The 57113-nt window shown below is 62.4% G+C and carries 55 protein-coding genes (1 of these 55 running past the window's edge); 39 read left to right on the forward strand and 16 right to left on the reverse strand.

Going from position 1 to position 57113, the window contains the following annotated elements; all coding sequences use genetic code 11:
- Window positions 1-187: 187 nt before the first annotated feature.
- Window positions 188-967: a DUF5818 domain-containing protein gene (locus QQL76_RS00005; RefSeq protein ID WP_499205820.1), complete on the forward strand. Its 780-nt coding sequence runs from the start codon at window positions 188-190 to the stop codon at window positions 965-967.
- 66 nt (window positions 968-1033) lie between these two features.
- Here the strand turns inward: QQL76_RS00005 and pqqE are convergent, their stop codons facing one another.
- From pqqE to pqqB, 4 genes are read right to left on the reverse strand one after another with little or no spacing between them, the layout of a single operon-like run.
- Entirely contained in the window at window positions 1034-2173 is a 1140-nt protein-coding gene (gene pqqE / locus QQL76_RS00010) for a pyrroloquinoline quinone biosynthesis protein PqqE (RefSeq protein ID WP_499205821.1), read from the reverse strand.
- Entirely contained in the window at window positions 2170-2472 is a 303-nt protein-coding gene (pqqD, locus tag QQL76_RS00015; RefSeq protein WP_499205822.1) for a pyrroloquinoline quinone biosynthesis peptide chaperone PqqD, read from the reverse strand. Before pqqD ends, pqqE begins: the two co-directional genes overlap by 4 nt.
- Window positions 2469-3236 carry a heme oxygenase-like domain-containing protein gene (gene pqqC / locus QQL76_RS00020; RefSeq protein WP_499205823.1) on the reverse strand — a complete coding sequence of 256 codons (768 nt, stop codon included), beginning with the start codon at window positions 3234-3236 and terminating at the stop codon, window positions 2469-2471. Before pqqC ends, pqqD begins: the two co-directional genes overlap by 4 nt.
- Complete coding sequence (gene pqqB, locus QQL76_RS00025) at window positions 3233-4147, reverse strand: pyrroloquinoline quinone biosynthesis protein PqqB (RefSeq protein WP_499207071.1); 915 nt, start codon at window positions 4145-4147, stop codon at window positions 3233-3235. The genes pqqC and pqqB overlap by 4 nt, the downstream gene beginning before the upstream one ends.
- A gap of 257 nt (window positions 4148-4404) precedes the next feature.
- On the opposite strand from pqqB, the gene pqqA reads away from it, so the two are divergent.
- Window positions 4405-4500 carry a pyrroloquinoline quinone precursor peptide PqqA gene (gene pqqA / locus QQL76_RS00030; protein ID WP_126007877.1) on the forward strand — a complete coding sequence of 32 codons (96 nt, stop codon included), beginning with the start codon at window positions 4405-4407 and terminating at the stop codon, window positions 4498-4500.
- Between the two features lie 296 nt (window positions 4501-4796).
- On the opposite strand, the gene QQL76_RS00035 is transcribed toward pqqA, so the two are convergent.
- Window positions 4797-5243 (reverse strand): GFA family protein, encoded by a 447-nt coding sequence (locus QQL76_RS00035; protein WP_499205824.1) that lies wholly within the window; start codon window positions 5241-5243, stop codon window positions 4797-4799.
- Window positions 5244-5742: 499 nt separating this feature from the next.
- Between QQL76_RS00035 and QQL76_RS00040 the strand changes: the two genes are divergently transcribed.
- The 8 genes from QQL76_RS00040 (at window position 5743) to QQL76_RS00075 (ending at window position 13646) form a co-directional block, all read left to right on the forward strand.
- Complete coding sequence (locus QQL76_RS00040; RefSeq protein ID WP_499207072.1) at window positions 5743-7539, forward strand: methanol/ethanol family PQQ-dependent dehydrogenase; 1797 nt, start codon at window positions 5743-5745, stop codon at window positions 7537-7539.
- Between the two features lie 140 nt (window positions 7540-7679).
- Window positions 7680-8165: a cytochrome c family protein gene (locus QQL76_RS00045; RefSeq protein WP_499205825.1), complete on the forward strand. Its 486-nt coding sequence runs from the start codon at window positions 7680-7682 to the stop codon at window positions 8163-8165.
- Window positions 8162-9703 (forward strand): quinoprotein dehydrogenase-associated putative ABC transporter substrate-binding protein, encoded by a 1542-nt coding sequence (locus tag QQL76_RS00050; RefSeq protein WP_499205826.1) that lies wholly within the window; start codon window positions 8162-8164, stop codon window positions 9701-9703. Before QQL76_RS00045 ends, QQL76_RS00050 begins: the two co-directional genes overlap by 4 nt.
- On the forward strand, window positions 9703-10719 hold the full coding sequence (locus QQL76_RS00055) for a quinoprotein relay system zinc metallohydrolase 2 (RefSeq protein WP_499205827.1): 1017 nt from the start codon (window positions 9703-9705) through the stop codon (window positions 10717-10719). Before QQL76_RS00050 ends, QQL76_RS00055 begins: the two co-directional genes overlap by 1 nt.
- Complete coding sequence (locus tag QQL76_RS00060; protein WP_499205828.1) at window positions 10716-11552, forward strand: quinoprotein dehydrogenase-associated SoxYZ-like carrier; 837 nt, start codon at window positions 10716-10718, stop codon at window positions 11550-11552. Before QQL76_RS00055 ends, QQL76_RS00060 begins: the two co-directional genes overlap by 4 nt.
- The gene (locus QQL76_RS00065; protein WP_499205829.1) at window positions 11549-12064 is read left to right on the forward strand and encodes a DUF3280 domain-containing protein; all 516 of its coding nucleotides are present in this window, start codon (window positions 11549-11551) and stop codon (window positions 12062-12064) included. Before QQL76_RS00060 ends, QQL76_RS00065 begins: the two co-directional genes overlap by 4 nt.
- Window positions 12065-12084: 20 nt before the next feature.
- Complete coding sequence (locus QQL76_RS00070; protein ID WP_499205830.1) at window positions 12085-12846, forward strand: ATP-binding cassette domain-containing protein; 762 nt, start codon at window positions 12085-12087, stop codon at window positions 12844-12846.
- Complete coding sequence (locus QQL76_RS00075; protein ID WP_499205831.1) at window positions 12843-13646, forward strand: ABC-2 transporter permease; 804 nt, start codon at window positions 12843-12845, stop codon at window positions 13644-13646. The genes QQL76_RS00070 and QQL76_RS00075 overlap by 4 nt, the downstream gene beginning before the upstream one ends.
- Window positions 13647-13657: 11 nt before the next feature.
- Here the strand turns inward: QQL76_RS00075 and fghA are convergent, their stop codons facing one another.
- Together fghA and QQL76_RS00085 are read right to left on the reverse strand one after the other, a co-directional pair.
- Window positions 13658-14566 (reverse strand): alpha/beta hydrolase family protein, encoded by a 909-nt coding sequence (gene fghA / locus QQL76_RS00080; RefSeq protein ID WP_499205832.1) that lies wholly within the window; start codon window positions 14564-14566, stop codon window positions 13658-13660.
- 37 nt (window positions 14567-14603) lie between these two features.
- Window positions 14604-15716, reverse strand: a complete 1113-nt coding sequence (locus tag QQL76_RS00085; RefSeq protein ID WP_499205833.1) for an S-(hydroxymethyl)glutathione dehydrogenase/class III alcohol dehydrogenase — start codon at window positions 15714-15716, stop codon at window positions 14604-14606.
- 302 nt (window positions 15717-16018) lie between these two features.
- Between QQL76_RS00085 and QQL76_RS00090 the strand changes: the two genes are divergently transcribed.
- The 7 genes from QQL76_RS00090 (at window position 16019) to QQL76_RS00120 (ending at window position 23503) form a co-directional block, all read left to right on the forward strand.
- Window positions 16019-17176, forward strand: coding sequence for an ABC transporter substrate-binding protein (locus QQL76_RS00090; RefSeq protein WP_499205834.1), 1158 nt, complete (start codon window positions 16019-16021; stop codon window positions 17174-17176).
- Between the two features lie 41 nt (window positions 17177-17217).
- Entirely contained in the window at window positions 17218-18195 is a 978-nt protein-coding gene (locus QQL76_RS00095; protein WP_499205835.1) for a beta-propeller fold lactonase family protein, read from the forward strand.
- Between the two features lie 40 nt (window positions 18196-18235).
- Window positions 18236-18892 carry a hypothetical protein gene (locus tag QQL76_RS00100; RefSeq protein WP_499205836.1) on the forward strand — a complete coding sequence of 219 codons (657 nt, stop codon included), beginning with the start codon at window positions 18236-18238 and terminating at the stop codon, window positions 18890-18892.
- A complete protein-coding gene (locus QQL76_RS00105) occupies window positions 18889-19632 on the forward strand; it encodes a hypothetical protein (protein WP_499205837.1) in 744 nt (247 codons plus the stop codon). Before QQL76_RS00100 ends, QQL76_RS00105 begins: the two co-directional genes overlap by 4 nt.
- Complete coding sequence (locus QQL76_RS00110) at window positions 19629-19988, forward strand: hypothetical protein (RefSeq protein WP_499205838.1); 360 nt, start codon at window positions 19629-19631, stop codon at window positions 19986-19988. The genes QQL76_RS00105 and QQL76_RS00110 overlap by 4 nt, the downstream gene beginning before the upstream one ends.
- 123 nt (window positions 19989-20111) lie before the next feature.
- Window positions 20112-21206, forward strand: coding sequence for an FIST signal transduction protein (locus QQL76_RS00115; RefSeq protein ID WP_499205839.1), 1095 nt, complete (start codon window positions 20112-20114; stop codon window positions 21204-21206).
- Window positions 21203-23503: a PAS-domain containing protein gene (locus tag QQL76_RS00120; RefSeq protein ID WP_499205840.1), complete on the forward strand. Its 2301-nt coding sequence runs from the start codon at window positions 21203-21205 to the stop codon at window positions 23501-23503. The genes QQL76_RS00115 and QQL76_RS00120 overlap by 4 nt, the downstream gene beginning before the upstream one ends.
- Here the strand turns inward: QQL76_RS00120 and QQL76_RS00125 are convergent.
- Window positions 23485-24141, reverse strand: a complete 657-nt coding sequence (locus QQL76_RS00125; protein WP_499205841.1) for a response regulator transcription factor — start codon at window positions 24139-24141, stop codon at window positions 23485-23487. The genes QQL76_RS00120 and QQL76_RS00125 overlap by 19 nt on opposite strands.
- 338 nt (window positions 24142-24479) lie before the next feature.
- Here QQL76_RS00125 and QQL76_RS00130 point away from each other — a divergent pair, with 338 nt between their 5' ends.
- Complete coding sequence (locus tag QQL76_RS00130) at window positions 24480-26087, forward strand: BCCT family transporter (RefSeq protein WP_499205842.1); 1608 nt, start codon at window positions 24480-24482, stop codon at window positions 26085-26087.
- 7 nt (window positions 26088-26094) lie between these two features.
- Here QQL76_RS00130 and QQL76_RS00135 read toward each other — a convergent pair whose 3' ends face one another.
- Complete coding sequence (locus tag QQL76_RS00135; protein WP_499205843.1) at window positions 26095-27051, reverse strand: LysR substrate-binding domain-containing protein; 957 nt, start codon at window positions 27049-27051, stop codon at window positions 26095-26097.
- 100 nt (window positions 27052-27151) lie between these two features.
- Between QQL76_RS00135 and QQL76_RS00140 the strand changes: the two genes are divergently transcribed.
- The 7 genes from QQL76_RS00140 (at window position 27152) to map (ending at window position 32893) form a co-directional block, all read left to right on the forward strand.
- Window positions 27152-27370, forward strand: a complete 219-nt coding sequence (locus QQL76_RS00140) for a hypothetical protein (RefSeq protein ID WP_499205844.1) — start codon at window positions 27152-27154, stop codon at window positions 27368-27370.
- A 105-nt stretch (window positions 27371-27475) separates the two neighbouring features.
- The gene (locus tag QQL76_RS00145; RefSeq protein ID WP_499205845.1) at window positions 27476-28435 is read left to right on the forward strand and encodes a sodium-dependent bicarbonate transport family permease; all 960 of its coding nucleotides are present in this window, start codon (window positions 27476-27478) and stop codon (window positions 28433-28435) included.
- A 110-nt stretch (window positions 28436-28545) separates the two neighbouring features.
- The gene (locus QQL76_RS00150; RefSeq protein WP_499205846.1) at window positions 28546-28893 is read left to right on the forward strand and encodes a hypothetical protein; all 348 of its coding nucleotides are present in this window, start codon (window positions 28546-28548) and stop codon (window positions 28891-28893) included.
- The gene (locus QQL76_RS00155) at window positions 28890-30788 is read left to right on the forward strand and encodes a pyrroloquinoline quinone-dependent dehydrogenase (RefSeq protein WP_499205847.1); all 1899 of its coding nucleotides are present in this window, start codon (window positions 28890-28892) and stop codon (window positions 30786-30788) included. The genes QQL76_RS00150 and QQL76_RS00155 overlap by 4 nt, the downstream gene beginning before the upstream one ends.
- 139 nt (window positions 30789-30927) lie before the next feature.
- On the forward strand, window positions 30928-31776 hold the full coding sequence (locus tag QQL76_RS00160; protein WP_499205848.1) for a fumarylacetoacetate hydrolase family protein: 849 nt from the start codon (window positions 30928-30930) through the stop codon (window positions 31774-31776).
- A 133-nt stretch (window positions 31777-31909) separates the two neighbouring features.
- Window positions 31910-32113, forward strand: a complete 204-nt coding sequence (locus QQL76_RS00165; protein WP_499205849.1) for a ParD-like family protein — start codon at window positions 31910-31912, stop codon at window positions 32111-32113.
- Between the two features lie 3 nt (window positions 32114-32116).
- Entirely contained in the window at window positions 32117-32893 is a 777-nt protein-coding gene (gene map, locus QQL76_RS00170) for a type I methionyl aminopeptidase (protein ID WP_499205850.1), read from the forward strand.
- A gap of 64 nt (window positions 32894-32957) precedes the next feature.
- Here map and QQL76_RS00175 read toward each other — a convergent pair whose 3' ends face one another.
- The gene (locus QQL76_RS00175; protein ID WP_499205851.1) at window positions 32958-33869 is read right to left on the reverse strand and encodes a LysR family transcriptional regulator; all 912 of its coding nucleotides are present in this window, start codon (window positions 33867-33869) and stop codon (window positions 32958-32960) included.
- 279 nt (window positions 33870-34148) lie between these two features.
- Here QQL76_RS00175 and QQL76_RS00180 point away from each other — a divergent pair, with 279 nt between their 5' ends.
- From QQL76_RS00180 to QQL76_RS00215, 8 genes are all read left to right on the forward strand, one after another.
- On the forward strand, window positions 34149-35249 hold the full coding sequence (locus tag QQL76_RS00180; RefSeq protein ID WP_404863591.1) for a Bug family tripartite tricarboxylate transporter substrate binding protein: 1101 nt from the start codon (window positions 34149-34151) through the stop codon (window positions 35247-35249).
- A gap of 166 nt (window positions 35250-35415) precedes the next feature.
- Window positions 35416-37434, forward strand: a complete 2019-nt coding sequence (locus QQL76_RS00185) for a tripartite tricarboxylate transporter permease (RefSeq protein ID WP_126007944.1) — start codon at window positions 35416-35418, stop codon at window positions 37432-37434.
- A gap of 108 nt (window positions 37435-37542) precedes the next feature.
- On the forward strand, window positions 37543-38670 hold the full coding sequence (locus tag QQL76_RS00190) for a 2-methylaconitate cis-trans isomerase PrpF family protein (RefSeq protein WP_499205852.1): 1128 nt from the start codon (window positions 37543-37545) through the stop codon (window positions 38668-38670).
- A gap of 117 nt (window positions 38671-38787) precedes the next feature.
- Entirely contained in the window at window positions 38788-39843 is a 1056-nt protein-coding gene (locus tag QQL76_RS00195; RefSeq protein ID WP_499205853.1) for an isocitrate/isopropylmalate dehydrogenase family protein, read from the forward strand.
- Window positions 39844-39961: 118 nt separating this feature from the next.
- Window positions 39962-41479 carry an FAD-binding dehydrogenase gene (gene tcuA, locus QQL76_RS00200; RefSeq protein ID WP_499205854.1) on the forward strand — a complete coding sequence of 506 codons (1518 nt, stop codon included), beginning with the start codon at window positions 39962-39964 and terminating at the stop codon, window positions 41477-41479.
- Window positions 41480-41494: 15 nt separating this feature from the next.
- On the forward strand, window positions 41495-42235 hold the full coding sequence (locus tag QQL76_RS00205; protein ID WP_499205855.1) for a TSUP family transporter: 741 nt from the start codon (window positions 41495-41497) through the stop codon (window positions 42233-42235).
- Window positions 42236-42259: 24 nt separating this feature from the next.
- Entirely contained in the window at window positions 42260-43405 is a 1146-nt protein-coding gene (locus QQL76_RS00210) for a 2-methylaconitate cis-trans isomerase PrpF family protein (protein WP_499205856.1), read from the forward strand.
- On the forward strand, window positions 43402-44814 hold the full coding sequence (locus tag QQL76_RS00215) for a CoA-transferase family III protein (protein WP_499205857.1): 1413 nt from the start codon (window positions 43402-43404) through the stop codon (window positions 44812-44814). Before QQL76_RS00210 ends, QQL76_RS00215 begins: the two co-directional genes overlap by 4 nt.
- Here the strand turns inward: QQL76_RS00215 and QQL76_RS00220 are convergent.
- Window positions 44798-45487: a GntR family transcriptional regulator gene (locus QQL76_RS00220; protein ID WP_499205858.1), complete on the reverse strand. Its 690-nt coding sequence runs from the start codon at window positions 45485-45487 to the stop codon at window positions 44798-44800. The two genes, QQL76_RS00215 and QQL76_RS00220, sit on opposite strands and share 17 nt — an antisense overlap.
- Before the next feature lie 251 nt (window positions 45488-45738).
- Between QQL76_RS00220 and QQL76_RS00225 the strand changes: the two genes are divergently transcribed.
- From QQL76_RS00225 to rraA, 6 genes are all read left to right on the forward strand, one after another.
- Window positions 45739-46809: an AbrB family transcriptional regulator gene (locus QQL76_RS00225; protein ID WP_499205859.1), complete on the forward strand. Its 1071-nt coding sequence runs from the start codon at window positions 45739-45741 to the stop codon at window positions 46807-46809.
- Between the two features lie 117 nt (window positions 46810-46926).
- Window positions 46927-47079: a hypothetical protein gene (locus QQL76_RS00230; protein WP_499205860.1), complete on the forward strand. Its 153-nt coding sequence runs from the start codon at window positions 46927-46929 to the stop codon at window positions 47077-47079.
- 120 nt (window positions 47080-47199) lie between these two features.
- Window positions 47200-48117 carry a LysR family transcriptional regulator gene (locus QQL76_RS00235; RefSeq protein ID WP_499205861.1) on the forward strand — a complete coding sequence of 306 codons (918 nt, stop codon included), beginning with the start codon at window positions 47200-47202 and terminating at the stop codon, window positions 48115-48117.
- An 86-nt stretch (window positions 48118-48203) separates the two neighbouring features.
- A complete protein-coding gene (locus QQL76_RS00240) occupies window positions 48204-49295 on the forward strand; it encodes an Ldh family oxidoreductase (RefSeq protein ID WP_499205862.1) in 1092 nt (363 codons plus the stop codon).
- Entirely contained in the window at window positions 49292-50251 is a 960-nt protein-coding gene (locus tag QQL76_RS00245; RefSeq protein ID WP_499205863.1) for a D-2-hydroxyacid dehydrogenase family protein, read from the forward strand. Before QQL76_RS00240 ends, QQL76_RS00245 begins: the two co-directional genes overlap by 4 nt.
- A gap of 12 nt (window positions 50252-50263) precedes the next feature.
- A complete protein-coding gene (gene rraA / locus QQL76_RS00250) occupies window positions 50264-50746 on the forward strand; it encodes an RraA family protein (protein WP_499205864.1) in 483 nt (160 codons plus the stop codon).
- Between the two features lie 19 nt (window positions 50747-50765).
- Here the strand turns inward: rraA and QQL76_RS00255 are convergent, their stop codons facing one another.
- The 5 genes from QQL76_RS00255 to QQL76_RS00275 form a co-directional block, all read right to left on the reverse strand.
- Window positions 50766-51491: a permease gene (locus QQL76_RS00255; RefSeq protein WP_499205865.1), complete on the reverse strand. Its 726-nt coding sequence runs from the start codon at window positions 51489-51491 to the stop codon at window positions 50766-50768.
- A gap of 17 nt (window positions 51492-51508) precedes the next feature.
- Window positions 51509-52216, reverse strand: coding sequence for a siderophore ferric iron reductase (locus QQL76_RS00260; RefSeq protein WP_499205866.1), 708 nt, complete (start codon window positions 52214-52216; stop codon window positions 51509-51511).
- Between the two features lie 85 nt (window positions 52217-52301).
- On the reverse strand, window positions 52302-54392 hold the full coding sequence (locus tag QQL76_RS00265; protein ID WP_499205867.1) for a TonB-dependent siderophore receptor: 2091 nt from the start codon (window positions 54390-54392) through the stop codon (window positions 52302-52304).
- A 103-nt stretch (window positions 54393-54495) separates the two neighbouring features.
- The gene (locus QQL76_RS00270; protein WP_499205868.1) at window positions 54496-55698 is read right to left on the reverse strand and encodes a BaiN/RdsA family NAD(P)/FAD-dependent oxidoreductase; all 1203 of its coding nucleotides are present in this window, start codon (window positions 55696-55698) and stop codon (window positions 54496-54498) included.
- A gap of 136 nt (window positions 55699-55834) precedes the next feature.
- Window positions 55835-57113: the 3' portion of an FGGY-family carbohydrate kinase gene (locus QQL76_RS00275; protein ID WP_499207073.1), read on the reverse strand. It continues 311 nt past the right edge of the window; 1279 of the gene's 1590 nt are visible here — the last part of the coding sequence; its start codon lies beyond the right edge, outside the window; its stop codon occupies window positions 55835-55837.

Consider the following 57113-nt stretch of genomic DNA (forward strand, 5'->3'; position numbering starts at 1 on the left):
CCCTCCGCTGCGACAACGGTGCCCGACGTGCACCTGAGCCAGCATCGCGGCGAAGGCGGGCCAGGGACTCCCCAGTCATGGCCGAAGCTGACGCCGCAGGGTCATGAAGCGCTACTTTGCAAAAAATTCACTTCGCGTTCAGGCTGACCTGTGTACGCGTTGTGACGGTCAATTCATGGGTGTCACGATGCGTCGTCTTTCAATTCTGATCGCAGCTTCCCTCTTCTGCTTTTCTCCCGTCAGCCAAGCGGTTCTGGCTCCGCCTGCTCTTGCGCAGGGTCGCTTCGTGGAGCGGGAGGTCGTTCGTTACATTGTACGACCGGGCGACACGATGTCCTCGATCGCTCGCAGCGCCGGCATTCCTCTCTCGGAGCTCCAGTTCCTGAACCGGGGCGTGGATCCGCGCTTCCTTCGGGTCGGGCAGACAATCTATTTGCCGGCGGATGCGCCGGTGGCGCAGCTTTCGCTGACGTTGGATCAGTCCAGAGGGCGGATTGATGATGATGTCGCGTTGCGTGGGGCGGGCTTCGAGCCCGGGAGCCGGGTCCAGATCATGGCCGGCGATAGCCCCTATCGCCTTCAAGTGATCGGAAATGCCCGTGCCGATCGACGCGGCGGCGTCAACATTGCCGTCGGCTTGCCGAATTGGGCCCGCCCCGGACAACAGGTTTTTTTCGGGCTGCAGAGCCGAGACGGCCGAGCGCGCGCAGTGGCTGACGCCTATCAGGTGATCGGCCGCCCGAGCAGACCCGAGCGGCCGCTCTTTTCCGTTTCCGGCACGCTCACGCGGCAGGGTGTGGAATGCCCCACGATGCGCGGGGACGATGGTCGAACCTATTCGCTTGCCGGAGACATTCGCGGCTTCTATCCGGGCGACCGTGTCACGGTCGATGGTGTCATCGTGGAGATGTCGATCTGCCAGCAGGGCACGACCATCGACGTTCGGCGCGTGACGCCGTCACAGTGATCTGAGGCTGAGACCATCGATGAACGAGGTGGTGTTTCGGGCGACTGTCGCAGGCGTCGTTCCCGATCACTGCGGTTTCATCGTGCGGTAGACGAATGCACCCGGCGTGGCGGCGCCGTCGCTGGCGGCGGCCGTTTCCAGCATCGGGCGCAGGGGCGAGCGGATGCAGACCGGATCCGTTGCCGCCGCATCGCCGGCGAGCGCCATCGCCTGGCAGCGGCAACCCCCGAAATCGATGTGTTTTCGTTCGCAGGACCGGCATGGCTCCTGCATCCAAGCGTCGCCGCGAAATGCGTTGAAGGCGTCTCCGCGATACCAGATGTCGGCCAAGGGTCGCTCGCGGACATTGTCGAAGCGCAGCGACGGGATCGTCGAGGCGGCATGGCAGGGGAGCACCTCGCCGGATGGTTCGACATTGAGGCCGATGCGGCCCCAGCCACCCATACAGGCCTTCGGGTATGTCGAGTGGTGGTCGGCCGGGACGTAGTCGATGACGAGAACGCCCTTCAACCGCTCGCGCGCGGCCGCAACGGTCGCATTGGTGCGTTCCACCTGCTCCTGGGTCGGCATCAAGGCTTCCCGGTTGCGTTCGGCCCAGCCGTGAAACTGCACCGTTGCAATTTCGATGCGTCGTGCGCCCAGACGAACGGCGAGATCGAGCATCTCGTCGAGCTGGTCCATGTTCTGCTTGTGGCAGACTGCGTTGACAGTGAGCGGAATGCCAGCCTGCCTGACCCAGTCGGCGACGGCCATCTTGCGCTCATACCCTCCCCTGTAGCCGCCAACATGATCGGCCATCGTCGCGTTGGCCCCCTGCAGCGAGAGCTGCACGTGGTCGAGCCCCGCATCCGACAATTGCTGCACCCGCCCTTCCGTGAGGCCGACGCCGGAGGTGATGAGATTGGTATAGAGGCCCAGATTGGCCGCGGCTTTGGTCAGGTCCACGAGATCGCGCCGCGAAGCGGGTTCGCCGCCTGAGAGATGCAGGTGCAGGATGCCGAGTGCGGCCGCTTCCGCAAACACCCGGATCCATTCCTCGGTCGTCAGTTCCTCGCGCAGACCCGTCAATTCGAGCGGGTTGGAACAATAGGGGCAGGCCAGCGGACAGCGATGCGTCAATTCGGCCAGAAGCGCCATGGGCGGCAGAATGCGGGGTGTTTCTAACGGCGCCGCGGTTGTCCGTTCTAGGGACTGGATGGCTGTCATGAGAGAATCTCCAGCATGCGTCGATCGGAGAGCTCCTGCACGAAGGCAATCACGTCTCCAGCGATCTGGTCGCGCGGTGCGCCGAACTCTGCCGCGAATGCATCGGTGATCGCGTCGATCGATCGAGCGCCATCGAGGGCGTGGACGATCTTCACTGCGATCTCGTCCAGAGCCATGGCGCGTTCTGGCGCGAGCAGCACCTGCTGGCCGCGCACCGCATCGTCGCGCAGCCGCACGCCGCGCGCAAGCTTTGCGATCGTCGCCCCGTCGATCCGCGCGGCAGATGTTTCGCCATTCATTGGGCGGCTCCTTGGTACTGAGCGCTTTCCCGCACGCCCGTTTCTCCATCCCATCCACCGGGTGGAATGCGTGCCGGCGTGACATAGGCGGAATGCAAGGCGTCGAGCTGCGACCAGAGCACGTCGGTCTTGAAGGTCAGGGCCGCAGCAGCGGCATCCTGGTTTTCCAGCGTGTCCGCATGGTCGAGAACGTAGGCGAGGCCGAAGGCAACATCCTTGGGTGCTTCGTTCAAGCGCGTTCGGAAGTAGGAAAGTGCCGCATCGTCGGCGAAGGCATAGTGTTCGAGCAGACCGGCGATCCGCTGGCTGTGGATCTTCGGTGCAAACAGTTCTGTCAGCGATGCGGCGACGGCCTCCAGCATCGGCTTATCCCGGACGAACGCCACATACGCGTCCACGGCAAAACGCGTGGCGGGCAAAACGCCTTCGGTTGAAGCCACATAGGCCGGATCGAGACCGACGGCTTCTGCAAGTCTCAGCCAGCGTCGAATGCCGCCGCCTTCGGCGACGCCGCCATCGTGATCTTCGATGCGGGAGCGCCAAGCGCGGCGCAGGTCGGGATCCGTGCAGCGCGAGAGAAAGGCGGCGTCCTTCATGGGGATGCGGCTTTGGTAATAATAGCGGTTGATCACCCAGGCGCGCACCTGGGTCATCGTGCACTGGCCGCCGTGGAGGATGCCATGGAATGGATGTTTGTCGTGGTATCGAGTCTCGCCAATTGCCCGGAGGCGCGCTTCGAAAGTTTCTCGCGGCTGCGCCGTCATGTCAGATGAACCTCCATCCCGTCATATCCGATTTCGTAGCCCGCCTGTTCGGCTGCGCGTCGCTCGGGTCCCTGCTGCCACACCGGATTGGTGTTGTTGATATGCACATAGATGGTGCGCCCGATGGCCAGACCCTTCAAGGCATCGATGCTGCCTCCTTCGCCAGACATCGGCATATGCCCCATGCGGCGGCCCGTTTTGAGACCGGTGCCGGCACGCGCCATCTCGTCGTCGTGAAAGACCGTGCCGTCGAAGAAGAGGAGATCGGCGCCTCGGATGCGATCGGTTAGCCGGTCGGTCAGGCGGCCGCAGCCGGGAATGTAGTAGATCCGCTTGCCCGAGCCCTTCAGCTCGACCCCGACCGTCTGCTCACCTTCCAGAGCCGTTTCCGGGTTCTCGCCCTCCATGAAAAGCGGCAGCTTGCCCGGAACGGCGAAGAGCGTGGCTTCGATGCCGTTGACCAAGGGAAAAGGCTGATCCAAGGCGACCGTGATGCGCTCGACGCAGTTCGGGTCGAGCACCTCGAACACGGGGTTCGCCGCCAGGATGTCTCCGATGGCCGTTGTCGTGAACAAGCGGAAGGGCTGTTTTTCCCGCAGGATCAACAGACCGGCGATGTGATCGATATCGCCATTCGTCACGAGCACGCTGGCGATCGGCGTGTCCCTCAAGGCGCGGGGATGCAAGACCGGATTGGCTTCGATCTGCGACCTGATATCCGGAGAGGCGTTGAGAAGCGCCCAGTCATGCCCGTTGGCAGTGACGGCAAGCGAGGACTGCGTCTGCGGGCGGAGCCCGCTATTCGGGTCGCGTGCCAGCCGGCAGTTCGGGCAGCCACAGTTCCACTGCGGCAGTCCGCCGCCAGCTGCCGCTCCCAGGACGAGTGCACGAATGTCGTTGTTGTTTTCCAAATCCTCCTCCGCGATGCTACGCAAGCCAACACCATGCCTTGCGTAGCAACAAGCAGGGAAGAGGCAAACAGGTTCTTTAGTATCCAGCCTCGCAAGCTGAGCTCTTATTGCATTGCAGCATTTGCGTTGCTGCAATGATCCGATCAGGTACGAAGGTACTATGGCCGGCGGGGCCGGCACCATTGCAATGTACTTGCCGTAGTGTTGGAATAGCTTCTGCCAACGTGGCAGTCCACGTTCACTGAATTGGAGGAAACATGACCTGGCGTGCACCGAAATTCATCGAAGTCAGCTGCGGAATGGAAATCAACCGCTACGCACCGGCGGACGGTGACGAACCCGTCCTGTTCTAGGAAACCGATCCGGCCCGAGGCGCTTTCAGAAGCAAGTTCTCCGGCCAAATGATAGAGCGCAGGCTGCATGGCCTGCGCTCTTTTTCGTTGAAGAAGCGCCTACACGCGACAATCCTCTGCAACTGGACGCGGAGGAATCGTGCGCTGGCGTAGACCATGTCGCAAGCTGCCCAGAGAGCGCCGAGCAACAATCTTCCCTTGAGAGGGCTGGGTTATAGTCTCGCTCTTGGGCCAGAAACAGGAGCTAGTCGAGAACCCAGAACGCGCCATTCAGTCGCTTCGATGCGCCTTCCGCCTCATGCCGCTTGAACGGGGTCACCGCTCGCGGCCCAGCCGGGATGACGCGGAAGGCCGTCGTCGGGGATCGTCACCATGGGATGCTTGGAGTTGACGAAGACCCAGCGGTCAGGCTTGCCACCGACATCCGTGTCCCGATCTATCGTCGGTACATGGATCAACAGATGGTCCGGGAAAGCGTCGACATAGAGAAACATGTGGCAGCCGCAATCGGCACAGTAGCGGCGGTGGCACGTGGGTTTCGTGTCGATATTGCGGATTTTTTCCTCGCCGGCTGTGATCGTGAAGGCGTTGCGCTCGACCACGGCGATCAGGGCGAGGGCACCGCCGCACGTATCGGTGCAATCGGTACAGAGGCAGAAATGCACCTCTGCCGGCTCCTTGTTGTATTCGAACCGCACCGGGTTGCTGTCGCAACGGCACCCGCCTCGCGCAAGTATGGCCATCTGTCTGTCTCCTCCAAATCTAAGGTGAATCCGGCCGCACGGCCCCGATGAAGCGAAGCCGCAGGCGGTATCTCGATGCTGGGTACTGTCAAAAATTCAGCAAAATCATTGCTGCGGTCGCGCCAAGGCGCGGCAGCAAGAAACGAACCGTGAATGCGATTAGATTGGGCCGAATTTTTCCATCCCGCCTCAGGCGCAACAATAGTACTTACGGCCTGCCAAGCAACGCTCCTTCGGACGAGCTCGTCTGCTACCAAATGCTTCCTGGTTGCAGTGCGAACTCCTAATAATGCATTGCACAAAGACGTTCGGTCTGATGCTCCAGTACTTCGCAGTACTAACGTTCTATCGACACAGCCTGGGGCGCCATCCAAAATTTCCAGACTGCGCCGAGCCTAGCCTGGGCGTCAGTGCCCGTGTCGGCAGCAACAAGGCCGGTCGCGAGGCGTGACGGGAGGACGATCAGATGGGGATGGAGGATATGAAAAAATTCGGATTGATGGCGGCTTGTTCGGTGCTGGCTCTGGCCGCTACGACATCGCTTGCCACTGCGAACGACGAACTTGTCGAGATGCAGCAGAATGCCAAAAACTGGGTGATGCAGCTCGGCAATTACTCCGCCACGCGCTACAGCGAATTGGAGGAGATCAACAAGGATAACGTCGGCGATCTTCAAGTCGCGTGGTCTTTCTCCACCGGCGTCCTGCGGGGCCATGAAGGTGGCCCGCTCGTCATCGACGGCGTGATGTATGTTCACACGCCATTCCCCAACAAGGTCTTTGCGCTCGATCTCAACGACAATGGCCGGATCATCTGGCGCTACGAGCCCGAGCAGGACCCGAACGTCATCCCCGTCATGTGCTGCGATACGGTCAACCGTGGCGTGGCCTATGGCGACGGCAAGATCATTCTTCACCAGGCCGACACGAACGTGGTCGCGCTCGATGCCAAGACGGGCGAAGAGCTTTGGAAGACGCAGAATGGCGATCCTTCCAAGGGCGAAACCGGCACGATGTCGCCGCTGATTGCGGGCGACAAGGTGCTTGTCGGCAATTCCGGCGGCGAGTTCGGTGTCCAGGGCCACATGACGGCCTACAATCTGGAGACGGGTGAACAGGAATGGCGTGCCTATTCCGTCGGGCCGGACGACCAGATCCTTCTCGATCCGGAGAACACCACCCATCTCGGCGAACCGGTCGGCGAAAACTCGAGCGTCGACACCTGGGAGGGCGACCAGTGGCAGCTCGGCGGCGGCACCGTGTGGGGCTGGGTATCCTACGACCCGGAACTGAACCTTGTCTATTACGGCTCCGGCAACCCCGGCACCTGGAACCCGGCGCAACGGCCCGGCGACAACCGCTGGTCGATGACGATCTTCGCACGTGATCTGGATACCGGCGTTGCCAAGTGGGTCTACCAGATGACGCCCCACGACGAGTGGGACTATGACGGCGTCAACGAAAATATCCTCGTCGACATGGAAATCGACGGTGAGCAACGGAAGGTCCTGTTCCACCCCGACCGCAACGGTTTTGCCTACACGCTCGATCGCGAGACGGGCGAGCTGCTTGTGGCGGCGAAATACGATCCCGCGGTCAACTGGGCGACGGAAGTCGTCATGAACGAGGACGACGAGCAGTACGGTCGGCCGCAGGTCGTTGCCGAATACTCCACTGCCCAGAACGGTGTCGACGTGAATTCGGAAGGCATCTGCCCAGCCGCACTCGGCACGAAGGACCAGCAGCCTTCGGCCTACTCGCCGGAAACCGGTCTCTTCTACATTCCGACGAACCACGTCTGCATGGATTACGAGCCTTTCCAGGTTTCCTACACAGCGGGCCAGCCTTACGTGGGCGCAACCCTGTCGATGTATCCAGCCCCTGACAGCCACGGTGGCATGGGCAACTTCATCGCCTGGGACGCGGCCGCCGGCGAAATCGTCTGGTCGGTGGAAGAACCGTTCTCGGTCTGGTCGGGCGCCTTGGCGACGGCTGGCGACATCGTGTTCTACGGCACGCTCGAAGGGTACCTGAAAGCTGTCGACATGGAGACGGGTGAGGAGCTCTACCGCTTCAAGACGCCGTCCGGGATCATCGGCAACGTCAACACCTATGAGCATGACGGCAAGCAGTATGTGGCCGTGCTCTCGGGCATTGGCGGCTGGGCGGGCATTGGCCTTGCCGCAGGTCTGACGGAAGGTACCGACGGTCTGGGTGCTGTGGGCGCGTATCAGTCGCTGTCCGATTACACCCAGCTTGGCGGCCAGCTGACGGTGTTCAGCCTCCCGAGCGAATGATGGCAGCAAGCGTCCTGCATCGTTCCTGAACATCGCGCGGCCCGGTCGTTTTTACCGGGCCGCGAATCCAGTTGGAAGACTTCCTCATGATCGCCTGCTCGATCCGAAGGAAGCTCAAAGACCATCCCGAGGAGATCCTGATGAACTATCTGATGTCGGCCGCCACCGGCTTTTGCGGCGCGATGCTGCTCTTTACAGCCGCATCCCTTGCCCCCGCCCAAGCCCAGGATGAGGCAGTCGATTGGGAAGACAAGCCTTACATCGTCGAGGACGGGAAGGTGGATTACGGCACCTACAATGGCTTTCGCCGGTATCACAACACCTGCCACACCTGTCACGGTCCGGACGGCATGGGCAGCACATTCGCGCCCGCCTTGGTGAATTCGCTGAAGGACATGTCCTATGCGGACTTTGCCGCGACCGTCGCCAATGGCCGCAGTTCGAGTGGCGCCAGCGGCAACTCGGTCATGCCTGCCTTCGGGGACAATGTCGACGTCATGCTCTACATCGACCACATCTACGCCTACCTGAAGGCACGTGCCGACGACGCCGTGGGGCGTGGTCGTCCCGATCGTATCGATCCCGAGAACGATCCGGTCTTCCAGGAATGGCAGGCGAACCAATGACCGGCCGGCTCCATCCAACCGGGTCCATTCTTGCGCTTTCTTTCATGATCGCAGCGATGGGTCTCGGACAAATTGGAGCCAAGGCGCAAACCCCGCCGGACACGACGCCGGGCGGGATGGGGTCGATCGGCGCCCAGCAGGGGAGCTTCGGCCGCTCGCTGCTGGGTGAGATCGTCGACCGGACCCGGCTGAGAGTGTGCGCCGACCCAGGCAATCTCCCTTATTCGAACGACAAGGGTGAGGGGTTCGAGAACAAGATCGCCGAGTTGATCGCAGATGAACTTGGCGTACCGATCGAATATACCTGGTTTCCGCAAACGGTTGGTTTCGTGCGCATGACGCTCGGAGCATCGCGCTGCGATGTCGTCATCGGCGTGGCGACCACCAATGAACTCATGCAGAACACCAATCCCTATTACCGCGCCGCCTACATGATCGTGCACAGGGCGGATCTTGTGCTGCCTTCGGGCGATCTGGATGATCCGGCCTTCGACAATCTTAGAATCGGCATTCAGCCGGGAACGCCGGGTGCGACCACAGCGGCGCGTTACGGCCATCTCGATCAGTCCAAGCACTACCCGCTCATCGTCGATACGCGGATCGACAAGCCAGCCCGAGACATGGTGCAGGATGTGGCGGATGGCGATACCGATGCGGCGCTCGTGTGGGGGCCGCTTGCCGGATATTGGATCCAGCAGATCGATCCGAACCTCGTGATGGAGCCACTTCAGGCAGCACGCGGCACGGAGCGCGTCGACTACCGGATCTCGATGGGAATCCGGCATGGTGAGAACAACTGGAAGGATCAGCTCAACGCGATCCTGATGGAGCACAAGGCCGACATCGACGCGATCCTGCAGTCCTATGGCGTGCCTCTCCTCGACAATGCCGGCAAGCTGATCCTGCCTATGACGCTGCCCGCCACTGCAGACCCGGCACAAGAGCCCGATGATGCAGGGGGCAGCGAGCCGCAGGCTGGCGCTCAGCAACGCTCCGAGATCGGAAGCGAGGGCGACCAAGACGCCAATGGCCAGACGGCTGCCGAGGCCGAACCGTACCGTATGGACAATTATCGTGCCCCGGTTCCCGATGGCGTCGCAGGCGCTCGGACCATCGACGTCGCCGCCATGCATGCGCTGGTTGGGTCGGACGATGTCGTGCTGATCGACGTGATGCCGGCACCACCTTTGCCTAACGATCGGCCGGATGACAGCGTGTGGCGCGAGCCCGAACGGGAAACCATTCCGGGTGCCCATTGGCTTGCCAATATGGGCTACGGGAAGCTGCAACCCGGCGAGGACGCGGCGTTTCACGCGAAGCTCGACGAACTGGCGGGACCGGACGCTGAGAAGGGCCTCGTGTTCTTTTGCGAGCGCGATTGCTGGATGTCGTGGAATGCCGCCAAGCGCGCGGTGGAATACGGGTTCACCGACGTAGCCTGGTTTCCCGATGGGGTGACGGGGTGGGTTGAGGACGACGGTGCGCTGGAGAGCGTGCGTCCATGGCGACCGGACCTGTCAGCTGCAACGATCCACTGATGGCAGCGCATCTACATCGCTGGCCGCCGATCAGCAGTTTCGACGGCATGATCGGGCAGGCGGTGCGCGGCGGTGAGTCCACGCGCCGGCAGTTCGTCTGCCGCTCGGCGATGCTTGCGCTTCTTTCGTCATGCTGTCCGTCGAGCAGCGCTGCGCTTGCCCGCCAATCCGATCTGCCGTTTCAGGAAATCGAGGACGGGATCCATGTGCGCTACGGCCTCCAGGAAGCGATGACTGCGGACAATCATGGGGCGATCGCGAATATCGGCTTCATCATCGGAGATGAGAGCGTTGCGGTCGTCGACACGGGCACGACATACGCGCAAGGCGAGTCGCTGATGGCAGCGGTTCGCCACGTGACGGACAAGCCCGTGAGCCACGTGATCGCGACGCATGTTCATCTCGATCATTGTTTTGGACACGGCGCCTTTGAAGACGCGGCACCCGTCTTCATCGGTCATCATCGGCTGCCTGGAGCGCTCTCCGAGCGCGGCGATTTTTATCTGGAGCAGATCAAGACACTGTCGCTGGATGGTGCCGAGACGCGGGTCGTTCAGCCCGGCTTTCTTGTCGACGATGCTGCGGAAATCGATGTCGGAGGGCGCAAGCTCCTGCTCAAGGCGTGGCCGGCCGCGCATACGGACAACGATCTGACCGTCTTCGACACCCGGACCGGACTGCTATGGGCAGGCGACCTGCTTTTTGTGGATCGGATACCGATCGTCGACGGCAGCATCAATGGCTGGATCGACGTTCTGGATGAGTTGATGCCGGGCGATGTGTCCCAAGTGATGCCGGGTCATGGGGCGCTTGGATCCGGCCGCGAAGCGATCGAGCAGCAGAAGGCCTATCTCGTTTCGCTGCGCGACGGCGTACGCGCGGCGATCGCGGACGGACTTGACATGACCGAGGCGGTGGCAGAACTCGCTGATCTCGCTGGGCCGAATTGGCTATTGCGGGACGAGGGGCACGGGCGCAACATCATCGCAGCTTATGCGGAACTGGAGTGGGAATGATGAAACTTTCAACCTCCCTTCGCTTCGCGATTTCGGCCTGGTTGCTCCTGCTCGTTATCCTGGTGATGCCGGCCGGGCATCCGGCGCTGGCTCAGGACAACAAAGCGTGGACCGAGATCCGGTCCGAGCTTTACGGCGATGACCGCACCATTCATGACGGCAGCGGGTTGCTCGAGATCGAAGCCCCCGATCGCGCCCAGGACGCGGCGCTCGTGCCGATCAGCATCAAATCGATGATCGGCCCGGATGACGAGCGCTACATCAAGTCGTTGACGATCGTGATCGACGAAAACCCGGCGCCGGTTGCGGGCACATTCCATTTCTCCCGCGCCAACGGCATCGCAGACATCGCCACGCGCGTTCGCGTCAATGCCTATTCCACCATCCGGGCGATCGCCGAGATGGATGATGGCCAGCTCTACATGGCGGAGACCTTCGTCAAGGCATCGGGCGGCTGCGCTGCGCCGGCGACGAAGAACAATGCCCAGGCGATGGCGCGGCTGGGCGACATGCGCATGCGGCAGATTGGCGAGTGGGAGGTCGACCAGCCGGCAGAAGTTCAGCTGATGATCAGCCATCCCAATTTCAGCGGTCTTCAGACCGATCAGGTGACGCAGCTCTGGATTCCGTCCCACTATGTCAACGACCTGGCAGTGTCGATCGATGGTCAGGAAATACTGACATTCGAGGGCGACATCTCGATCAGTGAGAACCCGAGCTTCAATTTTTTCGTGATGCCGCAAGGTGAAGGTGAGCTGACGGCTCGTGCCACCGATACCAAAGGAAACGTCTTCGAGCACAGCTGGCCGTTGCGCATGGGATCCGCCTCGTGACGTCGATCCCCGTGCGCTTCACGCTGGTATGGCTGCTTCTGCTCGGCTCGATTAATCCGGGTCTGGCCGCAGAGGACAAGAAGCTCGCGATTTTCACCTTCGAGCTTTACGACACGAGTCTGGAAGGCGAAGTGCGTGGGGCCGACCCGGCCGAAGCGGCACGACTGGAGATGATCACCGACCTGCTGCGCGATGCCTATCGCGACCAGGGTGGGTATGAGCTGGTCGACACGGATGCGATGCAGGAGCGGCTGGCCACCATGCCGAAGCTGCGCACCTGCAATGGCTGCGAAAGCCGGCTGGCGCGCGAATTGGGCGCCGACCAGGTGGTCACCGGTTTCGTGCAGAAGATCTCGACGCTCATCCTCAGCCTCAGCATGTCGGTGCATGATGCGGAGACAGGCGATCTGCTGCGCAAATACAATGCCAGCATCCGCGGCAACACCGATGAAAGCTGGGCCCATGGCGTGCGCTATCTCATTCGCAACCAGCTCTTCGAAGAACAGCAATAAGGGAAGGGCGGTCTGCAGGTATGACTGAAACGGCGCAGCCGCCGACGGCACTTTCGGTTCGCAACATCTCCTACAGCTACGGCAAAAAGCCTGCGCTGAACGACATCAGCTTCGATCTCGCGCCTGGCAAGGTGACGGCACTTCTCGGCCCGAATGGCGCCGGCAAGACGACGCTGTTCTCGCTCATCACCGGGCTCTTCGATTGTCGAGAAGGGGAAGTCGTGATCGCGGGGCATCCGTTGCGCCGCGATCGGTCGGCGGCGCTGTCGTCGCTCGGGATCGTCTTTCAGGCGCAGACGCTGGAACTCGATCTCACCATCGACCAGAACCTCCGCTACTTCGCGGCGCTGCGCGGCTTGACACGGCATCAGGCGAAGGATCGCATCGACATGCTTCTGGTGGCGATCGGACTCGAGGGGTTGAACAAGACCAAGGTGCGCAAGCTGAGCGGCGGGCAAAGGCGACGCGTGGAGGTGGCCCGCGCGCTTCTCGATCATCCGGCCCTGCTGCTGCTCGACGAACCGAGCACAGGGCTCGATATCGCGACGCGGCGTTGGCTCATCAAGCATGTTCACGAGCTTGCCCGAGACGAGGGGATGACGGTTCTGCTGGCGACGCATCTGGTCGACGAGGTGGCGGACGAGGATGACGTCATCGTGCTCGACAAGGGCCGGATCGTCGCGGCTGGACAAGTGGACGCCATCGTCGCGTCGGCCGGTGCGGCCAATCTGGACGAGGCCTTCACCCGGATGACGGCACATGAAGCGGTCCGCGCCGCATGAAGAGCGGACATGCAACACGTGCATTCTTCGCCATCCTCTCGCGCGAAATGCTGCGCTTCCTGCAGCAGAAGGGCCGCTTCTTTTCCGCGCTCGTGCGACCGCTGATCTGGCTGATCGTTTTCGCTGCCGGCTTTCGGGCGGCGCTCGGCCTCTCCATCATCCCGCCCTACAAGACCTACATCACCTATGACGTCTATGTTGTGCCGGGGCTGATCGGGATGATCCAGCTTTTCGCCGGCATGCAGAACTCGCTGTCCATGGTCTATGATCGCGAGATGGGTTCGATGCGGGTGCTCTTGTCGACGCCGCTGCCGCGCAGCTACCTGCTTCTGGCGCGCATGCTGTCGGGAACGTTCGTGTCGATCATCCAGGTGTATGCGTTCGTCATCATCGCCATGCTGCTCGGCACGCGGTTGCCGGTGGCCGGGCTGATCATGATGTTTCCGGTGCTGATCCTGACCGGCATGACGCTGAGCGCGCTCGGCATGTTCCTGTCGTCATGGATCAAGCAGCTGGAGAACTTCGCGGGCGTCATGAATTTCCTCATCTTCCCGATGTTCTTCATGTCGTCGGCGCTTTATCCGCTCTGGCGCATGCGCGAAGGCAGCGTCACGATCTACGAGCTCTGTCTGCTCAATCCGTTCACCTATGTGGTGGAACTCATCCGGTTCACGATCTACCGCGAGCCGAACCTGATGGCGCTCGGCATCGTCGTTGCGACATTCCTGGTGTTCGGCATCGCGGCTTTGGTCGGTTACACGCCAGCCCGGGGCGGACCGACGGCGGGCAGGGGAGGTTGAGGTACCTCAATCTACCCGCCGGAGCCCTGCTGCAGGATATGCGCGTGGTGGCGCAGATGATCGTCGATAAACGTTGCGACGAAGAAATAGGAATGGTCGTAGCCCGCCTGCATCCGCACTTTCGCCGATTGTCCCCGGGCCTTCAAAGCGTCGATGAAGCGTTCGGTTTGAAGCTGCGTCTGCAGGAAGGGATCATCAGTGCCCTGATCGATGAGGATCTGCGTGGGAAAACCGCGATCGCGCAGCAGCAACGTGGCGTCGTATTCGCGCCATGCAGCTTCGTCGGGGCCCAGATAGGCGGCGAACGCCTTCCGCCCCCATGGCACGGCGCTCGGCGCGACGATCGGTGAGAAGGCTGAAACCGAGCCGTAGCGCTCGGGATGGCGCATGGCGATCGTCAGGGCACCGTGGCCGCCCATGGAATGGCCCAGTATCCCGCATTTTCCTCGGATGACCGGAAATGTGCATTCGATCAACCGCGGAAGCTCGTCGGCGACATAGCTGAACATCTGGAAATGATCGGACCAGGGGGCTTCGGTGGAATCGACGTAGAAGCCGGCGCCTTGGCCGAGTGCATCGTCGTCGCTGTTCGGAACACGGTCGCCGCGCGGGCTCGTATCGGGCGTGACGATCATCAGCCCCAGTTCCGAGGCCATGCGCTGTGCGCCCGCCTTCACCGTGAAGTTCTCTTCGGTGCAGCTGAGGCCGGAAAGAAAATAGACGACCGGGACGGTTCCCCGTTCGATGGCGGGTGGCAGGTACACGCTGACGCGCATGGGGGTGCCCGTGGCGGCGCTGTCGTGGATCAGCGTCAGTTGTTGCCCGCCGAACGACGACGCACGGGAGAGCTCCTGGAAAGGCCTGCGGCGAACGTCGCCAGCGATGGCGACTGGCTGGCTTTGGCGTTGATCGACGTCCATCGCAGACTTCCTCGTCCGGACCCTGTCGGTTCGACCGTCAGAAGACCACAACGCTTCTGATCGACTTGCCCTCGTGCATCAGATCGAATGCCGTGTTGATCTCCTCGAGCGGCATCGTGTGGGTGATCAGATCATCGATGTTGATCTTGCCCTCCATGTACCAGTCGACGATCTTGGGTACGTCGGTCCGGCCTCGCGCGCCGCCGAATGCGGTGCCTTTCCAGACCCGCCCGGTGACAAGTTGGAACGGTCGCGTCGCAATCTCCTTGCCTGCTTCCGCCACACCGATGATGATCGATTGTCCCCACCCGCGGTGGCAGCATTCCAGCGCCTGGCGCATGACGTTGACGTTGCCTGTGGCGTCGAACGAGAAGTCGGCGCCGCCATCCGTCAGATCGACGATCGCCTGCACGACCTTGTCCTGGCCGACATCGTTGGGATTGACGAAGTCCGTCATACCGAACTTGCGGGCCATCTCGACCTTTGCGGGATTGAGATCGACGCCGATGATCTTGTCGGCGCCCACCATGCGGGCGCCCTGGATGACGTTGAGACCGATGCCGCCGAGGCCGAAGACGACGACATTGGCGCCCGGCCAGACCTTGGCGGTGTAGATGACTGCGCCGATACCTGTGGTGACCCCGCAGCCGATGTAGCAGATCTTGTCGAAGGGCGCGTCGGCGCGCACTTTTGCCACCGCGATCTCCGGCAGAACGGTGAAGTTGGAGAAGGTCGAGCAGCCCATGTAGTGGAAGACCGGACCGCTCTCGCATGCGAAGCGGCTCGTGCCGTCCGGCATCACGCCCTGGCCCTGGGTCGAGCGGATCGCGGTGCAGAGGTTGGATCGCTGCGAGAGGCAGGTTTTGCAGTTGCGGCATTCCGGCGTGTAGAGCGGGATGACGTGGTCGCCCACCTTGACGGATGTCACCCCGGCGCCGACTTCGCGCACGATACCCGCGCCCTCGTGACCGAGGATTGCCGGAAACTTGCCCTCCGAATCGAGACCCGACAGGGTGTAGGCATCGGTGTGGCAGATGCCGGTCGCCATGATCTCGACCAGGACCTCACCGGCTGACGGACCAGCCAGGTCCACCGTCTCTATGGATAGAGGCTGGTTCGCTGCCCAAGCGACTGCCGCACGCGTCTTCATGCTAATCCCCTCTTCTCGTCTCGACGCAAGATGGCAGCTTGCGATCAGTGGATTGTAGGCAGGGGCGCCGAGGGGCTAAATAGTCCTTAAGTACTTCGAAGCAGTGGATAAGCTGATCTACTGAGGCCGGTCGCATCAACGCCGCCAAGAGACTGGCGTAGTACCTTAGCACTATATCGACCGGTCGACCCCTTTGTCACATTGCCATCGGGAGATCAGGCGTATCAGCGCCGACCAATGGAGCGACAAAAGCCGGCGGGGGCCGGGCGGGAGGATTTTTGATACGACTTTGCACAACCGTCGTGCTGGCTATACTTGCCGCCACGACGGCAGCCAGGGCCGTAGACGTGGAGATCGTGTTCCTTTCACGGGATCAGGAAGAACGTCTGCCATTGTCCTTCGTCGATCCCATCGTGGAAGATCCAGGCGTGTGGGGCGCGCGGCTCGCGCTCGACGACAACAAGACGACCGGCGGGTTTCTCGGACACACCTATTCGCTGGTCGAGCGGGTTCTGGCCGCTGACGAAGACATTGCCGCCGTATTCGAGGAAGAGCGGCAAAGCGGCCGAACGCTGTTCATCTCGGATCTGCCGCGTGACGATCTGCAAGCGATCGCCGAACATCCGGAAGCCAGCGAGGCGCTTATTTTCAACGGCCGCGTCGGTGATGACGATCTGCGCATCAATGTCTGCTTTGACAATGTGTTTCACACGGCGCCGAGCCGCTCCATGCGGACCGACGCCCTGGTGCAGTTTCTCGTCTGGAAGCGGTGGCCGCGGCTTTATCTCGTGTCGGGGACGCAGGAGAACGATGTCGCGTTCGCCGACGCGATCCGGCGTTCGGCCGAAAAGTTTGGCGCGCAAGTCGTGGCCGAGAGCGACTACGCCTATTCGGCGATCTCAAGGCGTACCGATAGCGGCCACATCCAGATCCAGGATCAGATGCCTTTGGCGACACAGGAAGGCGGCGAATACGACGTGTTGGTCGTCGCCGACGAGAACGAGGTGTTCGGCGAATACCTTCCCTACAACACCTATGCCGCCCGACCGGTCGCCGGCACGCATGGGCTGGTCGCCATGTCGTGGCACCGCGTTCTGGAGCAGTGGGGATCGACGCAGATCCAACGCCGCTTCGAACAGGTGGCGGACCGATGGATGGAAGAGCGCGACTACGGCGCCTGGCTTGGGGTTCGCTCCATCGGTGAAGCGGTGACACGCCTCAACAGCGCGGATGCAGCCGAGATGCGCGCGTTCCTGCGCAGTCCGGATTTCGAGATCGGTGGGTTTAAGGGTGTCGGGCTCAGCTATCGAAGCTGGGACCAGCAGATGCGCCAGCCCGTGCTGATCGCCAACAAGCGCGTGCTTGTGTCTGCGTCACCCCAACCGGGTTTCCTGCATGAACGCACACCATTGGATAGCCTCGGCTACGACGAACCAGAAAGCGAATGCCGACTGCAATAGAAAAAACGACGTCGAAGCATTTCAACGGGAGGAATTGGGCAATGAAGAATGGTGGCAAGGTCGCGGCGCTTGCGGCGGGTGTGGGGCTGGTTGCAGGCATCTGGCCGGCCCACGCATTGACGGTGTTCGTGTCGAACGAGCAGGGCAACACGATCTCCGTGATCGATGGTGAAACGCAGGAAGTGATCAACGAAATCGCGGTCGGCAACCGTCCACGCGGGATCGCGCTCGGCCACGACAACCGGTTTCTCTATATCTGCGCCAGCGACGACAACACGATCCAGGTGATGGACACCGAGACGCTGGAACTCGTCGACACCTTGCCTTCCGGTCCCGATCCCGAACTTCTCGTCATCGCACCGCAGGGCGATCGGCTCTATGTCGCCAATGAAGACGACAACCTTGTCACCGTCATCGATCTGGAGACGCGCGAGATGATCGCCGAAATTCCGGTCGGCGTGGAGCCGGAAGGCATGGGTGTCAGCCCGGACGGGAAGATCGTGGTCAACACGTCGGAAACGACGAACATGGCCCACTTCATCGATACCGACAGTTACGAAATCGTCGGCAACGTGCTTGTCGGCCAGAGGCCGCGCATTGCTGAATTCACGTCCGACGGTTCGGAGGTCTGGGTCACGGCCGAGATCGGTGGCACGGTGAGCGTCATCGATCCGGTGGGGATGGAAGTGATGCGCGAGATCTCGTTCGAGGTCGCCGGTGTCGAGCCCGAAGCGCTGCAGCCGGTCGGCGTGAAGATTCTCGAGGATCGCAGCAAGGCGTACGTGGCGCTCGGCCCATCCAACCGCGTTGCGGTGATCGATGCGCAGACGCATGAGGTGCTCGATTACATTCTCGTCGGCCAGCGCGTCTGGCAATTGGAACTCACGCCGGACGAAACAACGCTGTATACTTCAAACGGCGTCAGCAATGACGTCACATTGATCGACACGGCGACCGACACTGCGATGGTGTCCATCCCCGTTGGGAGCTTTCCCTGGGGAATCGCTATCAAGCCGTGAGGCCATGTCGGTTTTTTGGTCTTGAGCACGGGAGGTGCCCATGACGTCGACCATCGAAATCCTGAAACGAGGCGGCGGCGCTGGCCGCCGCTCAAGGCCGCTTGTGGCTGCTCTTGGACTGGCAATCGCGGCGGCTGTTCCGAGCGCGGCCCAGGCTGCCGATGGCTCGAATCCGGATTGGCCGTGCATTCAACGCCTCGTGCCGCGCATATCCACGGCTCAGGTCTGGGCGGGGCCGGAGCCGGAACCGGCTGCCTGGGCACGCAACGAGGATGTGCGCGCCATGGCTGAACAGCTTTCGGTGCGCCGGCTGCCGATCGAGGAGGCGCGCACGCTGGTTGCCGACTATGCGCAGGCGCTGCCGGAGAGCGAACGCAACGATCAGCTCACGGCCCTTTTCGGGCGGACGCTCGAACTGATCAATCGCGACCGCGCGTCGATCATCGCCGGGATCGGCCGTTATGCGCGCAGTCAGCGGGAGCGCGCGGAACACATTCGATCGAGCCGCATCGCCGCTGCCGAAAACGCGCCCGCCACGGCCAGTGCGGACAGTGCGCCGACCGCGCTCGACTGGGAAATCCGGGTCTTCGACGAGCGCCGGCGTGCGCTGATCTATCTTTGCGAGCAACCCGTTTTGCTGGACCAGCGCGCCTTCGCGCTCGGACAAGCGATCTATTCGCACATGGTGAAAGAATGAGCGTTTTTGGACACTGTGCCTCGCTCGTCACAAGAGTCGTCTCAGGCAGGTTTGCGTTGTTGCCGGTCGGCTGTCTCTCGTTGAGCCTCGCCGCGATGACCTTTGCTGCGCCGTCGCTGGCACTGGACGGTTCGCGAGCGGAACTTGTCGAAGGGTCAGCCGGCGAGCGCGTCTACGGCGCCAACCACCTCGCTGAACTGCAAGGCTCCGGCGAACTGGTTTATGACTACACGCTTGAGGGCGACATTCTCGAAGAACCCTTCAAGGACGAGGTGCGCCTGAAGTTTGAGGAATCGGATGCCGAGGGTGGCTTCGATTTCGACATCGCCGTCTTCCCCAAGACGCGAACGCTATCGGTTTCGACGACGGCGGAGACCATCAACCCGCTGCTGCTGGTCTTCTTTCAGCGGGACGCCGATTTCATGAGCCGCAACACGGGCGGTTCGCCGCAATTCTTCCGCAGCCGCCTGCGCGACATGCTCGCACAACCGGCGCAAGCGGAGGAAGGAACGGCCGAGGTCGCCGACGACGAGATCGCCATCGAGACAGTCAGCCTCATGCCGTATGATGATGCGGACGCGGCCAGCCGCATGCCCGACTTCGCCAAGAAGCTCTATCAGATCAGCCTGTCGCCCGATCTGCCCGGCAGTGTCTACGAACTCTCAAGCGAAGTGCCGGCGATGGACGGCAGCGGTGTGCGTCTGCGCGAGACCTATCGGTTCAGGGAGCTCGTCCAATGACGCGGCGATGGCACCTCATGCTGGCGCTCTTCGCCATCGGCGCTGCAGGCACGGTTCCAAGGGCTGATGCTGCAAACGGCTATCCCACCGAGGTGGTCGCCGATTACGTGCTTGGCTGCATGGCGGCAAACGGACAGACGGCGAAGGCGCTCAGGCAATGTTCGTGCAGCATCGACGTGGTTTCGTCGCTGCTCACCTATGAGGACTATAGCGCTGCCGAAACGGTGCTGCGCATGCGGCAGGTGCCGGGCGGTGGCGAAAAGATGATGATTTTCCGTGAGACGCCGGCCAGCCAGTCGAAGGTCGATGCCTTGCGGCAGTCGCAGATAGAAGCCGAGGTCCGCTGCTTCTACTGAAGCAGGCGGGCTCGACCGTTAGGCGCCAAGATGGCTGATTGGGAACAGAGTGGCCTGGGTATTCGCGACCGGCCCCGTGCCGCGTCCCGCCCAGCCATTCGCCGCGCATGGTCCGGATCACGCATGCCGGAAGGCATTGTGGAGGAGCTCGCCACCGGCATCGTCGGCTGCGAGCCAGCGTTGATTGCGCTCTTCGTTTCGTCCGCCGCGCCTTACGATGCAGTGGTGCGTTCACTGTCCGCGAGATTTCCGGGCGTACCGTTGATCGGCTGCACGACGGCCGGGAGCCTGACGGAGCAGCGTTACGAGGCTGACGGCGCGATCGTTCTCGCCTTCGACCGCAGTGCATTTTCCTTCGAGATCTGCCTTCTGAAGAACCTCAAGCAATTCTCCATTCCGCGCGGCGGCGAGCTGATCGAGACGGCTTACTTCCGGCTGTTGCGCGAGCTGGAACAGGACCGCTCGAACCTCTTCGCGATGCTGCTGGTCGACGGGTTGTCGCGACGTGAGGAAGAGATCGCAGCGAGCGCCTACGCGGCACTCGACGAGGTGCCCGTCTTTGGCGCGTCGGCCGGCGACAACCTGCATTTCGACACGACCCAGATATTCTACAACGGGGCGATTCTCGAGGACACGGCGCTCGTCGTCATTGGTGCGTCGAACCGCCAGATCGAGGTCTTCAAGTTCGAGCATTTCCGGCCGATGGAAGAGAAGCTGGTCATCACCAGCGCTGATCCGGAACGGCGCATCGTGAAGACGATCAATGCCGAGCCCGCTGCCGAAGAATATGCGAGGCTGATCGGCGTGGACGTCTCTGCACTGACGCCTGCGGTCTTCGCCGCGAACCCGCTGCTCGCGCGGATCGGCGGCGACTATCACGTGCGCGCTATCCAAAAATCTGACGACCAGGCTGCGCTGCATTTCTTCTGTGCGGTCGATGAAGGCATCGTGCTTACGCCGGCCTCGCCCGTCGACATGCGCGACAATCTGCTGCTCAACATGGAGCAGATCTCCGATCGGCTGGGGTCGATCGAGATGGTCTTGTGTTTCGACTGTATCCTGCGGCGGCTGGAAGCGGAGCGGCTGGGGATCAAGCATGAGCTGCTGCCCATCTTCAAACGCTTCAACATGATCGGCTTCAGCACCTATGGCGAACAGTTCAAGTTTCTGCATCTGAGCCAGACGCTAACCGGGCTGGCGATCGGGGCGGCCGAATGAAACATGTCGATCCGAACCTATCCTTCGACCAGCAACTCCAGCAGGAAGTGCGGCAGCTGCGGCGCGAAAACGAGAAGCTCCGGATCATCCGTGACGCGCTGATCAGGCAGGTGGACCGCAACAACGATCTGTCGGGCCGCGTCTTTCGCACGATCGAACCGCTGATCGAGGTGGAAGGCAATGTGGAGAAGCGCATCCAGCGTCTCGCCCGCGCGATGAGCGAGGCGAAGATCGCGCGGCGCCAGCTTCGGCAAGCGATCGACTCCATTGGCGAAGGTTTCATCCTCTACGACAGGGACGACCGCATCGTCCTGTGCAACCGCAAGTACCGCGAGATCTTTCCAGAGCTCGAACATCTCCTGAAACCTGGCACGCATTTCCAGGAGATCATTCGGCACGCGGCGCGCATCGGCGTGATCGTCGAGGCGGTGACGGACCCCGATGCCTGGATCGCGAGCCGCTCAAGCAGTCACAGCGAGACGCGTTGCCAGTTCCAGCAATTGCTGAGCGACGGGCGCTGGATCCAGATCAGCGAGCGAGCGACGGAGGACGGCGGCAAGGTCACCATCGTCAGCGACATCACGCCCTTCAAGCGATTGGAGGAGACGAGCCGGCTGACCCGTATGGCGGAGCAGTCCGAGGTGCTCGCCACCACGCTCGCCAGCATTGCGCAGGGTGTCGTCGTCTTCGACGGTGCGCGTCGTTTCGTTGCCTGGAATTCGCAGGCGGCGATGCTGACCAACCTGCCCTATGTCGAGCTGCACGAGGGGACGACTGTCCGGGAACTCATCGGCCTTCTCTTAGCGCGCGGGGCGCGGATCGCCGAGGAGCGAGAAAGCGAGTTTCTCCGCTGGATCGGCCAGGTGAACAAGCGGCCGCCACTACGGCTGGAGATCTTCTATCCGGGCGGGAGAACCGTTTCCGCCAATTTCCGCGCCATGCCGAACGATGGATTCGTGGTGACGTTGACTGACGTCACGACCCAGTACCAGGCTGCCCGCATGCTCGAGCGCAGCAAGGATGAACTGGAGGAGCGCGTCAGCGAACGCACGCGCGAACTCGTGGCGCTCAACGCGGCGCTGCAGGATGAGGTGCGCCGCCACGAAGCCACCGCCGCCGACCTCGTTCGCACGCGCCGCGCCGCCGAAGCGGCGAGCATGAGCAAGACGCAGTTTCTCGCCGCCGCCAGCCACGATCTTCTGCAGCCGCTCAACGCTGCGCGGCTTTATCTCTTTGCGCTCGAAAGCGCGGCAGGGGCGCAGCCGGAAGCGGTGAAGCTGATCGACAACATCGATCATTCGCTGCAATCGACCGAACGCATTCTCGGCACGCTTCTCGACATGTCGAAGATGGATTCTGGCTGCTACGAGATCAAGCTTGCCGACGTGAAGCTCGGTGAACTGTTCGAGACGCTGCGCATCGAATTCAGTGCGCTTGCCGGGGCGCGCGGTCTCGATCTCAGGATTGTGCCGACGACGGCGATCATCCGCACGGACCCCAATCTGTTGCGCAGGATCGTTCAGAATTTTCTGAGCAACGCGATCAAGTACACGCCCTCCGGCCGCATCCTTCTTGGCACAAAGCGTGCGGGTACATCGCTGCGCATCGAGATCCACGATACCGGCCCCGGCATCCAGCCGGTCGACCGGCAGCTCATTTTCCAGGAGTTCAAACGTGCAACCGCTGCAAACTCCGACGTGACAGGCCTTGGCCTCGGGCTTGCCATCGCCCAGCGCGCGGCCGATCTTCTCGGACAGCGCATCGAGCTCAAGTCGGAAGTCGGGCGGGGATCGGTGTTTTCTCTCGTCATCAACGCGTGGCGCACCCAGGACAATTCGGGCGGCACGACGCTTGAGGGAAATATGGATGACAAAGCGCAGTTGACGGTATCGCCAACCTCGGGAAAGACGCTGATCGTGCTCGAAAACGACGAAACGGTCGCGCACGCCATGACGACGCTTTTCGACCATTGGCAGTTCGCCAGCGTGACCGGATCATCCTACGCCGAGATCGAAGCGCGGTGTGATCGCGCCTTGACGAGACCGTCCGCCATCATCGCAGATTATCATCTGAACGGCGATATCGACGGCATCGAAGCCATCGTCAGGCTGCGCGAGCGGATCGGCAGCATGGTGCCGGCGATCCTCGTCACAGCGGAGACGTCATGGGCGGTGCGCCAGCGGGCCCGGCAAAACGGCATCGAGCACTTCGCCAAGCCGGTCAAACCGGCCCAACTGCGCGCCTATCTCACCCATCTCGCGATCGACATCGAGGTCGATCAGGCACCCAGCGCCTGATCGAACATGGTGCGCTGCGCCAGAAGTACCGCCTGCATGCGCGATGGAACCTCGAACTTGCGCAGGATCGCCGACACGTGACCTTTGACGGTCGACTCACTGATCGACAGCTCATAGGCGATCTGCTTGTTCAGCAAACCTTCGCCCAGCATGCGCAAAACCACCCGCTGTTGCGGCGTAAGGCTGTGCATGGCGGCGGCGAGGTGAATCTCTTCGGCGCGCCTCGCCTCCGGACAGTGCATGTCCATGCCAGTCGTGTTCTGCGGGAAAACCGCGCCACCATCGAGCACGACGTGGATCGCTTCGAAAATGTCGCGGGGTTTGGCGGTCTTGCTGATGAAGCCGCTCGCACCCATGCTTCGAACCATCGGCATCAACCTTGTATCATCCAGGGCTGAAATCACGATGATCGGCAGGCGAGGGGCCGCCTTGCGCAGGCGCTCCAACCCGTCGAGGCCGGATGCATCCGGCAGCTTGAGGTCGAGCAAGGCCAGGTCGAGATCATGTGTTTCGATAACGGACAGAGCTTCTGCCACGGACTGAGCAGACTTCACCGCGCAGTCCGACAGACCATTGACGAGCGTCATCTCCAACGCCGCGCACACCAATGGATGATCGTCCACAACCAAGATCAGCATCCGCGCCCTCCTCCAGCGTGGTTCTGACGGTTAATGTCACAAATCAATGTGGATTCTAGGCTATTCCGGATAAGGCGCGTGGGCAACATCCATCTTTCGTCTCACACCCTTCATAGGTTGATGCCAGGAGAGGTTCGTCGAAGACTGATCCTCTCCTCCAGTATTCCGCGCTGCATGCAAAGCCAGACTTCGGCCGGGAGTAGATGATGCAACATCAGATGTGCGGGGTGGCCGGATCGGACCAGATTGGCTACTAACCGATATTGACAATTGATGTCGATATTCAGTGAAGCCCCGATTGCTTGACGCAATCGACCAATACCGACGGGAGAATATTAGTGGAGGCTCTTATAAAGCGCTTCGGGTTGCGCACGGATCCCGTCATCTTTCTCGTGTCCGCGGCACTCACCCTCATTTTTGTTGTCGTGCTCGTCGTCGCGCCGGGACCGATCGGAACCGCGTTCGAAAATGGTCGTGCGTGGATCGTCACAAATCTGGGATGGTTCTTCATCCTTGGCGTGAACGTCTGGCTGGGCTTCTTGATCTGGGCCGCGGCGAGCCGTCATGGGCACATTCGCTTGGGCAAGCGCGACAGCCAACCCGAATATTCCAATCTGTCCTGGTTCACGATGCTGTTTGCGGGCGGGATCGGCACGGTTCTCATGTTTTGGGGCGTGGCCGAGCCGATCAGCCATTTTTCCGAGCCGCCGCTGCCGGGCGTCGAGCCCTATACCCAGCAGGCCGCGCGCGACGCGATCGCGATCTCGATCTATCATCTGGGTCTGCACACCTGGACGATCTTCACGCTGCCGGGCCTGGCGTTTGCCTATTTCATCCACCGCTACGATCTGCCGGTGCGGGTGAGTTCGGTGTTCTATCCGCTGCTGCGCGAGCGCATCCATGGTCCGATCGGCAAGACGATCGACATCGCAGCCGTGCTCGGCACGCTGTTCGGTGTCGCTGTGTCGCTCGGTCTTGGCTCCTCGCAGATCGCGGCGGGCCTATCGGCGCTCTTCGGCGTGAATGACGGCGTGCCGCTGACGGTTGCAATCCTTGCGGTGCTGACGGCAGTGGCGGTCGCCTCGATCGTCGCCGGGCTCGACAAGGGCGTCAAGCTCCTGTCGAACCTGAACATCGGCATGGCCGTGATCCTGATGTTCTTCGTGCTGTTTGCGGGATCCACCTTGTTTCTCCTGCGCGGGATCGTCGAGACGTTCGGGATCTACTTCTCGAACCTGCCGCGCCTGGCGTTCTGGAACGACATGCTGGCCAACAACGATCCGAACGGCGAGGGCTGGGGCTGGCAGGGCGGCTGGACGGTGTTCTACTGGGCGTGGACCGTCACGTGGTCGCCTTTCATCGGTATCTTCGTGGCGCGCATCTCGAAGGGCCGTACCATCCGCGAATTCGTTTTCGGCGTGCTCCTGGCGCCGTCGCTCTTCACGCTGATCTGGTTTGCGATCTTCGGCTGGCAGGCCATGCAGTTCGACGGCATCGGCGTGGTGCGCGAGCAGATGGGCGAAAGCGCCGGGGCGCTGAGCCGCGCGGTCGCGGGGTCCGTGCCGCTCGCCATGTTCGCTTTCTTCGAAAACCTGCCTCTGGTGCAGTTGGTCCAGGGCTTCGCGATCGTGATCGTGGCGATCTTCTTCGCGACCTCATCGGATTCAGCGTCGCTTGTCATCGACATGCTGTGCACCGGCACGGAAGAGCCCGGTCCGGTTCGCCAGCGCGTCTTCTGGGGCGTGTCCGAAGGCCTGGTCGCAGCGATGTTGATCGTGCTTGCCGGCGAGATGGGTCTGGAGGCACTGCAGCAGGTCATTACGGTTGTGGGTCTTCCGATCTTCTGCCTCGTCTTCATGATGATCCCATCGCTCATCAAAGGGTTTTATCTCGAAGACATCGACCACGTGACGATCGGCCGGCGACCGAAGCTGACGGAGTTCTAGCCGCCGTTCAGGAGCGGTTCTCACTTGGCGTGCAGGAGTTGCCCCGGCGGTCGCCCGCAATGCCAAGCTTGATGGCGATGACATCGGCGGCGTCGGCGAGTGCCTGGTAGTGGCGTTCCCTGCCGCTTCCTTCGCGCCAGTAGACGCTGACCTCGCGGCGTTCGTCCCAGTCTTCGAATTCCAGCAGCTTCACGTCGGCTTCGCCGCGGAATTCCGATCTGGCGTAGAGCTCCGGAAAGAGCGACAGCCCCATTCCGATCGACACCATCTGTCGGATCGCATCGAGGCTGGAGCCTTCGAAATCGTCGTTGATGTGTGCGCCCGAGGCTGCTGCGAGGTGGCGCACATTTTCCAGCAGCCGGTGGCCGCGGCCAAGGGCGAGAAGCGTTTCCCCTGCAATCTCCTGAAGTTCCACTGTCCCCCGCGCAGAAAGGCCGTGCTCGGCCGGCACGCCGAGAAAGATGGTCTCTCGGCCGATCGGGCGAAACGATAGCCCCGCGCGTTCCGGAGAAGGGCCGATGCCGCAATCGAGCGTGCCGTCGGCAACCGCCGCTTCCAACGCCGCCGGGCTGTCCTCGCGGATGTAGACCTGGAGATCGGGATATTGCTCGTGCAGGCCAGGCAGGAGCCAACGCAGGAAATAAGGGCCGAAACTTGCCGGCGTGCCGATGCGCATCATGCCGCCGAGCGACGCCGCCTGTGCCGAAAGATCCTGCAGCAGATCGTCGAAGGAGGAGAGCAGCAGGCGCGCACCCTTGGCCAGGCGCTCGCCGGCCGGTGTCGGCACGACCTGCGACGAGGTACGCTCGAACAGGGTGACGCCCAGCCCTTCCTCGACGAGGGACACCTGCACCGACAGCGTCGGCTGCGAGACATGACAGCGTTTGGCGGCACGGCCGAAATGGCGAAGATCGTCCACGGCGACGATGTATTCGAGCTGACGGAAGGAGGGGCGGAAGGGCATAAGGTCTTAGTTAAAAGCTATCGTGGCGATTTCAACAATGAATTGGAGCTATCGACGAGCTTGCGGCATCTATCGGCGACAACAACGATCAGGTGAGATCATGGACCAGTTCTTGAAAGCGCTGCAGACCCACCGCGCAACAATTCAGCGCCGTATCGAGCAGGAACTCGCAAGCCCGAACCCCAACCGGTTGCGGCTCAGCGCCCTCAAGCGTCTCAGGGTCCGCTTCCGCGACCAGATCGAATTCATCGAGCGGCTGAACCGGAATGGCGACTTGGCGCGCGTTCAGGTCGTCCGCCGCCGCTCACTTCAGCCTTAAGCCTCCGCCGGCCGCTCGAGCCGATCAAGAGCCCGCAGCTTATCACCTGCCATCAGTGTGGCAGCCGGTGCGTTTGCCGCACGCATCCCTCCACGGATTTTACACATGATCGCGACCTTGTTCTCGCCGATGGTGCTTTTCTTCGGCCTCGGCGCCCTTGCTGCGATCGCGCGTTCGGACCTGACGGTGCCGGAGGCGGCCGGCAAGCTGATGGCGATTTACCTGATGGTCGCGATCGGCCTGAAAGGCGGTGTCGCCGTCGTGGCCGAAGGCGTGACGGGTGATCTTGTCGTGGCGGCGCTCATCGGCCTTGCGCTTTCGCTGGTGCTGCCGCTGACGGCATTCTGGCTCGCGCGCACATTCGCGCGACAGTCGAGAGTGGATGCCGCTTCTATTGCCGCGCATTACGGCTCGGTCAGCGTCGTGACCTATGTCGCGGGCATCGAGGCGCTGAAACTGGCGGGATTGCCGGCGAGCGGCTACATGGTCGCGGTGCTGGCCTTGATGGAAATGCCGGCGATTATTGTCGCCCTTGTTCTTGCAAAACGGACGACGACGGGCGTGAGCGCGCTCCCAGGCCGCCGGCTCATGCACGAAGCTCTTTTCAATGGTTCGATCGTCCTTTTGGTTGGCAGTTTCGTCATCGGCCTCGTCATCGGCAGCGAAGGCTATGCGCAGATTGCGCCGGTCTTCGAGGCTGGATTTCGCGGGGTGCTGTGTCTGTTTCTTCTCGATATGGGGCTCATCGCTGCGCGCCGGTTGATCGAGACACGCTCTCTCACGCTAAAGCTCGGCCTGCTTGCGGTCGTGATGCCGCTGCTGCACGGCTTCGTCGGCACGGCACTCGGTACAATGGCCGGGCTTGGAACTGCGAATGCGGCCGCCATGGGAATTCTGGCAGCCAGCGCCTCCTATATCGCCGTGCCGGCCGCATTGCGCATGACGTTGCCGGAAGCCAATGCCGGTACATCGCTCGCCATGTCGCTCGGCGTAACCTTTCCCTTCAATGTGACGCTCGGCATCCCGCTCTATATCTGGATGGCCCAGAGCTTGGCGTCTTCTTGATGAGTAGGATCAAAGCCATCGGCTGAGTGCTCCACCGACGCCCTGATCCCACTTGCCGAGTTTTTTCAACAGCCGTTGGAACTTCTTCGGCGCTGCTGGATTGGCGGGTCATGCACAGCCAATATTTTGCCACAATCTTTCTCGCCCTCGTGGGCATCGTTCTTGCGGGCATTGCCTACTTCGCGCCTCTCGGCAACACGGGCGTCGATGGGTCGCTCGGCGCGCTTCTGGCGCTGATCGGAACCGTAGCGACCGCTTTGGGTGCAGGCCTCCTTGCCTTCGCCAGAATTTCCCCGCGTTGGCGAACGCTTCTCCTGGTCTTGTCGGTCACTGCGGCGGTGCTGACTGCCATTGCTGGATACTTCTTGCTGCAGTTCGCACTGGCAGGTGTCATGGCGGCGGCAGCCCTTGCACTCGTTCTGGGTGTCTATTTCAACCCACGCCGGAGCATGGCATGATCCTACCGAACCGTATCACAGCGCTCGTCGTCTTCTCATTGATCGGTGCGAGCGGAACGGCTCATGCGCAGCAATCGGAGTGGACGTCGTTTCACGGTGACATCGGCTCCACCAAGTTTTCCAATGTGCAGAGTCTGACGCCTGAGACGGTTGAAAATCTCGAGCGAGCCTGGGAGTTTCATACCGGCGATGTGGCCGACGGGTCGGGCGAGTTGCCCGAGACGGTGTGGTCGGCGACGCCTGTCTACGCCAATGACACGCTTTATCTCGGCACACCCTTCTATCGAATTGTGGCGCTGGACCCGGCGACGGGCGAGCAACGCTGGGCCTATGACAGCGAGTCCACGTTGGAGGCGTTGACGCAGCCGGCACTCAAGAACCGCGGCGTCGCCTATTGGGAAAGCGGCCAGGCCGGCACCTGCGAAAAGCGGGTTTATCTCGGGACAATGGATGCCGAACTGCACGCGGTCGATGCCGATACCGGTGCGCGATGCGAGGCATTCGCCGAGGGCGGCGTGCTCAATGTGAACCAGTGGAACGCGGTCAACGATGTCTTTCCGTTCTCGCTTCTCCAGCCGCCGCTGGTGGTAGGCGACACGCTTCTGCTGGGGTGGGCCGGAAAGGACTGGGAATACAGCGTCGCGCCTCCCGGCAATCTTCTCGCGATCGATGCTCGAAGCGGCGAACTATTGTGGGAAGCAAGCTTCATCCCGGAGGAGACGATCCCGCGAACGGGCACTGCGAATATCTGGACGGCGATGACCGCCGACCCGGAACTCGGCCTCGTCTATGCGCCAGTTTCCTCCCCAAGCCCCAACTACTGGGGCGGCGACCGCACCGATCCCATCCCTCTGGCCACGTCGGTCACTGCGGTCGACATCGAGACGGGCGAGATCGCCTGGAGCTTTCAGCATGTCCGCCATGACATCTGGGACTATGACACGCCGTCTGCGCCGAGCCTCGTCGACATCGAACGAGATGGGCAGACCATACCGGCTTTGGTGCAGGCAACGAAGCAGGGCTTCCTGTTCGTGCTCGACCGCCGCACAGGTGAGCCGCTGTTCGACATCGAGGACCGTCCCACCCCGCAAAGCACTGCCGAAGGCGAGGTGACTGTCCCGACACAACCTTTCGCGATGACGCCGCGGCCCGTCGGCAATCCGACGGAGCTTCCCGACGTGTGGTGGCTCGCCGATCTCGTCAGCTTCGGCCAATGCTCACGCGACCGCGAAAATTACCTCTATGGGGGCATGTTCACGCCTCCCTCCGAACAGGGAACGCTGTTCTTTCCCGGCACTGCGGGAGCGACGAACTGGGGTGGCGTGGCGATTGATCCGCGCAATGCCACGCTCTACGTCAACGCATCGCGGATCGTGCAATTGATCCGGCTCATTCCCCGCGCCGAATACGACCAGCTCGACAATGCGGAGGGCGGCAATGAGGAAGGCTATTCGCCCCAGGAAGGTTCGCCTTACGGCATCTACCTTACCGACTGGAGCAACTGGGCCGGCATGCCGTGCTGGGCGCCTCCGTTCGGCACGTTTTCCGCCTATGATCTGAACACCGGTGATCTGCTTTATGAAACGCCGTTCGGGCGTGCGCAACTTGAGGGTTTCTATGGCCTGGAGTCCTGGGGGTCGCCGACGCTCGGTGGACCGGTGATCACGGCCGGCGGTGTGGTTTTCATCGGGGCATCGGTGGACTCGCACGTGCGCGCACTCGATGCGCAGACCGGTCGCGAACTCTGGTCGGATCTCGTCGAGGCTCCGGCGGTGTCCATACCGGCTGTCTTCACCCATCAAGGTGTCGACTACGTCGTGTTCGCCGTGGGCGGCAATTCCATCCTGAAGCCGGAAGTGTCGGATCAGGTCGTCGCCTATCGGCTGTCGGAGTAGGCGGGTTCGTCGCGTGTCGGCCGGCCTCCCGCGTGACGAGATCGTCGATCTTGGCGTCATGATCTTTACGCGTGGCATCTTCCCCCTCATAGACGGCGGCTGGACAGTCCGATGACCTTTCATGAGAGGATGAGACAGCATGAAACTTCTGCGTGTCGGCGAGAAGGGCCGCGAACGGCCGGCTCTTCTGGACGCCAACGGCAAGCTCCGTGATCTTACCGGTATCGTCGACGACGTCGCCGGCGCGACGCTCCTGCCTGGCGAATTGCAGCGTCTGCGAGAGATCGACCCGCAGTCACTGCCGGAGCTGCCGTCGGACCTCAGGATCGGGCCATGCGTTGGCAATGTCGGCAAGTTCGTCTGCGTAGGCCTGAACTATGCCGACCATGCGGCCGAAAGCGGTCTCGACGTGCCCAAGGAGCCGGTCATCTTCATGAAGGCCACCAGCGCAATCTGCGGGCCGAACGACGACATCATCATTCCGCGCAATTCCCGCAAGACCGACTGGGAAGTCGAGCTCGGCGTCGTCATCGGCCGCGAAGCGCGCTACGTCGACGAGGCCGACGCGCTCGATCACGTGGCCGGTTACTGTGTCATCAACGATCTGTCCGAGCGCGAATTCCAGATCGAGCGTTCCGGGCAGTGGACCAAAGGCAAATCGGCCGACACGTTCGGGCCGATCGGCCCGTGGCTCGTGACTGCAGATGAGATCGAAGATCCGCAAAACCTTTCCATGTGGCTCGACGTCGACGGTCGCCGGTTCCAGGATGGCTCGACGCGCACCATGGTCTACGGCGTGGCGCATGTCGTCAGCTATATTTCCCAGTTCATGAGCCTGCAGCCCGGTGACATCATCTCCACCGGTACGCCGCCCGGCGTGGGAATGGGCGTCAAGCCGGAGCCGATCTACCTCCGACCCGGCCAGGACATGCGCCTCGGGATCGAGAAACTGGGCGAGCAGCGCCAGCGCACCGTCGCCTGGAGCTGATTGCTGTCTCGGCAGACGGCTGAAGCGTGACGCGCCTCGCAAGAGACCACGCAGCTGTGTCGGCGTTTCCAGTTGATTGCACAGCATACGTTCCATATATGGTTCGTATGCTGTGTAAACTTGGAGACGACGCATGGGTATCGTGAAGATCGATGATGAGTTGCACGAGGATGTTCGCCGGGCGAGCACGGTGCAATGCCGCTCCATCAATGCGCAGGCCGAATTCTGGTTGAAGATCGGCATGCTTGCCGAAGCCAATCCGGGGCGTTCCTTCAACGATATCGTCAAGCAGCAATATGAGACGGCGGGCGTGCGCATGCCTGCGCAGGCTGCCTGAGGGATGGTCAAGACCCCCGACGAGCTGGCGCTGATGCGCGTGTCCGGCAGATTGCTCGCGTCCGTCTTCGAGATGCTGGACGAGCAGGACCTCATCGGCCAGTCGACGTTGCAGATCAACGACCTCGTCGACCGCTTCATCAGTGTCGATCTCGCGGCACGACCGGCCAGCAAAGGACAGTATGGTTTCAAATATGCCTTGAACTGCTCGATCAACCACGTGGTTTGTCATGGCATACCGGATGCGGGCGAGATCATCCGGGACGGCGATATCGTTAATTTCGACATCACACTGGAAAAGAACGGCTACATCGCCGATTCCAGCAAGACCTACCTGGTCGGAAACGCGCCGCCGGCGGCGCGCAAGCTCGTGCGCGTTGCGCAGGAGGCGATGTGGCAAGGGATCCGGCAGGTGCGGCCCGGTGCGCATATCGGCGACATCGGCCACGCGATCGAACGCCATGCCAAGAAGAACGGCTATGTCATCGTGCGTGAATATTGCGGGCACGGGATCGGCCGCGACATGCACGAGGAGCCACAAGTGTTGAATTTCGGGCGGCCGGGATCGGGCGTGAAACTGCGTGAAGGCATGGTCTTCACCGTCGAACCGATGGTCAATCAGGGCACTCGCAAGGTCGCCACCGCCGATGACGGGTGGACGGTGGTGACGACGGACGGCAAGCTTTCTGCCCAGTTCGAGCATACGGTTGCTGTGACGAAGACCGGGGTCGATGTGCTTACGCTCCGCCGCGGCGAGCAGGCGATGCTTAGGGCTTCTTGATTTTCGGGCGGTGACATCCCCCTGCCTGGCTCGACTGCCGTCGATCGTGCCGTGCCTCCATCGATCAGCTCTTGGTCAAGCCCTGCTTCCAGTGGAGCATCAGCATGTCCAGAAAATGCTGGGCTGCGGGTGCCAGAGAGGCGCTGCGCCGACGCACGATCCCGATCGTTCGCGACACTTCGGGCTCGTGCAGTGGCCGGACGGTGATGATGGGATGATCGCCCTGCGGCGTGGCCATGCTCGGCAGCACGGAAACCCCCAGACCTGCCTCGACGAGGCCGAGCGACGTCGACAGATGCGTTGTCTCATATGTGAAGGACAGCTGCACGTCGGCTTTGGCCAGGGCTGCATCGAGCAGCGTGCGATTTCCACTCGATCGACTGACCGTGATCAAGCGGTGCGGTGGCAGGTCCGACCAGCGCACGACCGATTGTGCGGCCAACGGGTGGTCGCGTCGCGCGGCGAGGACAAACGGGTCTTCGACCAGTGGCGTGAATTCGAGATCGGCGCTCGATGCGCCCATGAGGTTGATCCCGAATTCGACTTCTCCGCGTGACACGGCCGTCAGCCCGTCATTGGCGCTCAGGTCCATGATCCTAAAGCGTATCTGTGGGAACTCCGCTGCAAAGCGGCGAATGACGGCAGGCAGGAAATAGAACGCTGCCGTCGGCAGGCAGGCGATCGTCACCAGTCCGCCGCGCCGCAGGCCGACATCGCGAAACGAGAACAGCGACTGGTCGAACTCGTCCAGAAGCCGTCGCACCAACGGCAACATCTCGCGCCCGACCGCTGTAGGCGCGACGCTGCGGGTCGTTCGTTCGAACAACTGCGCGCCGATCGTCTCTTCCAGTTTCTGGATGCGGCGGGAGAGTGCCGGTTGCGAGACGTTGAGCGCCTCAGCCGCCCTGTGAAAATTGCCGAGCTCCATCACGGCGATGAAGGAGCGTAAGTCGAGCGTGTCGCAATTGATGTGCATTTCAGATCAACGCTCCAAATCTTTGCATATGACATATCAATGTGAACGATCCAAAACATGCAGGCAAAGGCTCGTTTGATGCAAATGATGCATTATTCATTGAGAAAACGGCATTAAACGCCGGATTTTGAGGCCTTCTGCCGAAATCACGGGCACCTGATGAGGATGAGGCGCCTTTAATGACTTTACAGGCGCGGCGTGACGTGGTCACCCTACGCCTAATTCATGTGTACCTTTGTATACGATGAAGACTTTGATCATGGGATTGGGAGGAAAAGCATGACCCGTATCGATCGTCGTAAGTTCCTGGCTGCCAGCGCAGCCACCGTTGCAGCCGCAAGTTTCGGTTTGCCCAAGGCCTTCGCGCAGGATTCCGTGGACTTCGCTGGTGAAACCATCGAGTGGTGGATTCCTTTCTCTGAGGGCGGCGGCTCCGATGTCTGGGCGCGGTTCATGGCGCCTTACCTTGCCAAGCATCTGCCGGGTCAGCCGAACGTCATCGTACGCAACGTCCCGGGCGGTGGTTCGATCACCGGCACCAACGAATTCGTGGCGCGCGCCCGTCCCGACGGCCTGTCACTTCTCGGCACGTCCGGTTCGACGCAGTTCCCGTTCCTGCTCGGCGACACGCGCGTGCGCTACGACTATGCCAAGCTGATCCCCGTCCTCGTCTCACCGACGGGCGGCGTCGCCTATCTCCCGGCAAGCCTCGGCGTTGCCGATGCATCCGAACTGTCGAAAATCGGTGACCAGGAACTGGTCTATGCCAGCCAGGGTGCAACCTCGCTCGATCTCGTTCCGTTGCTTGCGTTCCGCCTGCTCGGTCTCAATGTCCGCCACGTCTTCGGCATGACCGGCCGCGGCGATGGCCGTCTTGCCTTCGAGCGCGGCGAAGCCACGATCGACTATCAGACGTCGTCTGCTTACCTCACCAATGTCGAGCCGCTGGTGGAAGCCGGCACCGCCGTGCCGATCTTCTCGTGGGGCGTTCTGGATACCGAAGGCAACGTCCAGCGCGATCCGACTTTCCCGGACCTGCCGCACTTCGTCGAAGCGCTCGAGATGGCGACCGGCGCAATCCCGGACAGCGTCGAGTTCGATGCCTACATGGCGTTTTTCGGCTCGGGCTTTGCAGCACAGAAGCCTGCCATGCTGCCGGAAGGCACCCCGGAGAACATCGTGGCCGCCTATCGCCAGGCGTTCGCCGATGCGGCTGCCGATCCCGATCTGCAGGCTGCCAAGGGCGAGATCCTGGGCGAGTACGAACAGGCTGTCGGCGATGGTGTCCAGACGCTCTACGAAGTCGCGACCACCATCGATCCGGAAGCACGCGAATGGGTTCGCGAGTTCCTGATGTCGGAATATCAGGTCCAGCTTTAACGGCAATTGACGCGGAGCGCGCGAGGCTCGTCGCCGCGCGCTCCGCTCACACTCGATCCCGATCGTTCGGGACGACTTGATCCTGGCTTCTGCGGACTTCGTCGCTTCGTGTTGCCGTGCAACGCGTCGATCCGCAGCATCTCCCCCAGCAGCGGGACGCTCCACCATGCTTGAGACATTTCTCAGTTCCTTCGCCACCTTGCTGACTGTCCAGCACCTCATGTTCATGACGATCGGGGTCGTGCTCGGGCTCGTGGTCGGTATTCTGCCTGCGCTCGGCGGCATCGCCGGCATGTCGCTGCTGCTTCCTTTCATCTACGGCATGGACCCGACTTCGGCCGTGGCGATGATGATCGGCCTCTTGGCGATCCTGCCGACATCGGACACGTTCTCGTCGATCCTGATGGGCATTCCGGGCTCGTCCGCTTCGCAGGCCACCGTGCTCGACGGTTTCCCGCTCGCCAAGAAAGGCGAGGCGGCACGCGCTCTGTCGGCGGCCTTTTCGGCATCGATGGTGGGCGGTATGTTCGGCGCGATCGCGTTGACCGGCGTCGTTCTCATCGCGCGACCGCTGATCCTGTCATTCAGCTCGGCCGAGCTTTTCATGCTCGCGATCTTCGGCCTGTCGATGGTCGGGGTGCTGTCCGGCTCGAACCTCGGAAAGGGGCTTGCCGCTTGTGCGCTGGGCCTCATTCTTGGAACCATCGGAACGGCGCCAGCCGCGGGTGGCGAGCGCATGTCGTTCGATTCGCTCTATCTGATCAGCGGCCTCGAACTGGTCATCGTTGGCCTGGGCATCTTTGCCCTTCCCGAGATCGTCGACCTTCTGCGGTCCAACCAGAGTATTTCGTCGACCGGAAAGCTCGGCTCGGGCTGGTTCCAGGGTGTTCGCGATACGTGGAACAGCCGCTGGCTTGCGTTGCGCTGTTCCGGCCTCGGTGCGCTGATCGGGATGATCCCGGGTCTCGGCGGCAGCGTCGTCGACTGGCTGGCCTATGGTCATGCCGTGCAGACGACCAAGGGCAAGACGGAATTCGGGCAGGGCGACATTCGCGGCGTGATCGCACCGGAATCGGCCAACAATGCCTGTGCCGGTGGTGCCCTGATCCCGACACTGCTCTTCGGCATTCCGGGCTCCGGCTCGATGGCGATCTTCCTCGCCGCCATGATCCTGATCGGTCTGCAGCCGGGACCGGCCATGGCCGACCCAGCGCGCGATCTGGATCTGACCTACACGATCATCTGGACGCTCGCGATCGCGAACGTTGTGGGCACGGCGCTTTGCATCATCCTGTCACCGTGGGTCGCTAAGCTGACGACGATCAAATACACGATTTTCGCGCCCTTCATGATCGTCGTCATTTCCTTCGGTGCATTCCAGGCCACGCGGTCCTTCAATGACATGCTGGCGCTTTTGGCGATCGGCCTCATCGGGATTTTCCTGAAGCGCTTCGGCTGGCCGCGCCCGGCCTTCCTCATCGGCTTCGTGCTCGCCACCCAGGTGGAAACCTATTTCTACCAGGCGGTGCAGTTCTACGGCTACGGTTTCCCGCTGCGGCCGCTGGCGCTGGCCATCGGCGTGCTGACCGTGCTTTCCGTCTGGTTCGGCACGCGCAAGCGTCCCGGCGATGTTGCCGCCGCGAGTGTAAGCTCCGAAGGCGATGCCGAGCAGGCCCAGGCCAAGAACCTCATGCCGCAGATCGTCTTCACGGTGATCGTCGGCGGGCTCTTCGTCTATGCCTTCTTCGACTCCTGGGAACTGGCCTCGTTCCTCGACAAGGTGTTCCCGATGTCGGTCGCAGTCGTCGGCCTGATCGCCTGCCTTGTGGTCGGCCTGCCGCAGCTGCGTGCGCAAAAAAAGATCAGCGGCGGTGGCGCCATCGCTGGCGGTTCGGCGAACTTCGACATGGACGCCAACATGACCGACGGCGGACCGTGGCGGTTCGTATTCTGGCTGGTCGGCTTCGTCGGCCTGATCGGTCTGCTTGGCTACTTCCTGGCGCTGATCGTATTCTTCATGACCTTCACCCGGGCCGTGGCGAAAACGAGCTGGCTGACATCCGCCGTGCTGACGGCCGGAGCCGCTGCAATGATCATGGTCCTGACCTGGGCGCTGAACATGCAAATGCCTTACGGCCTGCTGCAGGAGTATTTCTACGACAGCCTGGTCTGGCCGTTCCGCTAGGCACACGAACAGCCGCTCCGGAAACGTTTCCGGGGCGGTTTTCCATATCCCAAATTTCAGTATACAATCGCATGCGAAGCATCCGCATCCTCCAAAAGGTCCAGCTCAATGACGAAGCAAGTCGCAATTCCCTGCATCCTGATGCGCGGTGGCACATCGAAAGGCCCGTATTTCAAGGCGTCCGATCTGCCTGCGGACATCGCCACGCGTGATCGCGTTCTTCTGGCGGCGATGGGGTCTCCCGATGCTCGTCAGATCGACGGCATCGGCGGTGCCGACACGTTGACCAGCAAGGTCGCGATCGTCGGCCCGTCCATGCGGGAAGGGGTCGATGTGGACTATCTGTTCGCCCAGGTTTCCGTCGACAAGGCGATCGTCGACACCAGCCCGTCCTGTGGCAACATGCTGTCGGGCGTCGGGCCCTTCGCCATCGAGAGCGGCATGGTACCCGTGGCCGGCGAAACGACCAGCGTCGTGATCTTCGACGAGAATACGCAAAGCCGCATCGAGTCGATCGTGCAGACCGGCGATGGCGCAGTGGTCTATGATGGCAGCGCGGCGATCAGCGGAGCGCCCGGCACATCCGCGCCCGTCCGCCTCAATTTCATGGACATCGTGGGCTCCAAGACCGGCGCGCTGCTGCCGACCGGCAAGCTGACGGAAGAGATCGACGGCGTCACCGTCACGCTCATCGACGTTGCCGTGCCGATGATGCTGTTCCGCGCTGCCGATCTCGGCAAGACGGGCTACGAGACGAAAAAGGAACTCGATGCGGATAAGGAGTTCTTTGCCCGCATGGAGGCCATGCGCCGCGAAGCCGGCCGCCGCATGGGGCTCGGCGATGTCGCCGACAAGGTGGTCCCGAAAGCGGCCATGCTGGCCAAGCCAAAGGATGGCGGCACCATCGCGGCCCGCTATTTCGTTCCGCACAACACGCACGCAGCCTTTGCGGTCACTGGCGGTCTCTGCGTGTCGTCCTGCGCGGTCCTTGAAGGGTCCGTTTCCGACGGCCTTGCCGTTCGCCCGGAAGGCCATGACCGGCTGATCGTCATCGAGCATCCTTCGGGTGTTTTGGAGGTGACGCTGGAAACTCGCGACACGGACAACGGCATCGACATCGTCAAGGGCGGCCTATTGCGCACCGCGCGAAAGCTGATGGCAGGCGAAGTCTACGTCCAGGCGGCGGTGCTGCAGTCAGAGGCCGGCAGCGACACAGAGCTTAAAGGCGCTGCCTGACACTCAACGGCTGGCTGCTCGCTCCGGGCGAGCGGACAGCCTTTTCCCATTCGACGATCAGTGCCGTGCCAGGTCGCGGAAAGCCTCCGTTCGGCCGGCACGTCCCCAGGAGATAGCATGAAGATTCTCGTTCTGCCGGGCGATGGCATCGGCCCGGAAATCGTGCGCGCGAGCACGGATGTTCTCGATGCAGCCGACCGCAAGTTCGGTCTCGACCTCGATTATACCCATCGCGAGATGGGCTTCGCGACCTACGAAACGCAGGGCACCACCTTGCCCGACGACATCCTGCCGCTGGCGCAGACGATGGACGGCGTGCTGCTCGGCCCGATTTCGCACCTGGACTACCCGCCGCGCGACAAGGGTGGCGTCAACGTCTCGGCCGCGTTTCGCGTTAAGCTCGATCTCTTTGCCAATATCCGCCCGGCACGTACACGCCACGGTGTGAAGCACCGTGGTACCGACATGGATCTCGTGATCATGCGGGAATCGACCGAAGGCATGTATCCGGATCGAAACATGGTGGCCGGCACCGGCGAGTTCATGCCGACCGAAGACGTCGCCATTTCCATGCGCAAGGTGACATCGAAGGCGATCGAGCGCATCGCGCGCGCATCCTTCGAGCTCGCGATGAAGCGACGCAAGAAGGTGACGGCCGTGCACAAGGCAAACGCCTTCGTTCTGACCGACGGGCTCTTCCTCAAGGAAGTCCGCAAGGTTGCCGCCGAGTTTCCGGAAGTCGAACTGGAAGAAGTGCTGATCGACGCCATGGCGGCGCTGCTCGTGCGCGACGCGTCGGTCTATGACGTCATCTGCTCGACCAATTTCTACAGCGACATCCTGTCGGATCTTGCATCCGAACTCTCCGGCAGCCTCGGCCTCGCGGGCTCGGTCAACGCCAATGACGATCTGTGCGCGGCGCAGGCGCAACACGGTTCCGCCCCCAGTATCGCCGGGCAGGACAAGGCCAACCCCACATCCATGATCCTCTCGGCCGCGATGCTGCTGCGCTGGTACGGCGAGCGGAAGGGCGGCGAGCGTTTTGTCGCTGCTGCCGATCGCATCGAAGCCGTGATCGACGATGTGCTGTGCGATCCTTCGCGCTGCACCGGCGATCTCGGGGGCCCTTTGGGAACGCGGGCTTTCACGCAGCTGTTGGTCGACGCGATCTGATCCGACTGACGCAAACAGTGCACCGGACGGCAGCATCCGTCCGGTTGCAAATTCAGAATACAAATGTATACAAAGGCTGAAGGCGACCATCGGGTCCAATTGAAGCTAGGAGAACATCATGTCCGAAGTCTGGGATGTCGTCGTCATCGGTTCAGGCAGCGCCGCGCTTTGCGCTGCCATTGCAGCCAAGGAAAAGGGCTCTCGCGTCCTGATCATCGAAAAGGCGACCGAGGATCTCGCCGGTGGCAATTCCAAATACACGGCGGGCGCGATGCGTTTCGTCTACAACGGCAATGACGATCTGATCCCGCTTCTGCAGAACCCGGACGATCCGCGCATCCCGAACACCGAATTCGGCGAGTACACGGCGGAGAAATTCGGCGCGGATCTTCTGGGCTTCAATGGCGGCCGCCCGCTCTCGGTCGAGCAGCGCGACCTGATCGGCAAAAGCTACGAGACGATGCGCTGGCTCGCGGACAACAACGTCAAGTTCGAGCCGATCTATTCGCGCCAGACCTTCGAGAAAGACGGCAAGTACATCTTCTGGGGCGGGCTGACGCTTGCCGCCGAGCATGAAGGCGTCGGTCTCGTCGAGGCTGAAATGCGTGCCTTCAAGGCAATGGGCGGTGAAATCCGCTATGATTGCGCAGCGGTCGATCTGATCGTGAAGGACGGTCGCGTTTGCGGCGTGAACACCCGCAGCGCTTCCGGCGAGACCGCCGATATCGAGGCGCGGGCCGTGGTGCTCGGCTGCGGCGGTTTTGAATCCAACGCAAAGCTGCGTGAGAAATACATCGGCGCGGATTGGGCCAAGGCCAAGGTTCGCGGCACGCCGCACAATGAAGGCATCGGCCTGGAAATGGCGTTCAAGCTCGGTGCACAGGCCTATGGTCTCTATGACGGTTGCCACGCGACGCCGATGGATCTCCACATGCCGGAATACGGCAACCTCGATATCCCGCACGAGCAGCGCAAGAACTATCGCAAGATCTGCTACTTCCTCGGCGTGATGGTGAACGCGAAAGGTGACCGCTTCGTCGACGAGGGCAAGGATTTCCGCAACTATACCTACGCCCAGTTCGGCCGCGCCGTACTGGAGCAGCCGGGCCATTTCGCCTGGCAGATCTTCGACAGCAAGGTCGATCACCTGCTTTACGAGGAGTACCGGTTCTCCGACGCCCATTATGTCGAGGCAGACACGCTGGATGCGCTGATCGAGAAGCTCGACGGCATCGACGACAAGGATGCCGTGCGCAAGACGCTCGCCGACTACAACGCGGCGGTCAACGCAGACGTGGCCTTCGATCCGACCATCAAGGACGGCAAGAATACCAAGGGTCTGTCGCTGCCGAAGTCCAACTGGGCGCAAACGATCGACACGGGCCCGTTCAAGGCCTATCCGGTCACCGGCGGTATCACCTTCACCTATGGCGGCTTGAAGGTGAGCGACCAAGGGGGCGTCGTCCATGAAAATGGCAGGGACATTCCGGGCCTTTATGCCTGCGGTGAAATGGTCGGCGGCGTCTTCTACGAAGGCTATCCGGGCGGTTCGGGCCTCACTTCCGGCGCCGTTTTCGGACGGCGTGCAGGCTATGGGGCCGCGCAGTTCGCGACGCAGACAGTCGCGGCGGCCTAATAAGGTCGCGCCGGCGTGAGCGCGTTCGTCGCTGTCGGAATGGTGGTCGCGGTGTTTCTCACCGCGCTGCTTTCCGGCATCTTCGGTATGGCAGGAGGGCTGATCCTTCTCTGGATCCTGTTCTTTCTTCTGCCTGTCGGCACGGCGATCGCGGTTCACGGCGTCATCCAGCTCGTGGCGAACGGGTCGCGCGCCTGGTTTTCGCGCAGCTGGATCGACTGGAGGATCGTCGGCACGGTCTCCATCGGGCTCCTGATCGCAGCGACGCTGTTCCTGCTTGTCAGCTATACGCCGGAGTTGGCTATCGTCTCGATCGTCATCGGGTTGTTGCCGATCCTCGTCTGGGTGCCGAACTCCTGGTTCGCGCTCGATGCTTCCAAGCGGCATCATGCACTTGCCTGCGGGCTGATTGCAGGCGGGCTTTCGATCGGGGTCGGCGTTTCCGGGCCGACGATCGACATCTTCTTCATTCGCACGATGATGGATCGGCGCGTGATCATCGCCACCAAATCGGCGATCCAGGTGATCTCGCATGGCCTGAAGGTGGCATTCTATGCCAGCACCACATTCGTGCTGTCGGGCTCGGAGTGGCTGGCCATCGCCATCGCCGCGCCAATCGCCATTCTCGGCACCAAGGCCGGCAATGGCATTCTGCAGCGGCTGACCGACGCGAACTTCCGGTCCTGGACACGCTGGATCGTCACCGCGATCGGCGTCTTCTACTTCGTTCGCGGAGTGCATCTGCTGGCCTCATGACGGCCATGACAAGGGAGGGGATCCATGTCTCAAACATTCGTTCGCGCCGCATTCTACCGGGGAGGCAGCAGCAAGGGCGTGTTCTTCCATCGGGCCGACGTGCCGGAAGACCGCACGGCGCTGGAAGAGATGCTGCTCTCCGTGCTCGGCAGCCCCGACCCGTACAAGCGCCAGCTGAACGGCATGGGCGGCGGCGTGTCCTCGCTCTCCAAGGCGGCGATCATCGGGCCGCCCACCCATCCTGACGCCGACGTCGACTATCTCTTTGCGCAGATCGCAGTCGATCGTCCTGTCGTCGACTGGGGCGCCAATTGCGGAAATCTCTCCTCCGTGATCGGCCCTTTCGCAGTCGATGAAGGGCTGGTCTCGGTCGCCGACGGCGAGGCGCTGGTGCGCATCCACCAGGTCAACACCAAGAAGATCATCCACGCCCGCTTTCCAGTGCGGGACGGCCGCGCCGTCGTCGAGGGCGATTTCGCCATTGCGGGCGTTGCCGGGACGGGGGCGCGCATTGCGCTGGACTTTCTCGACCCGGGCGGCACGGTCACTTCGGGCCTGTTGCCGAGCGGCAATGTGGTCGATCATGTCGTGGTGGACGGTCGCTCCTATGCGGTGTCGCTGGTGGATGCGAGCAATCCGGTCGTCTTCGTCCGTGCTGCCGATTGCGGAATGACCGGCAGCGAACTGCCCGATGCCATCGAAGCCAATCGACCGCTCATGGCGCTGCTCGACGCGATCCGGCGCGAGGGCGGTTTGCTGATGGGGCTTGGCGCGGATGCCGCGTCGGTCGGGCTCGCTAACCCGAAGATCGCGATGGTCGGAACGCCATCTCCGTTTAAGACGCTCGACGGCCAGACGCTTGACGAGACCACGCACGACATCGCCGTGCGCATGATCTCGATGGAGCAGGCGCACCGCGCGGTTACGCTGACCGGCGCTATGTGCGTTGGCGTCGCCGCCCGCATCGAAGGCACGCTCGCTGAGCAGGCGCTGCGTCCCGACCAACAGGGCGACGAGATCCGCGTCGGCAACCCGTCCGGGCTGGTCAGCGTCGGAGCGCGCGTCTTGAAGCGCGACGATGGTTGGCATGCCGAGAATGCCACGGTGTTTCGCACGGCGCGGCGCCTGATGCAGGGCGAGGTCGCGGTGCCGCAAGGAGTGGTGCGATGAGCGGCGTGATCGATGGCGCCCATGCAATCCTCACAGACCTGCTCGCCCTGGCTGGACTTGAGGGTCTACCGCTCGATCGCCTGACGATCACGGAGCACGACAAGGTGCTCGCGACCGCATGGCCAATTGCGCCGATCGCGACGGCGACGCTCGCGGCCGTCGGTCTCGCGGCGTCGCACATCCATGAGATGCGTACGGGCGAGAAGCTGTCGGTCGCGACCGACACGCGCTCGGCAGAAATTGCCATGGCGAGTTCCAGCTACCTGGAGGTTGGCGGAAAGAACGCCAAGTTCCGCGATCCGTTCACCGGGCTCTACGAGGCGGCGAATGGGGAGTGGGTGTTCCTGCACGGCAATTTTCCGCATCTGCGCCAAGGGCTGCTCGACCTGCTCGGTGTCGACAACAATCCGGACGCCATACGCGCAGCGGTGAGGCAATGGGATGCCGCCGAACTCGAGGCCGAAGCGATCAGCCGAAATCTCTGCGCAGCAAAGGTTCGTGAGCGCAGCGCGTGGGAAGCGACGCAGCAGGCAGCGGCGATCCGGGCGCTGTCGGTGCTGCAAGTTACACGGCAAGCGCCTGCAGGTCCGGCGGCATGGCCGGCGGGGCGTGGAGATGCAGTACAGAAGCCGCTTTCGGGCCTGCGCATGATCGATCTGTCGCGCGTCATTGCCGGACCGATGGCGGGACGGACCTTCGCAGAACACGGGGGCACGGTGCTTCTCGTGTCCGGTCCGGGTCTGCCGTCGATCGAATCCCTCGTGATCGACACCGGTTTCGGCAAGTACGCATGTGAGATCGATCTCGCTACCCAGAGCGGTCGCGCCGAACTGGCGCATCTCGCCAAGGGTGCAGACGTGCTGCTCGATGCCTATCGGCCGGGCGCGATCGCGGGCCGGGGTCTGGATCGGGCGACGCTGCAGCAGGCCAACCCGGCACTCGTCCATGTTTCGCTGTCGGCTTTTTCCAATACCGGCCCGTGGAGCTTCCGGCGTGGCTATGACAGCCTCGTCCAGGCCACCCTGGGGATGACGCTGGAGGCGGGGGCCGATCGGCCGACCTTGTTGCCCTGCCAGCCGCTCGATTATTTGACGGGCTATCTGGCTGCCTTCGGCGCGATGGCGGCGCTCATCCGGCGCGCCGGTGAAGGAGGCAGCTTTGCCGTCGATCTTTCGCTGGCCACGACGGCGCAGTGGATGTGGGACTGGCGCGACCGGCTCGGCGACGATCGCACCGTGCCGGTCTCGAACCCGAGTCCAGCCGACATCGCGGATCTGATCGCAACGCATGACACCGCGTTCGGATCAGTGCGCGCGGTGCGCCCGCCGCTGAGGATCGGAGGTCGCCTGCCTGAGTTCCGGCGCACGCCCGTGCCGCTTGGCAGCGATCCTGCTATCTGGCCGGCCTGAAGACGCCGACGCCTTCTTCATGGTCGGTGATCGCGAGGCGTGTTTCGAGGGCCTTGCGGATGTGGTTGATGCCCGCGGCCTCGGCCCTCAACGTATCGCGGGCGCGGATCGCGTCGATCAGCTCCTTGTGCTCGCCATGGGCGATCACGGTGCGGCCTTCCTGAACGAAGGTGGTTTCCGGCAGAAGTGCGATCGTCTCCTGCAGATCCTCGACCGCCTGGCGGAGATAACGGTTGCGCGCCGCATCGTAGAGCCGAGCGTGGAACTGGCGGTTGATCAGCGCGGCCACTTTCGGCGTGCCATCCGCCTTGAGAAACTGTTCGTTCAGCCGTTCCAGATTGGCGATCTCGGCTTCCGTCGCATGCTGCGCGGCAAAGCGGGCAACGAGGCCTTCCATCTCCTGCCGCATCGCATAGAGCTCGAAGATCTGCTGCATCGAGAGCACGGCAACGGCGACGCCGCGACCGGGTGCTGCTTCCAGCAGGCCCTTTTCCTGGAGACGGCCGAGCGCCTCGCGCACCGGCGTGCGGCTGACGCCGATCCGCATCGCGACTTCTTCTTCGCGCAGCGGGTCGCCGGGCTTGTAATGCCCGTCACGGATCGCTGCCAGAATGGCGCGATAGGCGTTCTGGCCGCGCGTCTTGCTCAAATCTTCAGTTCGGTTCTCTGTCATCGCGCCATCGTCCTTAAGCTTTCCCGCCCGCACTGAAAAGTTGCGTCGATGCCGCATCGCGGTTGGCCATTTCGTATGCGGCTGTGTACAAAAGATTCTGAAGTCCCGCCATCCACCATCAATCGACAATTCGAATGCAATCGGCAATGACCCAATACGGTAATACGCACGAAGCGGGTGCGTCCCCAGAAGAGCGGGCGCCTTGGCCCGACCCTGTGCCACCGAAGAAGAACGGTTCAGGGCCGGAAGGCATGCGCGGTTTCCTCATCCGCCTTCGCACGCTGGCCGTCGGCACGATCGGTGGGTATTGCGGCTACCGGCTCGGCATCCCACTCGGCTGGCTGCTCGGCGCGATGATTGCGACGATTCCCCTTGCGATCGCCGGGATCGACATGCGCTCGTTCCGAAAACCGCGCCTCGTGATGATCGCCGTCATCGGCCTGATGGTGGGCAGCGCGTTCACGCCGGAAGTGGCGGCGCGCATCCCGGACTGGTGGCCGAGCCTTCTCGGCGTGCTCCTCTACGTCGTCATCGTTGCACTTGTCAGCATCGCCGTCTGCTGGCGCCTCGGTGCCATGACGCCGGCGACGGCGGCCTTTGCGGGCATGCCGGGGGGCTTGAGCGAAATGGTCATCATCGGTCCCGCGATGGGAGCCGATGTCCGCTCCGTCAGCCTGGTTCACGGCACGCGTCTCGTCGTTCTCATCGCTATGACGCCGACCTTGCTGGCGGTCTTCGGTCTGATCGGCAGCGGTGCCGGGGATGGTGTCAGTCGTGCCATCCAATGGTTTCCGAGCATCAGTCTGGTCGATGTGGCGCTGCTTTCCGCCTGCGCGGTGATCGGCTTCCTCATCGCAAAGAAGATCCGGCTGCCTGCCGGCAATCTGACCGGACCGCTCATCCTCAGCGCCCTTGTTCATGTCACGGGCATCACCGACGCGCACATTCCAGACGCTTTGCTGGCTGCCGCACAGATCGTGATAGGTTCGGTCATCGGCCAGCATTTCGCCGGGATCGCCCGCCGGGTGCTTCTGACGGGTCTGCTCTTGGGCGCACTTCTCACGGTTTTCTCCATGGCGCTGGCCGGTGGCTTCGCATTCGCCTTCGAACAGCTGCTTGGCGTCCCTTTCGCAATCGGGCTTCTGTCGCTCGTGCCAGGAGGTTTGCCCGAGATGAGCCTGATCGCCATCACGCTTGATGCCGATCCGGCCTTTGTGAGCCTTCATCATCTCGCGCGTGTCGTGCTGATCCTGATCACCGCGCCGGTTCTCATACCGCTATGGGTGCGGCGACTGGAGAAGCGTCGTATCGCCAGAGGTTAATGCAAAGTTAGCCGGTCATGTCGAACCGCGATGACCCCCTGCCTAACCAGCGCTGCCGATCGCCAACACTTGAGCGTATCTTCGCTCCATCAACAATTGCCTGCGATGGAGACGACCATGCGGATCACATCCCTTTTCACCCGCGCGATCGACGCGCTCAGCGACCATTTCGAAGGTGTGCGGCGGTACGAGACGAACCGGCTCGTTGGTGCGCGCCGCGACATGTGGCGGGGCCTGCCCAACGCCGCGCCTTCGAAGGTCAAGCGATAAGGATTGCCTGCCTTCGTGGCAGTTGGCACGAAACCGTCTATGTTCCGGGTCATGTCGTGGTCTGCTGGTCGATGATGAACGGCGCCCGACACATCGATGACCCAGTAAGGCGGGATAGACATGCAGACCTTCGACCCGGTGACGGCGCGGCTTCTGGTCGTGCTTGCCGAAAGCGGATCGATCGGCCGCGCAGCGGATCGTCAGAACATTGCGCCATCGGCCGTGAGCCGGCGGATCAGCGATCTTGAGGCACGGCTCGGCGTGTCGCTGTTCGATAGATCCACGCAAGGCGTTCGACTAACGCCCGCCGGCCGCACCTATGTCGAAGGCGTGCGCACCATCTTACGGGAGATTGCCGACCTCGATACGGCAATGGCGGATTTCGCCGAGGGCCGCCGCGGCAATCTGCGGCTTGCCTGCACGAGTTCCGCGCTGGCCGGACGCCTACCGGAACTTCTGGCCGATTACGCCCAGCGTTATCCGACCATCGCGCTCGACATTCAGGAGATGAACGCCGCCGGTGCTCTGCTTGCCATCGACGATGGGCAGGCGGATCTGGCGATCGTCGCCGACAACAACGATTTCAGCCGTTACGACACGCGGGTTTTTGAAGACGACCAGGTCTATGTGCTGAGCGCTCCGGACCACCTGATCGCCGAGCGGCTGCGAACCGGGAAGCCGATCGCCTTCGAAGAAGTCGCGGGTCATGAGGTGGTGGGCATCCACCATTCCGGCGCGCTCGACCGATTGCTAAGCCAGGCAGCAGCCAGTGCCGGCCGTACGCTTGGCGAACGCGTCAATGTGGAAAGCTTTCCTTCACTCGTCCGCATGGTGGAAGCGGGCTTCGGCATCGGATTTCTGCGAGCAACGAGCCTGCATCTCCTCACACCAACCGATTTGGTCGCAGCACCCCTCGAGAACGATTGGGCGAAGCGACAGCTGCTATTGGCGCATCGACGTTCCGGACCGGTCTCGCGGTCCATGGCTTCGTTCCTGGACCTGTGCACGCAGACCTACAGGCCGACCGCGATATCGTAGTCTCCCGTATTGCATGCGGCTGTATACATAGCGGTCAATCCCTGCTAGCGAGGATGCATTGCGCGATACCAGGGAGGATATGCCGCATGCCCGCTACAGACGTGTCTTTGAACGTCGATCCCGTCCGGCTGACCGAACTTGTCGCGCGCATCTTCGCTTCGGTGGGTGTGTCGACGGAGGATGCGCGCACGGTCGCGGACTGCCTCGTTCTGGCGGATTTGCGCGGCGTCGGATCCCACGGCGTCAGCCGCATGCCGATCTACCTGGAGCGTCTGCGCAAAGGGCTCGTGAACGCGGCACCGACGCTAGCCGTTCACGAAATCGCAGCCGCCTGTGCCAAGATCGACGGCGACAACGGGCTGGGTTTCCTTGTCGCGAAGAAGGCAATGGCGGAGGCGTGCGCGCGGGCCGGAAGCTATGGTGTGGGCGTCGTGGCTGCGCACAACAGCACCCATTTCGGCATGGCGGCGACTTACCTGATCGATGCGGCCGAAGCTGGCTACGTCTCTTTCGTGTTCACCAACGCCTCGCCGGCAATGCCGATCTGGGGCGGCAGGAAGCCGTTTCTCGGCACCAGCCCGTTCGCGTTCGGCGCCCCCGGTGGCGACGGCACGCCGCCGGTGATCCTCGACATGGCGACGTCGGTCGTGGCGCGTGGCAAGATCCGCCGCGCCGCGCAGAAGGGCGAACCGATCCCGGCTGGCTGGGCGCTCGATGCAGACGGCAACGAGACGACCGATGCGCAGAAAGCCTATGAAGGCATCATCCAGCCGCTCGGAGGGCCAAAGGGTTCGGGGCTGTCGTTGATGATGGAAGTGGTCGCCGGCGTCATGTCCGGCTCGGCCTTTGGAGGCGAGGTCGGCAATCAATATGCCGATTTCGATCGCCCGCAGGATGTGGGCCACATGTTCGTCGCGCTGAAGCCGGATCTCTTTCTCGGCGAGGGGGATTATCGCACCCGCATGGGCGCGCTTGTCTCCCGCGCCAAAGGCCAGCCTCGCCTGCACGAGGATCAGCCGATACTGATGCCGGGCGAGCCGGAATCGATCCGCGAAGCGGAACGGCGGCGCAGTGGTCTGCCGATATCGGTCGAGGACATCACGATGCTGGAAAACGAGGCGAGCCGCGCCGGCGTCGCCTTCGTTGCCGACGATCTCGCCCTGCGGAGTGCGGCATGAAGATTGCGATCCTCGACGACTACCAGAACGTCGCGCAATCGCTTGCCGACTGGTCTTCGCTTGGCAGCGACGTATCGATCACCGTGTTTACGCGCAATCTGAGCGAAGACGAGGCTGCGGCAGAATTGGCCGAATTCGACGTGCTTGTGCTGATGCGCGAGCGCATGGCAATGCCGGCCTCGCTGATCGCGCGGCTGCCGGCACTCAAGCTCATCGTCGTCACCGGTGGCCGCACCCGCACGATCGACATGGACGCGGCAACGACACGCGGCATCACGATCTGCCACACGCATCCGGGCGAATCGCCGATGGCGACGCCGGAACTCGCCTTCGGGCTCATCCTCTCCGTTGCACGCTCGATACCGCAGGAACATGCGCGTGTTCGTGATGGTGGGTGGCAGGAAACGATCGGCATGTCGATCGGAGACAAGACGCTCGGTCTCGTCGGGCTCGGCAAGCTCGGCAGCCGCATGGTTCCGATCGCGAAGGCCTTCGGCATGCAGGTGATTGCCTGGAGCCAGAACCTGACCGACGCGCATGCAGAAAGTCTTGGCGTGCGCCGCGTCGACAAGGAGACGCTCTTTCGCGAGGCGGACATCGTCTCGCTGCATCTCATTCTGTCGGAGCGCTCGAAGGGCACAGTCGGCGCGGACGAAATGGCGCTGATGAAGCAAGGCGCGATGCTGATCAACACCTCGCGCGGCGGCCTCGTCGATGAGGCAGCATTGATCGAGGCGCTGACGGAAGGCCGCATCCGCGCGGGCCTCGATGTCTACAACGAGGAGCCGCTGCCGGAAGATCATCCATTGCGCCGTGTGCCGAATGCGGTGACGACGCCCCATCTCGGCTACGTGACGGAGGGCGCCTACGCTGCCTTCTATCGCGACGCCGTCGAAGATATCGCCGCATGGCGCGCCGGTGCTCCCGTGCGCGTGCTTGCGGCGCCGAAAGCTTGAGGAGATTTCATAATGCGCGACATCAAGACGGCCGACCTGGTCGACGATTACGAAGACAAGGTCCGGTTCTGCGATGCGACATGGCAGCGGTTCGGTCGGCGCGCTTCAGCCTACGGTCCGATCTCGACGCTTAAAGTCTTCGAAGACAATGCGCTGGTGAAGCAGACTCTGTCAGAGCCGGGCGAAGGTCGAATCCTTGTCGTCGATGGCGGCGGTTCGACGCGCACGGCGCTTGTCGGCGACGTACTGGCCGAGATCGGCCGCGCCAGCGGCTGGGCCGGCATTATCGTCAACGGCGCCATCCGTGACGGCGAGGCGTTGGGCGGCATGGATTTTCTCGTGTTCTCGCGGGGCCGGTCGCCGATCAAGAGCACCAAGACCGCTGCCGGACATCGCGATCTGCGCGTGACGTTCGGCCAAGCCGATTTCATCCCCGGGCAGTGGGTCTACATGGATGCGGACGGCGTGCTGATTTCGGAACACGCGCTCTTCTAGGCGCTCGGGGCTCTCGATCTCACCGCGTCGAAACCGTGACCAGCGCCACCGGAATGAGAACCGAGAGAGCGATCAAGCCGCCGACCAGCACGGTGCCCAGGGACAGAGCAAATCCGCGCAGCCGCCGCATCGGTCCGTGCACGGCAAACCATTCGGTCAGTGCGCCGAGATACCAGATCAGCCCTGCGAGGAAGAGCGTCCATGCGGTGATGCTGGACCACGCGTGGTCCAGCTGACCGATCATCAGTGCCATATCGAGGCTGAGTGTGAACGGAGCCGCCAGATAGCATTGGCTATAAAAGGCCGGCCGCAACGTCGATCTGGTCAGCTTCTGGTTCTTCTGGTGGACGCGCTGGATACCGACCAGCAAGGGCAGCAGGCTGAAGATGACGGCCCTGAACAAGAGCAGATTGCGATCGTCGGACAGAACACCGCTCAGTTCCGGCTGCGCGGCGCCGATGTTCATCTGGAACAGATGGGCGATCACAAGAGTCAGGAACAGGAAGAGCGGAGGAGACACCGTGTCGACGAACTGCTCTTCGGGCGGATCGGTCAGTTCCCGCTCAGCATAGATCATCATGCGGACGGGGTGCGTGACGCAGCGCCAGAATGTCAGCGGATAGAAGATGAGCCAGGATACGATCTCGTAGAGGAGTGCCTCTGCGGATCGTAGAAGGTTCATGAGATCCATGGCGTCCCCGAGACACTGCGGTTCGGCGCATTCTGCGACGATCTGCCGAGCCATGGCAATCCATGGCGCGGCTATGCGTCGTCGGAGATGTTCCGGCCCGACAGCTTCGGACATGAGGCGCAGAGCGCTCCGGGCTCCGTCCGGTAGTGCAGGCAGCAGGCCTTGCGAACGAGCTGCGGCCGAAATCTGCCATCTTCGGAGGTTTTGAGTGCGATATCGCTCGCACCTTCCAGGCCCATCGCGTCCAGCCACCGCCTTTTGGCCGATAGCAGTGAAACGGCGTCTTCGTCGCTCGCAAACGATGGATGGGCAAGCATCACGCCGAGCAGGCGGTCCGCAAGCAGCCGTTCGGCGTAGATCCGCTTGATCTTGATGATGCCGCTCAGGCGCCAGAAGAGCGTATCGGTCAAACCGCTCAAGGCCTGCGCGGTCGCGGTCAGAGGATCGTCTGTGGTGCCGATCGCCATATCGCAGAACCGGTAGCCGGCGACGAGCGTGCCGTCGACACGCTGCTGCATGCGGTCGACCGCCAGGGTGCGATCGAGATCATGAACGGCGAGGATTGCGAGCACGCATGGCTGCCAGATCAGCATAGACCAGACGCGGGCAGCCCAATAGGCAGGACCGGCCGCCTGATGCGCCTCGGCGGTGACGCGAACGAGAGCGGCGATCACACCGGCGTCGGCGTCGCTGCCATCGAGATAGCCAACCGACCAAGGCTCCATCCTGCCGTCAAGCAGGGGGGTCTGAAGCCGGGCAAGCTCGAACAACGCATCCATGCTTGCTGCGCCCTCCGGCGAAGCGTCCATTTGCAAGGTGCGAGGATGTCGGAGCATGGCGTTCACGGCGTCGGACCTTTGCTCGTCAGAACCGCGTTGCGAGTTTGAAATTGACCGTGCGGCCCTGACCATAGAAGCAGTCGCCGCGGGCGAGGCAGGTCGTCAGATAATCTTCGTCGGTGATGTTCTGCACGTTGAGCTGCGCCGACCAGCGTTCGGTCTCATAACCAACGAGCGCGTCGGCGAGCACGAAGGACGGTGTTTTCAGATTGTCGGCGCCGTCGAGGCTCGATCCGACATAGCGCAGGCCGCCACCAAAGAACCAGCCCTCGAGCTGGTTGCCCTGGGGCCGATAGGTGACCCATGCTGATGCCTGATGCGTCGGTACGGAGGCGAGCTCGAAGCCGGTTACCTTGTCTTCGGTGTCGAGATAGCTGTAGCCCGCGAGAAGTTCGATATCGCGGTAGCGGGTCTGCGCCTCCAGCTCGAAACCGCGAATCGTCGTTTCACCGTTCTGGACGAATTCCGGCCCCGTCGGACTGCCCACAGGATTGGGCAGGCGACGGTCTGTCTGGTCGATCTCGAAGACCGATGCGGTGAAGAGATGGGGCGTGCCGACCGGCTGATACTTGATGCCGGCTTCGATCTGGCGGCCCGTGACCGGATCATAGGTGAAGCCGCGCGAGTCCGCCGGCTGCGGCTCGAAGGCGGTCGCATAGCTGACATAGGGCGCGATGCCGTTGTCGAAGCGGTAGAGCACACCGGCATTGCCCGAGAAGGCACGCGTTTCGACATCGGCAGCATCATTGTACCAATCGTGGCGCAGGCCGAGCGTCACGAACAGCCTGTCGTCAAAGGACAGATTGTCGAAGGCATAGACGCCCGTTTGATCCGTCTGCTGTTCTGGTCCGCGTGCCCGCGTGAAGCTTGGGATCGGCGTTCCATAGACTGGGTTGATCATGTCGATCGGGCTGAAGGCCTGAGAATAACCATCGGAGCGCGTGGTGGAATTCTGATAGTCGAGCCCGAAGGAGATGGCGTGGTTGATGGCGCCGGTGTCGAAATCGGCGTTGAGCCTGGCGTCGGAGACGAAGCTCTGCGCCTCGTTGCGGGCCGAATAGAGAAGCCGCGGCACCGTGTCTCCGGTCACGTTCCAGGGGAATGGGTAGACCTGATCGTACTTGGCATTGCTGTCGGTATAGCGCGCCGCGACATCCATGCTGAACGTCTCGTTGAAACGGTGCTCGAAGAGACCTGTGATGGAGGCGCGCTCTGCAGCATATCGATCGAAATCGGGCTCGCCGAGGAAGGTGCCCTTGTCGACGAAGTTGCCGTTGTCGGTCGGCAGGAGCGACCCTTCGATGGGCACGAAGCGCGATGTTAGACCGCCATCGTCGTTCTGGTAGAGGCCGATCACCGTCAGCTTGGTGTCGTCGGTCGGCTGCCAGGTGATCGAGGGATTGATGAAGAGCCCGTCATCGTCGACGAAATCCACCTGTGTGCCGCTCTTTTGACCTGCACCGACAAAGCGGTAGAGGAGGTTTCCATCCGCCGTGACCGGCCCGGTGAGGTCGACGCCGATGCGGGCGCGGTCGTGCGAACCGACTTCGACGAAGACTTCGCGCGCTGGCACTTCCTGCGGCAGCTTGCTCGTCAGGTTGACGATGCCGCCAAGGGCGCCGCTGCCGTAGAGCGCACCGACAGGACCCTTGATGACCTCGACGGCGGAGAGCGCGTAGGGATCGATGCGGCTGTTGTTGTAAAACGAGAAATCGTTGCGCAACCCATCGAGAAACTGCGGGGCGGAAATGCCGCGGATCGTCTTGGAATCGACGCGCGTGTCGGGACCGAAGGTTTCGGCATAGACACCCGGAACGTAGAGCAGTGCATCGGAGACATCGTCGACGCCCTGGTCGGAGAGACGTTGTTCACTGACGACAGAAACGGAACGCGGTGTCTCGGCGATCGGTCGGTCGCTCTTGCCGACGCTGACCTGACGGATGATCGTTTCACCCTTCGGCCCGCCGGTCGCCTGGTCCGCGGAAACCGCTTCGTCTTCCACGGTCAACGTTTCCAGAACCGTGGCTTCCTGCGCGAAAGCGCCAGCCGATACGGACAGCAAGGCTGATGCGAGAAGCGCGCGCTTCAGGTGAACAATCGACGACAAACGTACCACGGCAACCCCCACTCAACTGGTCAGGACTCCGCACTACGGAAATATGAGTATGTATGTCAACAATTGAATCGTGAGGCAGATCATTTGCTGCACGACGATCGCTTCAAGGTGTGGCGATGGCGGTTCCCGCAGCCCAGCCGGACGACCACGCCCACTGGAAGTTATAGCCGCCGAGCCAACCCGTGACGTCGACGACTTCCCCGATGAAGTAGAGGCCTCCGACCGTCTTGGCCTCCATGGTCTTCGAGTTCAGAGAGGCTGTGTCGACCCCACCCAGCGTGACTTCCGCGGTTCGGTATCCTTCCGAGCCGATGGGGTAGAGTTCCCAGTGTTTCAGCTTGTCGGCAAGGGCACCGAGCACCTTGTCGCTCATATCGGCCAGTTGTCCGTCCGAACCGGCAAAGTGTGATGCGTAGGCCGCAAGGCGCTTCGGGAGGATCTCACTGAGCGCCGTGGTGATCGATCTCTTGCCGTTGGCCTTCTTTGCCGCTCGAAGAGATTCGAAAATATCTTCCGACGGGAGAAGAGCGATCTCGATCGGTTGGGTCTCGCGCCAGTATGATGAAATCTGCAGGACCGCCGGACCAGACAGGCCGCGGTGAGTGAAGAGCATCGCCTCGTCGAAATGCGTCTTCCCGCAGGAAACGCGCGCATCCACGGCAAGCCCGGCCATCTCGCGGAAATCGACCAGCACGTCCTCGCCGAAAGTCAGTGGAACGAGAGCTGGCCGCGTCTCCACGACAGGCAATCCGAACTGCTCGGCGATCTGATAGCCCCTGCCGGTCGCGCCCATCTTCGGAATCGACTTGCCGCCGCAGGCGACAACGAAATTGCGGCAGTGGACCGTGCTCGTATCCGAGCCGGCAAGCCGCACTTCGAACCCCGTCTCCCGCCGCTCGACGCTGTCGATCGATGTTGTGAGGCGCAATTCGCAAGCCACCGCGTCCATTTCCGCCAGCAGCATCGCAATGATGTCTTTCGCCGAATTGTTGCAGAAGAGCTGCCCGAGTGTCTTCTCGTGGTAGGCGATGCCATGTCGCTCCACGAGTGCGATGAAATCGTGCTGGGTGTAACGGCTGAGCGCGGACTTCGCGAAATGCTTGTTTTGCGAGATGAAGTTCGCGGCACTGGCATGAAGATTGGTGAAGTTGCAGCGCCCACCGCCCGAGATGCGGATCTTTTCGCCCGGGGCTTTCGCATGGTCGATGACGAGCACGCGGCCACCCCTGGACGCAGCCTGGATCGCGCACATCATGCCAGCGGCACCGGCGCCGAGGATCACGGTATCGAATTGTTCAGCGGGCATCGGTGCGCCTTTGCGCGAAATTGGTGTGCGGGGCAGCTCGGGCTGTGCCCTCGTGGTCGATGCCCGTTAGCAGCGTCCGGCGAAAGACGCCATGCTGCGCTTCCCTTTCTGCGACGATCGGCGCGGGGAGCAGGCCCTATGTCGACAGGCGCTCGATTTCTGCTCTTTGCGCCTGCATCAGCTTGAAAATCGCGTAGTCGCGGTCGAAGCGGCTTGTCATGGCAGGATCGGGGCGGTGGACGGTGCCGGGCTTGACCATGGCGCTGCAGCAGGCGGCAAGCGTATCGTGCCACCCCGCGGCAGAGGCGGCGGTCATGGCGGTGCCAAGCAGCATCGCGTCTTCTGCGGCAGGAGTCACGGTGTTGCAGCCGGTCGCGTCGGCGTAAAGTGCCATCAGCACCGGATTGCGCGTGTGCCCGCCGACGACGTGCATCGTGTCGATCGAAAGCCCGTTTTCGTTCATCGCCTCGACGATCTGGCGAATGCCGAGCGCGATGGAGACGGCGGTGCGCCAATAGAGCCGACAAAGGCTGTCAAACGACATGTCGATTGACAGGCCGCTGACGACGCCGAGCGCGTGCGGGTCGCCGAGCGGCGAGCGGTTGCCGTGGAAATCCGGCAGAAGGTGGATGCGTCCGCCGAGATCTGATCCTTCAGTGACGAGCAGCTCGGCGATGCGGCCACAAATGCGCCGGTGGGCGGCTTTGTCGGGCTTGAGACCGCTCCCATGCGTTTCGATGATGTGATCGAGCAGGCCACCGCTCACTGACTGGCCGCCCTCGGAGAGCCAGAAATCGGGAAGGGCAGCGCCGAGATACGGGCCCCAGATGCCGTGGATGGGCCGTGGGCTTTGCGTGAGGGCGGTGACGCAGCTCGAGGTTCCGGCAATCAGCGCGACGCGGCGCGTCATCTCGGAAGCGTCGCCGGAATAGCCGCCCAATGCGCTCAGCGCACCGGCGTGGGCATCGATCAGGCCGACACCGACCTCACAGCCGACCGTCAGTCCAAGATCTTGCGCGGCTTTGGCGGTGAGCGGGCCGAGATTGGCGCCGACAGGGGCAGCTTGCGCCGGCAGGCCACCCCTCGTTGTCATGTCCTCGATGCCGATCGCCGCGAGATAATCATGCGCCCATGGCGATGGGTCGTGGGCCAAAAACGTCCATTTGCAGGTGAGCGTGCATTGCGAGCGCGCAGTCGAACCCGACGCCTTCCATGTGAGGAAGTCCACCAGGTCCAGAAAAAGGGCGCTCGCACGCCAGCTTTCCGGCAGGTTGCGCTTGATCCAGGCGAGCTTCGGGGTCGCCATCTCGGGCGAAATGGTACCACCCGCATAGTCCACCACGTGGTGGCCTGTCGCTGTCGCCTCATCGGCTTCGGCGATCGCGCGGTGATCGAGCCAGGCGATCGTGTCCCAG

It is taken from the genome of Rhizobium albus, from assembly GCA_030160035.1.
In the GTDB taxonomy this organism is placed as follows: domain Bacteria; phylum Pseudomonadota; class Alphaproteobacteria; order Rhizobiales; family Rhizobiaceae; genus Georhizobium; species Georhizobium albus.

Coding starts and splice junctions, on each gene's coding strand:
- QQL76_RS00005 (WP_499205820.1), top strand. CDS start 188: ATGCGTCGTCTTTCAATTCTGATCGCAGCTTCCCTCTTCTGCTTTTCT.
- pqqE (WP_499205821.1), bottom strand. CDS start 2,173: ATGACAGCCATCCAGTCCCTAGAACGGACAACCGCGGCGCCGTTAGAA.
- pqqD (WP_499205822.1), bottom strand. CDS start 2,472: ATGAATGGCGAAACATCTGCCGCGCGGATCGACGGGGCGACGATCGCA.
- pqqC (WP_499205823.1), bottom strand. CDS start 3,236: ATGACGGCGCAGCCGCGAGAAACTTTCGAAGCGCGCCTCCGGGCAATT.
- pqqA (WP_126007877.1), top strand. CDS start 4,405: ATGACCTGGCGTGCACCGAAATTCATCGAAGTCAGCTGCGGAATGGAA.
- QQL76_RS00035 (WP_499205824.1), bottom strand. CDS start 5,243: ATGGCCATACTTGCGCGAGGCGGGTGCCGTTGCGACAGCAACCCGGTG.
- QQL76_RS00040 (WP_499207072.1), top strand. CDS start 5,743: ATGGCGGCTTGTTCGGTGCTGGCTCTGGCCGCTACGACATCGCTTGCC.
- QQL76_RS00045 (WP_499205825.1), top strand. CDS start 7,680: ATGAACTATCTGATGTCGGCCGCCACCGGCTTTTGCGGCGCGATGCTG.
- QQL76_RS00050 (WP_499205826.1), top strand. CDS start 8,162: ATGACCGGCCGGCTCCATCCAACCGGGTCCATTCTTGCGCTTTCTTTC.
- QQL76_RS00055 (WP_499205827.1), top strand. CDS start 9,703: ATGGCAGCGCATCTACATCGCTGGCCGCCGATCAGCAGTTTCGACGGC.
- QQL76_RS00060 (WP_499205828.1), top strand. CDS start 10,716: ATGATGAAACTTTCAACCTCCCTTCGCTTCGCGATTTCGGCCTGGTTG.
- QQL76_RS00070 (WP_499205830.1), top strand. CDS start 12,085: ATGACTGAAACGGCGCAGCCGCCGACGGCACTTTCGGTTCGCAACATC.
- QQL76_RS00075 (WP_499205831.1), top strand. CDS start 12,843: ATGAAGAGCGGACATGCAACACGTGCATTCTTCGCCATCCTCTCGCGC.
- fghA (WP_499205832.1), bottom strand. CDS start 14,566: ATGGACGTCGATCAACGCCAAAGCCAGCCAGTCGCCATCGCTGGCGAC.
- QQL76_RS00085 (WP_499205833.1), bottom strand. CDS start 15,716: ATGAAGACGCGTGCGGCAGTCGCTTGGGCAGCGAACCAGCCTCTATCC.
- QQL76_RS00095 (WP_499205835.1), top strand. CDS start 17,218: ATGAAGAATGGTGGCAAGGTCGCGGCGCTTGCGGCGGGTGTGGGGCTG.
- QQL76_RS00100 (WP_499205836.1), top strand. CDS start 18,236: ATGACGTCGACCATCGAAATCCTGAAACGAGGCGGCGGCGCTGGCCGC.
- QQL76_RS00105 (WP_499205837.1), top strand. CDS start 18,889: ATGAGCGTTTTTGGACACTGTGCCTCGCTCGTCACAAGAGTCGTCTCA.
- QQL76_RS00110 (WP_499205838.1), top strand. CDS start 19,629: ATGACGCGGCGATGGCACCTCATGCTGGCGCTCTTCGCCATCGGCGCT.
- QQL76_RS00115 (WP_499205839.1), top strand. CDS start 20,112: ATGCCGGAAGGCATTGTGGAGGAGCTCGCCACCGGCATCGTCGGCTGC.
- QQL76_RS00120 (WP_499205840.1), top strand. CDS start 21,203: ATGAAACATGTCGATCCGAACCTATCCTTCGACCAGCAACTCCAGCAG.
- QQL76_RS00125 (WP_499205841.1), bottom strand. CDS start 24,141: ATGCTGATCTTGGTTGTGGACGATCATCCATTGGTGTGCGCGGCGTTG.
- QQL76_RS00135 (WP_499205843.1), bottom strand. CDS start 27,051: ATGCCCTTCCGCCCCTCCTTCCGTCAGCTCGAATACATCGTCGCCGTG.
- QQL76_RS00140 (WP_499205844.1), top strand. CDS start 27,152: ATGGACCAGTTCTTGAAAGCGCTGCAGACCCACCGCGCAACAATTCAG.
- QQL76_RS00145 (WP_499205845.1), top strand. CDS start 27,476: ATGATCGCGACCTTGTTCTCGCCGATGGTGCTTTTCTTCGGCCTCGGC.
- QQL76_RS00150 (WP_499205846.1), top strand. CDS start 28,546: ATGCACAGCCAATATTTTGCCACAATCTTTCTCGCCCTCGTGGGCATC.
- QQL76_RS00155 (WP_499205847.1), top strand. CDS start 28,890: ATGATCCTACCGAACCGTATCACAGCGCTCGTCGTCTTCTCATTGATC.
- QQL76_RS00160 (WP_499205848.1), top strand. CDS start 30,928: ATGAAACTTCTGCGTGTCGGCGAGAAGGGCCGCGAACGGCCGGCTCTT.
- QQL76_RS00165 (WP_499205849.1), top strand. CDS start 31,910: ATGGGTATCGTGAAGATCGATGATGAGTTGCACGAGGATGTTCGCCGG.
- map (WP_499205850.1), top strand. CDS start 32,117: ATGGTCAAGACCCCCGACGAGCTGGCGCTGATGCGCGTGTCCGGCAGA.
- QQL76_RS00175 (WP_499205851.1), bottom strand. CDS start 33,869: ATGCACATCAATTGCGACACGCTCGACTTACGCTCCTTCATCGCCGTG.
- QQL76_RS00180 (WP_404863591.1), top strand. CDS start 34,149: ATGACCCGTATCGATCGTCGTAAGTTCCTGGCTGCCAGCGCAGCCACC.
- QQL76_RS00185 (WP_126007944.1), top strand. CDS start 35,416: ATGCTTGAGACATTTCTCAGTTCCTTCGCCACCTTGCTGACTGTCCAG.
- QQL76_RS00190 (WP_499205852.1), top strand. CDS start 37,543: ATGACGAAGCAAGTCGCAATTCCCTGCATCCTGATGCGCGGTGGCACA.
- QQL76_RS00195 (WP_499205853.1), top strand. CDS start 38,788: ATGAAGATTCTCGTTCTGCCGGGCGATGGCATCGGCCCGGAAATCGTG.
- tcuA (WP_499205854.1), top strand. CDS start 39,962: ATGTCCGAAGTCTGGGATGTCGTCGTCATCGGTTCAGGCAGCGCCGCG.
- QQL76_RS00210 (WP_499205856.1), top strand. CDS start 42,260: ATGTCTCAAACATTCGTTCGCGCCGCATTCTACCGGGGAGGCAGCAGC.
- QQL76_RS00215 (WP_499205857.1), top strand. CDS start 43,402: ATGAGCGGCGTGATCGATGGCGCCCATGCAATCCTCACAGACCTGCTC.
- QQL76_RS00220 (WP_499205858.1), bottom strand. CDS start 45,487: ATGACAGAGAACCGAACTGAAGATTTGAGCAAGACGCGCGGCCAGAAC.
- QQL76_RS00225 (WP_499205859.1), top strand. CDS start 45,739: ATGCGCGGTTTCCTCATCCGCCTTCGCACGCTGGCCGTCGGCACGATC.
- QQL76_RS00230 (WP_499205860.1), top strand. CDS start 46,927: ATGCGGATCACATCCCTTTTCACCCGCGCGATCGACGCGCTCAGCGAC.
- QQL76_RS00235 (WP_499205861.1), top strand. CDS start 47,200: ATGCAGACCTTCGACCCGGTGACGGCGCGGCTTCTGGTCGTGCTTGCC.
- QQL76_RS00240 (WP_499205862.1), top strand. CDS start 48,204: ATGCCCGCTACAGACGTGTCTTTGAACGTCGATCCCGTCCGGCTGACC.
- QQL76_RS00245 (WP_499205863.1), top strand. CDS start 49,292: ATGAAGATTGCGATCCTCGACGACTACCAGAACGTCGCGCAATCGCTT.
- rraA (WP_499205864.1), top strand. CDS start 50,264: ATGCGCGACATCAAGACGGCCGACCTGGTCGACGATTACGAAGACAAG.
- QQL76_RS00255 (WP_499205865.1), bottom strand. CDS start 51,491: ATGGCTCGGCAGATCGTCGCAGAATGCGCCGAACCGCAGTGTCTCGGG.
- QQL76_RS00260 (WP_499205866.1), bottom strand. CDS start 52,216: ATGGATGCGTTGTTCGAGCTTGCCCGGCTTCAGACCCCCCTGCTTGAC.
- QQL76_RS00270 (WP_499205868.1), bottom strand. CDS start 55,698: ATGCCCGCTGAACAATTCGATACCGTGATCCTCGGCGCCGGTGCCGCT.